Origin of the sequence: Affinirhizobium straminoryzae (assembly GCF_007004135.1) — a bacterium.
Lineage (GTDB): Bacteria > Pseudomonadota > Alphaproteobacteria > Rhizobiales > Rhizobiaceae > Neorhizobium > Neorhizobium straminoryzae.
Genome location: NZ_VJMG01000064.1, coordinates 1 through 41160 on the forward strand (window position 1 = coordinate 1; position 41160 = coordinate 41160).

At 59.0% G+C, this 41160-nt stretch carries 30 protein-coding genes and 1 pseudogene; 18 read left to right on the forward strand and 13 right to left on the reverse strand.

What is annotated here, in order from left to right; all coding sequences use genetic code 11:
• On the forward strand, positions 1-306 hold a 306-nt coding region (locus FNA46_RS19750), incomplete at its 5' end, for a LysR substrate-binding domain-containing protein (RefSeq protein WP_246103224.1).
• A gap of 17 nt (positions 307-323) precedes the next feature.
• Entirely contained in the window at positions 324-542 is a 219-nt protein-coding gene (locus FNA46_RS26660; RefSeq protein ID WP_210245903.1) for a LysR substrate-binding domain-containing protein, read from the forward strand.
• 252 nt (positions 543-794) lie between these two features.
• Here the strand turns inward: FNA46_RS26660 and FNA46_RS19760 are convergent, their stop codons facing one another.
• The gene (locus FNA46_RS19760) at positions 795-1859 is read right to left on the reverse strand and encodes a GlxA family transcriptional regulator (protein ID WP_210245904.1); all 1065 of its coding nucleotides are present in this window, start codon (positions 1857-1859) and stop codon (positions 795-797) included.
• 135 nt (positions 1860-1994) lie between these two features.
• Here FNA46_RS19760 and FNA46_RS19765 point away from each other — a divergent pair, with 135 nt between their 5' ends.
• The 4 genes and pseudogenes from FNA46_RS19765 to FNA46_RS19780 form a co-directional block, all read left to right on the forward strand.
• Positions 1995-2774, forward strand: a complete 780-nt coding sequence (locus FNA46_RS19765) for an alpha/beta fold hydrolase (protein ID WP_185969920.1) — start codon at positions 1995-1997, stop codon at positions 2772-2774.
• 44 nt (positions 2775-2818) lie between these two features.
• Positions 2819-3436 carry an FMN-dependent NADH-azoreductase gene (locus tag FNA46_RS19770; RefSeq protein ID WP_143126957.1) on the forward strand — a complete coding sequence of 206 codons (618 nt, stop codon included), beginning with the start codon at positions 2819-2821 and terminating at the stop codon, positions 3434-3436.
• A 21-nt stretch (positions 3437-3457) separates the two neighbouring features.
• Entirely contained in the window at positions 3458-3766 is a 309-nt protein-coding gene (locus FNA46_RS19775; protein ID WP_143126932.1) for a YciI family protein, read from the forward strand.
• A gap of 63 nt (positions 3767-3829) precedes the next feature.
• Positions 3830-4099: pseudogene (locus tag FNA46_RS19780) on the forward strand (transposase); the annotation flags it as partial.
• A gap of 156 nt (positions 4100-4255) precedes the next feature.
• Here FNA46_RS19780 and FNA46_RS19785 read toward each other — a convergent pair.
• The 3 genes from FNA46_RS19785 to FNA46_RS19795 are packed head-to-tail and all read right to left on the reverse strand — an operon-like array spanning position 4256 to position 6056.
• The gene (locus FNA46_RS19785; protein ID WP_143126933.1) at positions 4256-5401 is read right to left on the reverse strand and encodes a site-specific integrase; all 1146 of its coding nucleotides are present in this window, start codon (positions 5399-5401) and stop codon (positions 4256-4258) included.
• Complete coding sequence (locus tag FNA46_RS19790; RefSeq protein WP_143126934.1) at positions 5398-5802, reverse strand: type II toxin-antitoxin system VapC family toxin; 405 nt, start codon at positions 5800-5802, stop codon at positions 5398-5400. The genes FNA46_RS19785 and FNA46_RS19790 overlap by 4 nt, the downstream gene beginning before the upstream one ends.
• Positions 5799-6056 carry a type II toxin-antitoxin system VapB family antitoxin gene (locus FNA46_RS19795; RefSeq protein ID WP_143126935.1) on the reverse strand — a complete coding sequence of 86 codons (258 nt, stop codon included), beginning with the start codon at positions 6054-6056 and terminating at the stop codon, positions 5799-5801. The genes FNA46_RS19790 and FNA46_RS19795 overlap by 4 nt, the downstream gene beginning before the upstream one ends.
• Positions 6057-6237: 181 nt before the next feature.
• Here FNA46_RS19795 and FNA46_RS19800 point away from each other — a divergent pair, with 181 nt between their 5' ends.
• Positions 6238-7389, forward strand: a complete 1152-nt coding sequence (locus FNA46_RS19800; RefSeq protein WP_143126936.1) for an RHE_PE00001 family protein — start codon at positions 6238-6240, stop codon at positions 7387-7389.
• Between the two features lie 211 nt (positions 7390-7600).
• Here FNA46_RS19800 and FNA46_RS19805 read toward each other — a convergent pair whose 3' ends face one another.
• The 5 genes from FNA46_RS19805 to FNA46_RS19830 all read right to left on the reverse strand — a co-directional run bounded on the left by FNA46_RS19805 (position 7601) and on the right by FNA46_RS19830 (position 27166).
• Positions 7601-13537, reverse strand: coding sequence for a hypothetical protein (locus FNA46_RS19805; RefSeq protein WP_143126937.1), 5937 nt, complete (start codon positions 13535-13537; stop codon positions 7601-7603).
• Positions 13528-18492 carry a DEAD/DEAH box helicase gene (locus tag FNA46_RS19810; protein ID WP_143126938.1) on the reverse strand — a complete coding sequence of 1655 codons (4965 nt, stop codon included), beginning with the start codon at positions 18490-18492 and terminating at the stop codon, positions 13528-13530. The genes FNA46_RS19805 and FNA46_RS19810 overlap by 10 nt, the downstream gene beginning before the upstream one ends.
• A complete protein-coding gene (locus FNA46_RS19815) occupies positions 18489-21572 on the reverse strand; it encodes a hypothetical protein (RefSeq protein WP_185969921.1) in 3084 nt (1027 codons plus the stop codon). Before FNA46_RS19815 ends, FNA46_RS19810 begins: the two co-directional genes overlap by 4 nt.
• Before the next feature lie 753 nt (positions 21573-22325).
• Positions 22326-23828 carry an MBL fold metallo-hydrolase gene (locus FNA46_RS19825; RefSeq protein WP_143126940.1) on the reverse strand — a complete coding sequence of 501 codons (1503 nt, stop codon included), beginning with the start codon at positions 23826-23828 and terminating at the stop codon, positions 22326-22328.
• A 41-nt stretch (positions 23829-23869) separates the two neighbouring features.
• On the reverse strand, positions 23870-27166 hold the full coding sequence (locus FNA46_RS19830) for a DEAD/DEAH box helicase (RefSeq protein ID WP_143126941.1): 3297 nt from the start codon (positions 27164-27166) through the stop codon (positions 23870-23872).
• 204 nt (positions 27167-27370) lie between these two features.
• Between FNA46_RS19830 and FNA46_RS19835 the strand changes: the two genes are divergently transcribed.
• A complete protein-coding gene (locus FNA46_RS19835; RefSeq protein ID WP_143126942.1) occupies positions 27371-28300 on the forward strand; it encodes a DUF2971 domain-containing protein in 930 nt (309 codons plus the stop codon).
• 279 nt (positions 28301-28579) lie between these two features.
• On the opposite strand, the gene FNA46_RS19840 is transcribed toward FNA46_RS19835, so the two are convergent.
• A complete protein-coding gene (locus FNA46_RS19840; protein ID WP_143126943.1) occupies positions 28580-29491 on the reverse strand; it encodes an AraC family transcriptional regulator in 912 nt (303 codons plus the stop codon).
• On the opposite strand from FNA46_RS19840, the gene FNA46_RS19845 reads away from it, so the two are divergent.
• The 3 genes from FNA46_RS19845 (at position 29485) to FNA46_RS19855 (ending at position 31256) form a co-directional block, all read left to right on the forward strand.
• On the forward strand, positions 29485-30333 hold the full coding sequence (locus FNA46_RS19845) for an SDR family oxidoreductase (protein WP_342782400.1): 849 nt from the start codon (positions 29485-29487) through the stop codon (positions 30331-30333). The two genes, FNA46_RS19840 and FNA46_RS19845, sit on opposite strands and share 7 nt — an antisense overlap.
• Positions 30334-30516: 183 nt before the next feature.
• Positions 30517-30720 carry a hypothetical protein gene (locus FNA46_RS19850; RefSeq protein ID WP_143126944.1) on the forward strand — a complete coding sequence of 68 codons (204 nt, stop codon included), beginning with the start codon at positions 30517-30519 and terminating at the stop codon, positions 30718-30720.
• A gap of 35 nt (positions 30721-30755) precedes the next feature.
• Positions 30756-31256 carry an MBL fold metallo-hydrolase gene (locus FNA46_RS19855; RefSeq protein ID WP_246103226.1) on the forward strand — a complete coding sequence of 167 codons (501 nt, stop codon included), beginning with the start codon at positions 30756-30758 and terminating at the stop codon, positions 31254-31256.
• Between the two features lie 156 nt (positions 31257-31412).
• Here FNA46_RS19855 and FNA46_RS19860 read toward each other — a convergent pair whose 3' ends face one another.
• Entirely contained in the window at positions 31413-32324 is a 912-nt protein-coding gene (locus FNA46_RS19860) for an AraC family transcriptional regulator (protein WP_143126946.1), read from the reverse strand.
• Positions 32325-32417: 93 nt separating this feature from the next.
• Between FNA46_RS19860 and FNA46_RS19865 the strand changes: the two genes are divergently transcribed.
• Entirely contained in the window at positions 32418-33245 is an 828-nt protein-coding gene (locus FNA46_RS19865; protein ID WP_143126947.1) for an oxidoreductase, read from the forward strand.
• Between the two features lie 230 nt (positions 33246-33475).
• Complete coding sequence (locus FNA46_RS19870; protein ID WP_185969922.1) at positions 33476-34186, forward strand: DUF3313 domain-containing protein; 711 nt, start codon at positions 33476-33478, stop codon at positions 34184-34186.
• A gap of 38 nt (positions 34187-34224) precedes the next feature.
• On the opposite strand, the gene FNA46_RS19875 is transcribed toward FNA46_RS19870, so the two are convergent.
• Positions 34225-35574, reverse strand: coding sequence for a sensor histidine kinase (locus tag FNA46_RS19875; protein WP_143126949.1), 1350 nt, complete (start codon positions 35572-35574; stop codon positions 34225-34227).
• Entirely contained in the window at positions 35574-36296 is a 723-nt protein-coding gene (locus FNA46_RS19880; RefSeq protein ID WP_143126950.1) for a response regulator, read from the reverse strand. The genes FNA46_RS19875 and FNA46_RS19880 overlap by 1 nt, the downstream gene beginning before the upstream one ends.
• Before the next feature lie 244 nt (positions 36297-36540).
• Here FNA46_RS19880 and FNA46_RS26165 point away from each other — a divergent pair, with 244 nt between their 5' ends.
• The 5 genes from FNA46_RS26165 to FNA46_RS19905 all read left to right on the forward strand — a co-directional run bounded on the left by FNA46_RS26165 (position 36541) and on the right by FNA46_RS19905 (position 41143).
• Positions 36541-37143 (forward strand): SH3 domain-containing protein, encoded by a 603-nt coding sequence (locus tag FNA46_RS26165; RefSeq protein ID WP_185969923.1) that lies wholly within the window; start codon positions 36541-36543, stop codon positions 37141-37143.
• A 701-nt stretch (positions 37144-37844) separates the two neighbouring features.
• A complete protein-coding gene (locus tag FNA46_RS19890) occupies positions 37845-38975 on the forward strand; it encodes an efflux RND transporter periplasmic adaptor subunit (RefSeq protein ID WP_185969924.1) in 1131 nt (376 codons plus the stop codon).
• Entirely contained in the window at positions 38972-40132 is a 1161-nt protein-coding gene (locus FNA46_RS19895; RefSeq protein WP_143126953.1) for an ABC transporter permease, read from the forward strand. Before FNA46_RS19890 ends, FNA46_RS19895 begins: the two co-directional genes overlap by 4 nt.
• A complete protein-coding gene (locus FNA46_RS19900) occupies positions 40129-40872 on the forward strand; it encodes an ABC transporter ATP-binding protein (protein WP_143126954.1) in 744 nt (247 codons plus the stop codon). The genes FNA46_RS19895 and FNA46_RS19900 overlap by 4 nt, the downstream gene beginning before the upstream one ends.
• 127 nt (positions 40873-40999) lie before the next feature.
• Positions 41000-41143, forward strand: a complete 144-nt coding sequence (locus tag FNA46_RS19905) for a helix-turn-helix domain-containing protein (RefSeq protein WP_425468787.1) — start codon at positions 41000-41002, stop codon at positions 41141-41143.
• Positions 41144-41160: the final 17 nt, after the last annotated feature.

Consider the following 41160-nt stretch of genomic DNA (forward strand, 5'->3'; position numbering starts at 1 on the left):
GACCGCTCGAAGCTTACGGCTGAAAAGGATTTCCGGGTCTTTGCGCCTAAGACCTGGCGGCTTTACGATCTCGGGGCGAAACACGCGCTCCTGAAAGCTGGTCTCGGCTGGGGTGGCATGCCGGTGGACGTCGTGCGGGAAGACCTTGATCGTGGTTTGCTGGTCCCGTTGGAGATTGCTGACATGACGACAGCAGCCATGATTACGATGTCCGTGGTCTACAGGGCGGACTCTCTGCCCGGTCCGGCCGGACGCGGATTTATCGAGGAGCTCATCAAGGCGTCGTCTGTCAGTAACGCCGCCTAGCCTTTATCAAGCCTGACGTGCTCCACGGGCTTGGCCTTACGGTGGTTCCGACCTCCTATATCCGCGAGGAACTTCAGCGCGGACAGTTGCATATGCCATTCGGCGAGCCGGTGCAGTCGGACGACTCCTATCATCTCGTCTATCCGGAACGCAAATCCCACAATCCTAGCGTCATCGTCTTTCGTGACTGGCTCCTCCGTGGTCTTCGAAAAAACGTACCGGACATTGCGCGGTAGCAACGACATTTGGTGGTCAGCGGTTTACATCCTTTCAAGGCAAAAGTAGGTTGGGCGAACAGCGTCCCGGTGCGAGATGCCGGGCCATGCGATGGCGGCTTCACGCTTTCAATTCGGTCATGAACATCATATTCCCTGCACGCGATCAAACACACACTCGCAGATGCGTTCGAATGCGAGGTCGCCACTGAGAAAGTGCGCCGCCCCGACTTGAAGTTGTCAGGGCGCTTTCAGCTTTGAAGCCTTCGCCCTCTATTCAAACTCACGTTGCTCTGTTCGCAAACGTCGCCCCACCGCCCAGCGCCGATAGTCCGCCGGCGTCATGCCGGTCAACTGGATAAAGGCGCGCCGGAAGGCCGTGTCATCGCCATAACCACACTGCTGTGCCACTTGTTTCACGCTCGCTCCTGGCGTTTCGAGGAGAACGCAGGCCATCTCGATCCTGACTCGCGTCATGAAGCTCTTTGGCGACTCGTTGGTAAGTTCCTTCAGCCGACGGTGCAGTGTCCGTTCGCTGAGGTTCAGTGCGCCGGCAAGTGCTTCTGCCGTCATTCCCGGACTTGCATGACGTATGATCTCTTCCGCCTGTAGCAGCAAAGGGGCGGCTGCATTGACGTAACCGCGCGGCGCATAGATCATCTGCGGCATCGGCAAGGTATCAGCGACCGATACATCAGCGGCAAGCTTGGCGATCTCCGGGCCGGCAGTAAGCTTGATAACGTGCAGCGCCAGGTCGATCCACGATAGCGGCCCGCCCGTGGTGATCACGCGGTCCTGCTCCTCGACTGCCGTTCCCCAAACCGGCCGGGCCTTCGGGAAACGCCGCTTGAACGCGTGATGCAGCCACCAAGTGGTCGTGCAGCGTCGACCATCAAGAAGCCCGGCTTCGCCAACAATGAATGTTCCAGCGCAGGCTCCACCAACGACGGTGCCCTGCTTATGCCTGTTCCGGAGCCATTCCGCCGCCGTCTCGATCGAACCGGACAGCGGTGGAAGACGATCAGGCCCCAATGCCATGCCAGCGACAAGCGCGATATCGCATGCACCCATTTCGTCGAACGAACAGTCTACGGGGATGCGCCGCCCTTGTGCGGCCGGAGGCGACTTCCCGTCAGCGCTGACGATCGTCGTGTTAAAAACTATCTGCGTGTGATGGAGCAAGCCCTCCGCAGTTCCCGCCGGCGGTGCCCGCAGTGCCTGGTTGGTGATCCAGAACAGATCGGCAAGTCCCGCGATCGCCGACAGCAGGCTTCCCTCCACGGCGATCACTGCCACGTTCACGGTACGAGCTGAGATGTCGATTGGCGAATTTTGCATGAAGGATGTCCAATTTGCCATCTGAAGCGCCTGGCGGCGGAGAGGTATATTTGCCTCAACAATGCATCAAGGCCCTCAGAAATGAAAATATCGAGACATCGAAGCACCGGCTTTCCGCAGATAGCAGCAATAGCAATGCCGTGGTCAGGGATCACCGGCAGGATTCTGGCCTCCCTTGGTCTGGCTTTCTCGCTGTCGACGAGCGAAGCCAAGGCCGCTCCGTCACAGCACGCCATCGGCACGATCGTACTCGTCCACGGCGCCTTTGCGGATGGATCCAGTTGGGCTCCCGTCATCAGCCGGCTTCAGGCGCGTGGATATCGTGTTGCCGCCGTACAGAACCCGCTGACCTCGCTCGCCGATGATGTCGCTGCGACCAATCGAGTATTACGCCGCCAGACGGGCGATGTGCTGCTCGTGGGCCATTCTTGGGCGGGCGCTGTCATCACTGAGGCTGGCAACGCCGCAAACGTGAAAGGCCTCGTCTACCTCTCGGCCCTGGTGCCGGATAGCGGCGAGTCCGTCAGCGATCTTCTGAACCGCCTGAACGCGCCGATGGCAGGCCTCACTCCGGACGCGGACGGGCTGATCTGGCTCGACGATGCGAAGGCCTATCGCCACGTTATGGCGGCTGATGTCTCAGAGGACAAAGCGGCTGAACTGGCGGCGCTCCAGCAGCCCATCGCGGTAGCGACGTTCGCTGGCAAAATCAGCCACGCCGCTTGGCATAATAAACCAAGCTGGTACCTGCAGACAGAGAACGATAACGCGCTCGCCCCACAGGTCCAGCTAGCCATCGCCCGCCAGATCGGCGCGAGCGTCACGTCCCTATTCGCCAGCCACATGTCCCTCATCTCCCATCCTGATGCGGTTGCCGATCTGATCGATCAGGCTGCTCGGGAGGCAGGACAATGAGCCGCGGAACTGAGAACACATACGTCAACGATAGCGAGAAAGACATGAAGATCCTTCACATCGACTCCAGCATTCTGGGAGCCAGCTCCATCACACGAGATCTCACCGCGACGATCATCGACGCAATGCGTACCCGCAACGCAAACGTCGAAATTGAATATCTCGATCTTGTTGAAGATCCGATCAGCCATATGGACGGAGCAGTGGCCGCCGGCTTCCGTCCCAATGTTAAGACAGAATTCGATGCCGCGGCGCTTCACGAAAAGGACACTTCGGATCGTTTGGTCGCGCAGTTCCTTGCCAGTGACGTGATCGTCATCGGTGCGCCGATGTACAACTTCTCTGTCCCGACCCAACTGAAAGCCTGGCTGGACCGGATCGCTCAGCCCGGTAAAACCTTCAAATACACTGAGACCGGGCCTATCGGCCTTGCAGATGGCAAGCGTGTGATCATCGCTTCAGGCCGGGGCGGCTTCTACCTCGAAGGCCCCTTGGTCCAGTTGGATTTTCAGGAAAGCTACTTGAAGGCCTTCTTTGGTTTCCTTGGTATCCATGACGTTCGTTTCGTTCGCGCTGAAGGCGCATCCCGCGGCGAAGAAATCCGTCAGAAGGGCATTGCCTCTGCCAAAGCCGCCATCGCCGCCGCACTCGTCGCTGCCTGAACGAACCAAGGAACAAGCATCATGCTGTACGCCATCAAACTCACTTACATCCGTCCGATCGAAGACATCCAATCGCATCTCGATACGCACAAGGGCTGGCTCGCCCGTTACACCAAAGCCGGGACGATCCTGTTTGCAGGGCCATTGGAAGGCGGAAAGGCAGGGTTCATTCTGGCGTTCGCCGAGACGATCGCGACGATCGAAGCAATGATCGCCGAAGACCCATTCGACGTTCTGAAGCTCGCGAGATTTGAGATCTCGGAATGCAATCCTGTGGTTCGGAATGAAGCTTTCCCGGCCCAATGGGCAGCCGACGCAAAGGCTTTCTAGTGTCAGGCCCCATTGATTTGAATTGACGGCTATGATTCAGAGCGGCGGACAGGAGCCTGACTGATGAGCAATTTGTTCTGGTTGACTGACGAGCAAATGGCTCGTCTTCAGCCCTATTTCCGCAAGAGCCATGGCCGCCAGCGTGTTGATGATCGGCGCGTGCTGGGCGGCATCATTTTCGTCAATCGCAACGGGCTTCGGTGGTGCGATGCGCCGAAGAAATATGGCCCGGCGAAAACGCTGTATAACCGCTGGAAACTCTGGAGCGACAAGGGCATCTTTATCCAGATGATGGACGGCTTGGCTGTGCCTGAAGCTGCAGAACACCAGACCGGGTAGCGTCGCCTTAATCCGGCTTGGGATGCGGTCGTCGTCTCAGCCTTAATTTCACGCACTTCACTGAATTTTGCTCTCGTAGGTAGGCCGCTCATCAGCGGGCTTATCTGTCAGGAAAACAAGTGTCACAAAAGCGCCGCTCATGGGAGTTTTTCAGTCCATCAGTCGCGCCGCTCTGCCGCTCCGTCGGGTGGCGCTGTTGTAATACTCCGAAGCCTGCTGCACGGATCTGTGCCGTGACTGTTCCATGGCCTCTGGGAGCGGAATGCCGCGATTGGCTGCTTCGGTGAGATAACCTGAACGCAAGCCATGGGCTGAAAACTCCGCCGGGTCCAGCCCTGCCATGGCCGCGCGCTGCTTGACGATATCGTTGATGGCCTTCGGATCCAGCGCACGTTGTGAGACATTGCCCCAGCGATCGATCGCCCGAAACACACTGCCTCTGTCGATCCTGGCAAGGGCAAGCCAGGCATTCAGCGCGTCGACGGGCCGACCGGTGAGGTAGACAACCTCTTCGTTATCGGCACCACTGGTCTTGGTGCGACCGAGATGGATGGACAGCGAGGGCAGGGGAGCTGATCCTGCAACGGGGATCGGCGCTTCCATGACCAATTGCTCCTTACGCAGCCCCGCCACTTCGCTGCGGCGCCGACCACCGGAGGCAAAGGCAAGCATCAGGATCGCCTTGTCCCTGACATCGCGCAGGCTGTCGGTCCGGCAGGTGCCAATCAGCTTTGACAGGACATCGCTTGTCACGGCCTTGGCGCTCTTGCGCCGCTTCGGTCGCGGCGTTGCGCGCACCGCCAGCCGGATGGCAGACTTGAGAGCAGGGGAGTTGAACGCACCCTGCAGCCCGCGCCATTTGGTCAACGTCGACCAGGTGGCCAGCCGCCGGCGCACGGTGTCGGGGGCATGGGGACCTGACGACCGGAGAAACCGCTGGAGACGAAGCTTGTCCTCGACCTCCGCTGGCATGCCGTGATCCGGATCCGTCAGACGCTTTTCCGGGTCCCAAAGATGGTGAGCGACAAACTTCAGCAGGAGAGCCTCCGGCGTGGGCCACGGCAGCGATCGTCCCGATGTCGCCAACGACCATGCCTGCAGGTAGGCGAGGTCGGAGGTTAGCGCACGTAAAGTGTTGGCGCCCATACCCTGGTTGACCAGATGGCGCAGCGTCTCGATATCCTGGTCGGACAGAAGCTCGGCCAGTTCATCGCGCCGCTCCATGGGGAGAACTGCAGCAATGGTGTCGAGCTCGTGGGCACGGCGATCGACGGTGTCTGCGCCAGCGCCTGTCATGTCATCGACGACGCGGGATGCAGTTTGAGATCCGTCTGCCCGAAGTCGGGCCCTTTGAACAAGAGCGGTGCCTTGGCGATTGCGGCAACGGCATAGGAGAAGCAGTCGCCCATGTTGAGCGCAGCTGGATGGCGTCCCCGGCCGAAACGCTCGAAAGCGTCTTCGGCTGCGCGATAGTGCTTCTCATCGAATGCGACGGTCGTGACATTCACAGTTGTGGCAAGCTGCCCAACGATCCTGGCTGCACTGACAAAACCTTTGCCCGACAGAACCATCCGTACCTCCAACAGGGTTGGCCAGCCGATAATGACCGGCTCACGCCCCATCAGTGTTCTAAAGGTCTCCGCCTCCGGCTCCTTCATGGATATCGCGATAATGACAGAGGTATCGACGGCGATCATATTGGCAGACCGTTCTCATCGTAGAATTCATCGTGGTTGGACGTCGTGCCGGGCGCGATTTTGGCGAGATCCTCGGCGGCCAACTCCCAGACGGCGTCCATGGGATAGCGGGTGGTTTCCGCACGCAGCTCCTGATCATAACGCTCCAGCGCGAGCTCGACGAGCCGGTTGATCGGCTGCCCGGTCCGGCGGGAGAGGGCATGGGCCAGATCACGGGCCTTGCTGCTGCGAATGGAAAGTTGGGGTTCGGACATAGTGTGCCTCGTCGAAAACGTAGCCTTAACATACAGACAGTGGGGCGAGATGGCAAGAAAATGACTTTGATGGCTCGCCATCGATAAGCGTTACTTATCGATGGCCAGCGATGCGCTGGCGCATCGTGAGGAGTGAGGAAACCTAATCCCGAGATAGATTTCCTTTAAGAAATCGTTTACCATAAAATCAATGGCTTACGATCTCGCGAAAATCAGCATGACTGCCCTGATGCGGCTAGCTTTCGACGCCGGCATCGCCCTGACCCGTCTCGACGAGCGGATCGCCCGCTCGCCGGTTGGAGGCGGCTTCCTCGAACGGCAAAATTTCACCGATGCCTGCGCCTCGCTGTGGATCAACGGTGAACTCGTCCATCTCGAAGACCTCGTCCTGCACGACGCCACGCGGGATATTCGCACACCCACCCACGAACTCACCATCGCCCGCGACGTTCTAAAAACACGCCGGCGCATCTCTGGCCAGCCACCCGCCTGGGCGCTCTCCGCCGACGGTATCCGAAGCTTGCGACAAACGTCAGACATCACGTCGGCCGACGCGGGCGAGGCGGTAGAGCCGGCGAGCACCTTCCGGTCCGCGCTCCCGGTCGTCCTGGAAGGGGAGGGGGATTATGGTGATGAGGCGGAGGACCTTCCCGGCGTCGACTATGCTGCTATCGATGCGACCCTGGCCCGGTCGTCAGCCGCCATCGAGAAAGCGGCTCGGCCTGGCGGGGTCAGAGGCCGCGCTGCAGCCGAGAAGGACCCGATGATTTACGATCTCGACTGGGACGAGGATGCCCGGCTCGACGAATGGCGCGGCGTCTTGCGCCAGGCCGAGCACCTGCCCGCCGTGCTGCAGGCGATCATTGCCCTTGATGCCTGGAACGAACTGTCGGTGCTGCAGCACGCGCCCTGGCTCGGCCGGCTGCTGGCCGCATCGATCCTGCGAGAAGCCGGCATCACCTCGGGTGCTCATCTCGCCGCGATCAACCTCGGCCTGAAAACCATTCCCGTCGATCGGCGCCGGCATCGCGATTGCGAAACCCGGCTGCTCGCCATCGCCCAGGGGGTGCTGGCAACCGCTGAGATCGGCATGAAAGAACATGACCGGCTAGCACTTGCCCGGCAGATGATGGAACGCAAGCTGGCGGGAAGACGAACGTCTTCGAAATTGCCGGAGCTGATCGAGCTCGTCATGGCAAAACCGCTCGTGGCGGCCGGGATGGTGGCGAAGACGCTGGACGTCACACCACAGGCGGCGCGGCGGATCGTTTTGGAACTTGGCATGCGCGAGATGACCGGGAGGGGGAGGTTTCGGGCGTGGGGAGTGATTTGATTACCGGTGGCATGCAGCGCGACTTATCGAGACCACTTTGTTTACGAGCGACCTGAGTGCAGTATTTTTCCAGGGAAAGGCTCTATGTCCCCCGGAAATCCGTTCTTGAGAATTCTGAAGACAAAGCGGTTGCACTCGCGATCTCTGTTCGTAGCTCCACCTCCATTGAAAGCGTCAGTACAAACTTTCCTACCTACTAAGGATGGTTCGATCAGGCTCGAACAGAGACCTGGCGGCGCAAAACTTCTCCAAGCGCCGAGGGCGCAAAGATTCCGTGCTTGGCGGACCATCGCTCGACGAGACCCATAGCCTGGAGATCCGGCACCAAAGTCTCGAGGTCTTTTCCGAAGCGTTTTCTGACATCCTCGTCGAGCATCGTGTAAAGTTCCAGGTTGTCGGTGACGGTCAAAGGCTCCAGACACGCGATCAGGTCTTCTTTCAGAAGCGATTGCGGCGGCAAGAACTTGTCCCCGAGCTCGTCTAATGCTCGTTTAAGATCCTCAGCCGAGATGAGCTTTTGCACGGCGCTCACGACCTGATCGGGTATGCCACCGCTTGCTTCCAGAACACGGCGTCTTGTCTCGCGCGTATCGAGCTCGGCCGGCCCTTCGATCTGGCGCATATGCATTCTCAGCATCTCCACGCCCCATGGCGACAGATAGACGGAGCCTTCCTTGCGCCGCGCCGCAAGATGCCGCATTCGGGAATCCAAGGCGTCGACCGGGAAAATCGGTCGGATGTGCCCGGCAATGACTTTGGGGTGGCGCCCCGCGAATTCGACAAGTCTCTCGATGTCATCGGATACATCACTCTCGTGGACGAGGATCGTCATCCCGATCCCACGGCTGATCGGCGCATCAAGCATCTTGCGGAATTCTTTGGTCGTTGTCGTTTGTTCAACCTGGATCACAGTTTCAGGATTCGAGCCAGGCAGCCCCAGATCCTCGTTTATCTTGGCAAAGGCCTTGCCGATCTTTTCGAGGCCAAGAAGCTTCAGGCCGCAGACAATCTTGACACCCGGGGCGGCCGGATCGAGGAGCCGCTCGATCTGAAGGTCAGTCAACGGCATGTAGAGCGGACGGCTGGCACGGATCGCAACTCCGCGGCGATAGGTGGCCTTGTCGTAATTTGGTTTCCCCTCGCGATCCTTGATCTTCTCGAGTTCATCGATCGCGTCCTCCCAGCTTCCGAGGATCGCGGCGACCTGGGGCGAACGCAGGCAATAGAGATAGCGCGTTGTATTGGGAATGAGCCGGCGACCGAGAATGCCGAGATCCCACATTTCGTCCAGGATGACCTCGAAGGCCGACACGTCCAGCATCTCCGACGTGCGCGGCCAGTGGGTGGTTGCTGCGTCCAGGATATCACGCGGTGGAAGGCCTTCATGGAGGACGTCTCGCTCCCTGCCCTCGGCTGAGAGTAAAGCAAGAGTGTAGGCGATAAGCGCGTAACGAACGTCCAGATCGAGCGTCCAGCGGAATTTCTTTCGAATGTTTTCCTGTATACGGCTGAAATTCTCGTGTTCGAAAAGTGTGGCGTCGGGTATTGTCCAGAGCGGACCGTCTGCAGCGACAGCATAGCCTCGTCCCGATCTGGTTCGGTGCAGCTGCGAAAGCAATCCTTTAGAATATTCCTGCACCAACGAAGGATAATCATTCGCGAATGCGAGAATCTTGTCGGGAGTTTCCTGAGTCTCGTAGCGAAAGCCTGCCGCCCTCATCGGCGCAACGACGAGTTCGTACGCTGCGCGCTTGTCCTCAAGGGTTCGATTGAGAGGGCCGATCACGATCGGTTCGCCCAGATGGGCAAGCGGGGAATTTGAGACGTTGTGAAGACGCTGAACATTGTGCAATCCGGCAAAGACAACTTTGAAGGCCCGGTCCGTGCTCTCCATCAGATCCTTGAGTTTGGTGATCTCCCTGAAGCCACTGGTGCTTTCGGCCGACATGAACTCATCCGTCTCGTCGAACAAGGCGATGATGCGTCGGCGGGTGTCCTGACTAAGCCAGAGCTTGATATTGTCGGCAATCTTGTCGCGGTCGCCGCGGCTGTCGGGTCGAACGATACCTTGCATTAGGCTGAGCTTTGCGTGCAGCCGGTTCCAGATGTTTTTGGCGGGATCATTCGGAAGCCCAAGATCGGTTACCTGGTCGCGAACGACAATCTGGCCCTCACTCTCATTGTGCCGGGTATTTTCCACATGGCTGAGGAGCGCGGATTTCCCGAGCTGCCGTCCTCCGTAAACCAGGCAGCCGTCCGAGCTGCGTCGCATGATTGTTCGGATCTCGAGCTCGCGTCCGAAGAACATCTCTTTTGGCAACACAGTCGCGTCTGTCAGATAGGGCTCGACACGCCCATAAGGCAGGCCACAAGCAAAAACCACCTCGATACGCGTTTCTCGTCGGGTCGCAACGAAGGCAACGAGCGTCTCGTCGATGAGAACTGCCGGCTGGCCAGCTCCTCGCAGCCGGTTTGCAAGCTCGCGACGTCGCAACGTGTCGAGCCTTGCTGTTATAAGAATGATTGCTGGCTCATCTTGGTCAAGCGCTGGCACGAGCGTCTCCGGCAGGACAGCGCCGTCTGCGATCAGCAGCCGGTAGCGACCCTTGGCCCGCGAACCGAAGACAGGCGGCAAGAACCAGTTGTCAGGCTCCGTGCGCACCGTTGCCCGCAACGAAAAGGTCCAGGCCTTGGCACTTTGAACGCGCGCCATCTCATCTAGGACAGGACCGAGAAAGCCGAGATCCTCGAAGAGCTTTCGTATCTTCGCGACCGCCGGAGAATTTCCGGCGACGGATCGTTGGATGTCCGTCAGAGTTCGCATCAGGTCGACGGCCGGTTCCAGCCTGTCGGCCTCCGTCGAAAGGAGACCGTCACCGGAAAACGCGATCGCGTATTCTTCGACAGTGTTGGGCCAGTTTTCGGTGGTGGCTGCATCCACGATCGTCGGCGAAAAGGCCTTCATCGGCCCGTCATCATCACTTCCATCCAGAAACTCAATGGAGCGTCCGTCGCGCAACAATGCGATCCGGTTTTCGATCGCTTCCAGTGTCATGCCGTCGGAGATTTGTCGCAGAATGATCTGAGCATCGTCCGGATTGACCGAGTTTTTGAGATCGCGAACGCGCGAGATCTGGCCTTGCCTGACTGCAGCTTCCGCTTCATCGAGGAATGTTTGCGCCGCTGAAATCTGACGCCATTGTTCGTCGAGATCGCGCAGCCACTCCACATTGTTCGAGCGGGAACCTTCCTCTGCCTGGCTGAAGGCTTGGCCGCAATCGTCGAGAGTTTGCGCCAATGGCGGATAGTATTCCTGTTGGTGCAGATCGAGCTTGGACAGCGTAATTGCGCGACGGGACAGAGCGGCCGTCAGGACGCGCAATTTCAACGCGAATTCGCCCTGCTCGCGCAACAGTACCGGCGCGTTTTCTGATCGTCCCAGGCGACCTGCCGTGGCAAAGGCGCCGGCCGTCCTGTTCTTTTCGATCGCCTCCGAGATGGTGGGAATACCGGATTGGGAAAGCAGCCGGGCAGCCTCAGCTCCATCTCCAGATGCGAGTGCGCTGCGAACAAGTGGTGGCAGTCGATCGAGCTCGTTCGATTCGATCTCCATTGCCGGCGGCGAAACGACGTCGGCGCCGGCCAAGCTCGTCTCGACATCGCGAATGCGCTCGGCGATCCAGTCCGCCACCGCGCCCTGAAGCCGATCATGGAGGGTAGCATGGTGCCGGCTGGAAAGCGTATGAAGATTGTCCGCCGCTTTGATTAGGTGCGACTTGAGTGTTTCTGCGGTCCTCCGGACGGTGTCGTCGCGGCGCCGGTCGTAGGCTACTTCCGAACCGGCAGCGATCGACCAAGAACTCAAGAGATCGGTTGCTATCTGGAGTCGGCGAGCGAGATAGTCGACAGTCGTCCGAGGCAATCGAACCGTCGAGCGGGAACCCAACGCGGCGTTTTCCTCTGCGATGCTGTCGTCGAGGGCCGCATAAGTGCCATAGCGGTCAAGCGCTTGTTGCACGACGGCCTGAACATCGGGCGAACTTGACTTGATTGCATCGATAGCGGCCCCGATACCTCCCTTGGTGCTTGCGACGCGGTGCATGAATTTCGTCGATGGCTGGCAGGGGCCGCTTCTCTTGGACGTCTCGCTTGCCCATACCTCAAGCTCACGAAGGATCCGTGCGCGTCTTGGTTCGCGGGGCACGCCAGCCAGCCTTGCCAGAATGTCGGGTGACGGTGGGAACTGGTAATCGAGCTCGCTAACGACGTTGCGCAGCTCATTCAACGCGGGTCCGAAGGCACCGAGGTTGACCGCTCCAAGGCGCGCTCGCGAAAACGCCGATGGGGAGAAAACAGTGAGATGAAGCGCTGCCCCGAACAGCAATGCACTGCTGGTGGAATTGAGAGACTGGTCCACCACTTCCGAAAGGACCCCCGCCAACCGCTGGGCCGCCGGGGTAAAGCCGACACCGGGCGAGCGGGCCAGCGAAGCCGCCCGCAGGACACGCGCATCGGTCGGCGGATTGGGTGTTGCGAGAGCAATATCCGAGGCAACCTTGAGGCAGTCGGCTTGCAGCAATTCCGCAATCAGTCCTACAAGCGGCGCATTGGGATCTGCTTCTTCCGGACTGTCTTCGACACCGCCTTCAGCCATAACGAGGCCTTGCTCGGCCGTGCCGGGGACCGATGCATCATCCTGAGCGACATCTATTTCGCCGTGCGTGCCATGGTCCTGTGTTTGGTCGGAGTAACTGTCAGTTGGTCCGTCTTCAATCTCTCCGTCAGTGTCTGGCGCTCGATCGTCACCTTCGTCTTCCGCAATTGACACGTCGGCGACAGCGGACGGTGCAGCGTCGCCCAGAGGCTGTTTGACGGTTAAGGCCTCAAAATGACCTGGCATTTCTTTTCCGGCTATCGCATCTGCGAGCGCTGCGACGGCGGTGGTGAGCACATCAGACCCGAGGCCATCTGCCACAACGCCCAAGAGCGCGGTCATCACGGCCTTTTTAAGCGTCTCCAGACTATCGCATCTGGCCTTCTGAGCGCTGGCCTCGGCCAGAGCTTCTTGCGTTCCTGCAAGATCATCGTCGATGAGCAGTTCGGACGCCCGTTTCTTGGCATCTGTCACAGCTTGCTGGGCATGCGCAGCGGCGCTGTCGCAGGAATCGAGCGCTGCCAGAAGTTCGGGCATCGCGGCCTTGTTACCTTCGGCGTGAATCCAGATGACGGTCTCTGCTGCCGGCGGCCCGCCACGATCTTCCAAAGACCTGGCAAGGGCTTCCGACTCCTGATCCTGCAAGGCGGCCTTGGCCAATGTCGGCAGGGCCGCGGCGAGCGCCGCAAAGCGATCAAATGCCGTCGCCGGCGCCTCCGGCTCGAGGGTTTCGAGCATCTGGTAAAGTAGCGTGATTGCGTCATCGAAAGCGTCAGGGTCGATTGCCGATCGTGAAAGAAGGGCGTCGACATCATCGCTCAGGACGACGCCATTGTTGGCTTCGGCTTTATCTGTGGCGTTGTCGATAGGCTGTCCGGCGGTGGGCACGGTGGTCGCCGACCCCTTGAAGCAGGCGTGTCTTTCGATCCGCAATTCAGCTTCGGTTTGATTGTCCTTCATGTCCTGGAATGCCGAAATGGCGTGTTCGAAAAAGACCGCCAGTATGAGATCAACTGACGGTGCTGCGTCACCCTGGTCAGCAAACTTCGAGAGCTCTTTTTTCAGGGCCGGTCGAGCGGCCAGGCGCAGGGCACCGACAGGTTTTTTTTCGAGCTTGCGACGCACCTTGTTGGGCGACAGAGCGGAAAAGAGGAGTTCTTCGAAGAAACAGGCGGCATGTGGTCTGGCTTCAATACGCTCCAGATAGGTCTCGTAAAAAGCACGCGGGTCGAAAGGATCGATCGCCTCGCCCATTTCGGCGATCATCGCTTTGCGTTCTCTGACACTGAAGCGACCTTCCTCTATCAGAAACTCCAATACGTCAGGCGAAAGCGACCGCAACGGAAATTGCGGCCACGACGAAATAGCCTTGAGGCAGTCGCGAAGTTCGAGCCCGTCGGCGAGCCTCCTTAAGGTGACAAGAAAGTCAAACCGAAATGAACCTTCACGCGCATTCTGGTGCTGGGGCAGATTCGGGATTGGATTTAGGAGCATCGGTTCAGTCCAGAGTTCTGCGGTTCCGCTAGGATGGCCTCGACCCATGCCAGCGCCGGCTGCCGATCGAGTTCATGCCAAATACGTTGATTGGAGTAGTCGTGCAGGCATCTGACGCAAGCCCGGCCACAGTGCGGGTTGGTACAGTCTAGCACGGAACGGGCGGCGATAAGCAGATCGCGCATCGCAAATCCGGCGTCGCGCGTCAGCCGAGCCGCGTAACCGGCGCCCCCGGATACGGCATCGTAAAGGACGACAATCGGCTGGCCCTCCAGATACTGGAGGAGCGCACGAATATCGCGAGGATCTGTCTCGAGAAGGCGCGTTGCGCCCAACCTGATCGCCTCTTGCATCGTCCGGTATAGTTGCGGCGACTCCACGATCGGCGTTCCGTCTCTATCTCTCGCTCCGCCGAAGAAGAGAAAGGCGCGCACATCGGTTTCAAAGACATGCGCGAGGTCGACGGCGGGTACGGGTTGGTTTTGATCAAAGCGGCAATCGAGGCCGGTCCGCGGATTCTTATGCGCTGCCAGGGTTAAACCGCGTGGTTTCTGCCAGCGCAGACCAGGGCCATCGCCTTCTGCCGGCGTGGCATGCTCGCAATGCCGGCACCAGGCAAAACCACCCTTTTTCTTTCCCGTATTGATGCTGATAATTCGGCCCAGTTCATAATCCGGGCGATTGGAACCGGGCGCATGAAAGCTGAGGATGGACGCAACGTCTGTGGCTTCATAACGCTCTCGCGGCGCATGCGTCAGGAGTCTTGCGTCGTCGGCGATGGTCGGCCGCAGTCTCGAGGCGCCTGGATCGCGTCCATCCGCATCATTGCAGGATGTCAGAAATCCCCGAGGCCGGATGAATCGTCGAGTGCGGTTTGCGCCTTCAAAGGCAGCATTGCACTGAGCGCAATTGGGGCTCGGCTCCAGGCCGGCTTCGGTAATTTGAGGACAACCGCAAGCTGAACAAACACGCAGTTGCTGTCGTTCGACGAAGGTGTCATCGCCGGTGAACCTCGATCGCTTGGAAATTCCGGCCGACGTCCAGACACGTCCTCCCGCCACAATCTCAGAGCCTGGAGCATATTCGGTGATGCCGACGCCTCCGTCGCGATCGAGCTCGAGGGGCGCCGCCTCCCTTGTCTGCCGCGCTCCGGTCAGGACTTCCAACGAAACAGAGTGCACGGGAAAAGCATAGGTCGGAATGACTGCGCGTCTGGAGAGCTGCTCGATTAGGAACTGATTGAGATAGAGCGCCTGCTGCGTTCGCAATGCCGCAAGCGACCTATCGACGCGGGTGATCTGATCGGCATCCGTTGACTGAAAACCGGCGCGCCGCGTCTCAAGCTCCTCGATCCCCTCCTGCATGATTTGCCAGCGGCCGAATATGGCATTTGCAAAATCGCTGATGCGATAGCGAAATGCCTCCTCCAGTGCGTGCGGGCCTAGCCCGATGGCTCTAAGCTCCGGCGGCAGAGTTTCGGACAGCCCGGCTGCTGCGGCAATCGATGCGACCGCGTCCCGACTTGTCATCCAGGCATTGAGATCTGCCTCGAACGCGCGCTTTTCATTGTCGGTCAGAATCTGTCCGAAGACGTCGCGCAGACGAGCAGCGCCGGTGCGCGGATTGCCGGCAAGCCTATGATCCAGGAAGCCGGCGAGCACCACCGACATCTGATGGCGCTGAAAGAAGCCCGCATTATCGAGACTGAGATAGGGCACCCGTGGCCGCTCGGAAAGATAGGCGCCGAATTCGGCAAAAACGGCCTGGTCGAAGCGACCGGACCGTGCGGTCGTAACGACGATCGGCGCCACCTGAGCCCTTCGTCCGGCGCGGCCGGCGCGCTGCTGATAGTTGGCGATGGAGGGGGGCACGTTCTTGCAGAGCACGGCTTCGAGGTCTCCGAGATCGACACCCATTTCCATTGTCGTGGTACAGGAGAGAAGATTTACCTCGCCGCGTTTGAAATCTTCCTCGATCCGGTTTCGAACGTGGCTGGCGATTGCTGCCGTGTGCTCGCGCGCAATGGCAAGCTTGGGCCTTTCGAAGTAACGCGCGGCATAGTGGTTCTGGTCCGACAGCGCCTGCCGGGAAGAAAGGTCCATCAGTTCAAGATTTCCTGAACACCGACGGGACTGACATACGCCGGCAGTGTTGAACTGTGTGCGCGTTCCGCAGCTGCTGCATCGATAGAGCGGACTATTGCGGCCTGGCGCGATCCGCAAAGATCGGTCGAGTTTCAGTCCAAGCCCCCCATGGTGGGGCGCCATCATGGAGCGGGTTCCCTGCAGCGACCGAAAGAAGGCGACAAGCACGTCTCTGCAGGCATTGCCATCCATCTCAACGCCAACCCGCTCTCCCATTTTCTTTAGCAGAGTGGTGAAACGATTGTCGCGGCTCCCAGAGGGGATGTAGTTCAAAGCCAGTGACGCATTGGGAACGCGATCACGAACAACACGCCGGCCCTCCTGGGCATTGACGCGGTTCCAGATCGACTCGTCGGCGAAATCGATGCCCCCCGAGCCCTGGCCTGCGAACGCTCGATGCTCGCGCGCGCATTTCAGCAGATATCCGACGATATCGCCGGCATAGGGCCTCAATGGCGGCGGCAAGGTCGTCTCGACCGCTCGAATGGGCCGGTCGATATGTTCGTAGCCGACCGTGACGAGACCGAAGCCCTCGAGGGACAGCCGTCCACGACCGAAGACGCTGAGCTCCGCGGCGATATGGGCCTTCAGGCGCCGCTCTTCATTCGGCCCTTCCTGGCGAACCGGATCCAAACCGGCGGAATATAATCGAAGTCCATCGTCGCGCAGCTCGGCTCTGACGGAGCTGACGAGGTTGTCCAGATCGATCTCGGTTCCACCTCTTTCGAGGGTTCGCAGCATGGCACCGCGGATCGCCATATCCCGGGCGGTACGTTCGAAGAAGGGCGCAAAGAAGGCCGCATCCTGGCGGTTGTCGGAGAAGACGAGAAGGTTTCGCCCGCCCATGGGCTGGCCCTCCTGCATGGTTCGACTGGGGAGGGCTTCGAGTAGCGACTGCGCTGCCACGGCAGAGAATGCTTCGTCGCCGGGATGAACGGCGGTGATCGGTTCGAGATATCGTGCGGACTGATGGCCGCATGCCACACAGGCCCTGAGATGCGGGACATCCTCGTCGTCGCTTGGACGTGGCTGAATCAGCTCGACAGCCACGGCCCCGGCTTCATCCGGCTCCAGCGGCAAGCCGGTTGCCGGATCGATATGAACGATCAGCGGCGTGTCAGCGCTGTCGGGCTCTTCCTGATCATCTTCTTCCGCGAAGGCGCCGGGCGTCAGCCGGAGCAATCTGCGTGCGTTCGGCCCCGTGTTTTCCGGCTCGAGTGACGATCCGCTGTCCCAGGCCTCAAGGTAAGGCTCTCCGCAATTGCGGCACACCATAAGCGGATAGACCGGCGAGCCGTTCTCGTCCCGCGTGGCACCAATGTGGACAATCCCGGCGCCCTCCGGATCGGATGCATCCAGGCTCACGCCGACACGATCGACCGAAGATGCAATCATATGATAGCGGGCCGGTAGCAGCGGAAAGACAGACCCATCAGGGCTCACCGCCAGAACGGCGATCGAAATCATGCCGACAAGCGCTGCCCGAGCCTCGTCTGGTGGGAAACTCTGGAAGACGCAAGCGGCCAGGGAATCAAGCGTTGCTGCGCCGTGATCGAGCGCCGACGCAAGCGACTGCACCTCCTCGAACTGACTGAGCAGAGCGATCAGGCCGTCGCCGAGGCTTGCGGCTGGCGAAACCTGCAGGGCGTTGAGCCCTTCCAAGCCGCATTCGAAGTTCCAGTCATCCGTCGTGACGTCGTTCCCGGCAAGCGCCTGCTCTCTTGCGATCGACGCAAGGCGCAAGGCGTCGGCCCAGTTGGCAGGTGTAAGCCCACTTGGTCTCGCTGCTGCCGACAGGAACGCGGGATGGCGCCGTCGTTGTGAGGTGATGACGGAACCCGCGCCGGCAAACGGTTCGCCGAAGAGGCGCTCGGCGAAATCGGCGAGTTCTGCTGTCCGCGCGGGATCGAGCGATGCGGACGTGCCGACGCATCGCGTTTCCCCTAAGGTTCGACCCAAATGCGATTTGAGGCGCCTCAGCAAAAAAGCCACTTCGATCGCCTGGGCACCGGCGTAGGTGTGGATCTCGTCTATCACGATCCACCGCAAATCCGCGCCGCGCAGGAGATTGCGATTGGTGGGCAACAGCAGAATATGCTCGAGCATCGCATAATTGGTGATCAGAATATGGGGAGGGCGCGCTCTCATCTCCTCGCGCGACAGTAACCACTCGTCCGGAACCTCAGCCTCCTCGCCGAAAACTTCCGCGAAGGTGGGACTTGCCTTCAGCCGTGTCTCCTCTTCGGCCCGCGTTGCCCGCGAACTGACCTGGCCCGTATAGCGCCCCAGGGTGATGCCCGGGTTGCCAAGATCCCGGAAAAGAAGTGTGGCAATTCGCGTCAGCTGGTCGTTGGCCAGAGCGTTCAGAGGGTAAACGAGGATTGCCCGCACACCTGGAATCGCCAGATCGCCCTGGTTCAGGATATCGTTGACCAGAGGGAAGAGGAAACTTTCCGTTTTTCCCGAACCTGTGCCGGTCGCCACTAGATAATTGTCTTCTTTCAGCAGTGCCGCTTCCTGATGGGCATGAAGCTGACGGCCCCAGACGCGCGGTTTCGTCGAACGTATCTCCTGCCAGGCGGGATGGAGTATTCCGTCAAAGGAGAGCTGCTCGAGGGACCGGCCTTTCTCGAAGTCAGGTAGTGTCTCGACATAGGGGCCTTTGACAAGCTCCCGAGCGCGCACGGCCTCTCTGACCCTTGCTGCGAGGCCAGGAGCACGGACTTCGTTGATCGGCGAGGACGTGGCGACGAAACGGCCAAGGGAAGTATTCAAGATATCGCGAAAGCGGTTTGGATCGAGATCGTTCATGCTTCTAATGTTTTCTGCTCATGTTCTTGCGTCGCGAGATCCCAAACCATCAGGAAATAGGCCAGTGCCTCGACGCCGGTGCGACAAACCAATGTGAGGGCCGCGCCAACTTCGGGTGGCGCAAGTCCGGTGCGGCGAACCATCTCCTTCAGGGCAGGCTCTGCTAACTTCAGGCGCGAAGCGCGCGCAAAGCGCTCGATCAGCGACACCAGGCGCGCTGCGAAGATGTCATGCCCCATCATCCGGTCGAAAGCCCTCAGCCGGTCGAGTTCGGGGACATCAACGGAGGCCAGTAGCCGAATGGTATTGCCAACCAGCCCGTCGCCGGATATTTCCGCAAGGTCCCTGCGCGCTAGCCTGGTCCGCAAGGCGACGAATGCCGCATCCAGCCCTCCTGCCCCAAGTTCGCGCGGCAGGCCGTCGCCGACCCCCACCCGTTCCAGCCATTGCCGAAGCGGATCGTCACCACGAGGATTTGGCAAATCCTTGGGAGCATCAAGGCCGGCCATGCGACCCAAGGCAGAAAGCTCGGGGTGCGTCGCAAGCCGCGTGAAGGCCGTCAGGGGCGCCTCGAACAGCCATGGAGCACCCGTCAGGATATCGGCGCGCGGCAACCCGCCGGAACGACACTCGACAGCTAGGGCCGGCAATATGCGCGAGGCGGCGCGATCGCGCCCAAGCTCGGAGATAATCTTTTGATGATATGGCCCGAGCACAGCAGCCAGTTGTCCGCCAAGCGCCATGGTCGTCGGCTCTGCAAGAAGCCGCGCGAGCGTGGTCAGGTTCTGTGTCGTGGGCGCGGGATCGCGTCCCGGCAATCCGATCGCGGCTGGGTGACCATCCGCACCACGGAGGAGCTCGAAATGCTCCGCTTTCGCAGATCGCGTGAGGACCTCCAGGCGGGCCGGCGGGGCGTCCTTCGGCCAGGTCACGGCCAGTTCGACGCGCCCGTCGCTCAGCTGCCTAATGGTCGTAGCTCGCGGGAGCCGAGAGTCGACCGAACGCGCGCCTAACGAAGCCTGTCCTGCCGACACGGCCCCGTCCGTCGATTCTATCCGAATGCCGATTGCGTCGATTGGATTTTGCGGCCGGAACGTCACGGTCAAAGCGTCGCCGGCTGCCCCGACAGTTAGATCGATCGGATCGTTCGTGCGGGTTACTCGCGCGAGCAGTTCGGAAGTCCCGTCCGGATATTCCAGCAGAATGCGGTCGTCACCACTTGATTCGAGCAACTCGGCACCGATTGCAAACTCCGACCGCGCGACCAATGGCGCCGACTTGAGCCGGCCGAGAACCCTGACGTCTGCCCGGCAGGCCGATGCCTGTATTGTCAGCGTATCGTTGCGGTTGACATGTCCAAAAACAAGCTGCGTTCCGCGAGGGACCCGTTCCCGGGTGCCGGTAGCGATCCGGTGCCACCAAAGACGGGTTCCCCTGAAGGGGCAGGCGAACTCGACGAGCTCGCCATCGATCTCGACCGCCAGAATGGCAGCATCGACAGCCGCTTCAGGGTTCATCCACAGACGCCCGCGTGCCGTCTCAAACCCGGCAGATCGCGGTACGTTGAATGTCGACGGCAGCGGTGCATCGTCTATATCGCCACTGTTGCCTCGTTGGACGCCCGGCCAGATAAATGCCACTGTGCGCAGCTCCGAACGCGCATCCGAATCCTTTTTAGCGCCGAGCGCCAGGATATCGAATATCGCTCGAACAGGATCCCCCGGGTAATTGAGTCCAAGCATCTGCAAATCGATCCGGGCGCGTCCATCCGCATCAGGTGTGACGGCAAGACGACGCACGGATGCGCCGGTCGACAGTCGCAAGATCCTGTCGCCGGGCAGCGCCGGATTGAGCTGGACCTCCAGCGCACCGTCTCCTCCGTAGAGCGGACGCGTTGACGATCGGCCGATGGGGCGGGCATCGATCCGCAATGACGGCTCGATGCTCCTCGAGAGAACGATGCGCTCGCCATTCGCGAAGGTTAGCTCAAGGCTCCCGTCGAGCTCCAGCCATGCAACGCGGAAGCGGGGATCCTTTGCGATCTCCGCAGGGCCGAACGATTCGGCATCGAAGTCGCTGGCCGCAAGCGCGATGATCCGCCGACCGGGGAGTTCGACTGATCCGCATGTCACGCTTGCGCGGGTCGCAAGTATCCCTGTGTCGGCGTCGAAGAGAAGGATTTCACCGGCAAGTGGCGCACAGGAAATGGATTCGATGCGGCCTGCTTTCCAGGCCAGATAATCCTGCCATGGCTGAGGCAGTATCAAGGGCACGCCCCCGATCAGTCTGGTTGGAAAAGCGCCAAGCACGACGCTTTGGGCGACATGCGCAGTTTCGGGCAGGAGCGCCAGGCATTCGTTCAGCCATGTCAGTGCTGGAGGCGCGACAATGACTTCGCGGCGCACACCCTGGGCCCTTGCTGCGCGATCGAGCGCCGCAAAGAGGATTTCGTCACGACCGGACTCGGGGTTTTCGCCGATGCGCCATCGGTTTGCCCTTGCCGCGTAGTGGCCGACTTTATCGAACAGAACCGCGGCCCTTAGGCGGGTCAGTGCTTCGGGGCACCAGGCAAGCAGCCTGCGCTGCCAGGCGACGGCCATTGATGTATCTTCCGTCGCGGGAGGCCCAAGATGGGCCATGGCCGCAACAATTGCGTCTGCGAGAGGCTGAATCTGCGCATCGGCAACCCCGAGTGGGGCGAAAAACAGGCTGGTGGGATGATTTCCTGAAAGTGCGACACCGATTCGTGCGGCCGCCCTCCTGTAATTTCGCTTGAAGGACGGTCGATTGGCGGGATCGTGAAGATCAATACCGAGGGCGTCAGAGAGATGACGATAGATCTCCGCGCTTTCCGCGCCGTAATGTTCCGCCAGCGGAGCCAAAGTTGACCATACGCCAAGGCACGGCGCGCTGTTGAACAGCCGAGAAGCACCCGAACCTCCAGTAGAGGCCAAGATTCGTGCTGCGGCTCTTGCAGCAGCTGGATCTGGCGGAACTATCTGTCCCGGAAATGGCGTAGAAGCGCGCCCTATCCAAATCTGCTGCATTACATTCTCTAGGTCGAATTTTTCCCCCACCATGATTCTATCATGGCCATCATCAAATGGGATGCAAGCTCAAATAAGATACAATTAAAAATAGTTCGCATGGCTGCAATGGCATTCGGGCGTTGGGCAATTGGGCAGCCGAGGAAGGACGGTTGGACGGCTAGTGACCGCTATAATAAGCTGGGATCGAACCTCTTAAGGGCACTTTCCAACTTCCCGTCTTAGAATAGGACGTGTCAGCATTTTCTGATCTAAGCAGAAATAGCTAGGAGCTGCGTCGTCTGACATGGTGATGCGATCGCAGAGCCGCTTCATGAATTTGGCGAGCCCGAGCTCGTCGACATACTCGGAATCAAAGACACCACCCTCAACATAGACTGCGTGGAGCGCGAAAACATCTAAGAGCCGGACTGGAAGCGTCAGTTCGAATTCCTCAACGAGCGTCCGACTTCCGACTGGCGGGTGCACCTCGGGCCATCGCCACGCCCTTGTCCGAGGCTCCATAAAACATCGAAATACCATGCGCATGCAAGCGCCCGGCTCGGGCGAAGCGATCTGGCGGTGGTCTCAGGTGCAGATCCGGCCTCTGCATTGCCAGACCAAGCTCATCGCTCGTATGAAAAAACCGCGCTCTGAAAAGGATTTGAGGTCGGTTTCCGGCTTGGCGGCCCCTACGACCGGATTGCCATATCGGGTTTCTCGGCCGTCGAGTTCTTTGAACAGCGTGAGAGAAACGCTTCTGCGCCCTGGTTGAAGAACCGCGTCTGCGATTTGAGCGTCCAAGTCTCAAAACGCACCCAACATGTGGAATCCGAGCGTATCGTCGACCTGCACTGGATGAAACGTCCAGAAATCGCGGAGGACGGCTGCATGCGGATGCCCGTACCCTTTGTGGTTCGGATCAGATGAGAAAATGCTCGCTTCCGGGCTTAGAAGCGAAGCCAAACCGGAGTGCCAGTTACCCTCAGCCCCGTGATGCATGACCTGGAGGATGCCGGCCCGCGCAAGTCGGCTCCCGGGCCGGAAATGCCTTTCGAATTCAGCAAATTGCTTTCCTGCACCAAGGGTTCCGTCGCCGGTGTACATCTGCCCGAACCTGATGCCTCCTGCCAAGGGGCCGAGCGGACGGTTAGATGCGTTCCAGAGCATGGTCGCAGACTGATCGACCGGGCCGGAATAGACGAAGAGCGAGATTATATTCCGGTTCTTAGACGATTTCCCAAAGCGCGTGTCATACAGCTTCTTCAGTTTGTCGAGCGTAGCGCTCCGCGTCGTTGGCACGTTCAGGATTTCCTGGACCAGATTTGTTGCTGCGGCTTGGAAGGTCTTTGTGACCTTCGGCAGCATCGACGAGTCGTTATAAGGGAGGAACTCCCAATCAAAGGGGACTGATATAACGCCGCCTCGCCTGAGATAGCGCACATTCGCATTCGCTTGCGTAGCGAATAACTCGCCGTGCGCCCCGTCGGGTGGCGTGTCTTCGTCAAACTTTATCGGAGGCTCTTCCGGTCCTTCGAGATCTGGCCTCGGCTCAACAGGTGGGGGTGGCGGTTCGTCATCTGGTCCGGAAGGCAGCACAAAGACGATCTCACCTATATCGCTGCCATCCAAGCCCCTGAGATAACCTACAGGATCCACGTAGAATCCAAACTCAGTGTCGTCGTATGACACGCCCTGCTGAAGCGCCAAGATAATACGTTGTAGGGGAGTAAGATATGGCAGCAATATCACTCTTATCCGAGATGTCTGCACGAGACGCGAAAAGCCGCTGATGTGGTCATGGTCAAAATGCGAGAGGATAGCGAGATCGAGTCTGGAAAAACCAAGTCCGGACCGCTTGAAGCTCCAAGACGCGATCGCATCTGCCAACACGCTATCCTTGGATGACGTGCCGCAGTCGTAAACCCAGTTAAAGCGAGGGCCGTTGTCTGCCAAGATTGCGCCTGAAGAGAATAAGCCTTGGCCTACGGGCCACCAATCGAGCAAAAGATATCGTCTTCCATGCCGTGCTGAAGAGGGGCTGTCATGAGGCGGCACGAAAAGCGTTGCGTCCGGAACACCCCCGAATTCACGGGCGAGCATATAGGCTCGCACCGCCGTCTCTTGTGCAGGGCCGATCGAGCTATAGCGGAGGCCCTTTCGTATCTGCCCGATCAGCCGGTGATTCAGATCGCGATCCGGGTGCGTAAAATAGGTAAGGATTTTTTGATCCGTTGGCCGGGGGATGAGACTAAGCATTCCTTTTATAAGGCCGACTTCAGCCGGCAATAGAGACTTCGCGGACGCCATTTTCCCCCCGGGAACGTCGTGGACGGTTGGTGCAGTCGGAATTAGGGTGATAGCACGACGCGGAATTTCGCCTGGGTGGTCTTCAGCAGATAGAGTTCGGTCGTTGCCAAGAGCCGTAGAGCGTCATCCGTGATCGAAGCAACCGAGCCTCCCGGCTGCACGAGTACCATCTCGAACTCGAGTTTCGCGCGGCGCGACTTCTCCTTGAAGTACGAGAGGTCCTTTATATTGCCCTTGAGAAAGCGGCTATAGCCTTCGCGTCCCCAGATTTCGTGACGTCTCTTCAGATCTTGATAAAGCGTCGGAAGCCCGGCGTGCTTTGCGGTTATACTCTTCTGTGCCTGGCCGCAGACGAGGTAGAAATTTCGAATGTCCTGCGAAACGCGTCCCTCATGGGCACCCTTGCAGTGGACTAGACATAAGCGGATCGTGGCGTCGTCGACGTCCTTGAGGCAAACAAGGTCAGCAGCTTCTCCCGCGCCGTCGTCGTTGAAGATAACGTCGTATTCGCCCTTGATCTGCTCGAACGTACGAAATTGGATCGTTTGCTGATCGCCAACCTTGTGCATCGACTCCTTGTTCAACGCGATGCCATCCCAGTTCCAGGCTTCGAGCTTTTCTCGCTGGAAGAGACCTGCGTCCAGTTTTACGGGGATGTGGTAGCAGTTGTAGGAATAGGTGCCGTCAGCATAGCGAACGATGAACGGATCTTTCTGAAGATACTCGTCCAACGAAATTGCCGGCTGTGTTCCATATCGAAAGGAGGCTGCAGGGCCGGAAATGTGTTCGTGACGATAGCCGCCGGGGATGTCGTCGCTGATGATCAGGCGGTACTCGGACGTCGCGTCGTCAGTTTCAATGCGAAAGACTACTTTCCCATCCGGCCCAACATCGCCAAGATTCAGATCTACGGCGAAGACCGGCACTTCCAAGGACCCAAAGATCACGTACTGCTTATCATTAAAGCGGGTCTGCGCCTGTTCGCCCCATTGAGCCGCAATGGGCCACGCCGCATGTGGCTTCGTCATTCTTTCCGGACGCAAGAAGTCGCGAACGATATTGCTGTCGCTTTCGACATCCGATGTGACCTTCGCCCAAGTTGCCGAGGTCCATTCGATCCAGTCTGAAATCGATCCGGCCCTCTGCTGCCAGACTTTGCCGCGACGCTGTGTTCCGCCCCACAGAACCCGCTCACCGTCCTCGTATCCAAGGCAGGCGAGGTTGTTGAGGGAAGATTCAGCCTTCTCGATACTGGCGAGTCCTTCCGTGACGTTGGGACCGAAATACGAGGTGAAGCTGATTGCACCAATCCGCGATGAACCTAGGCTTTTGACCAGCGGAAGTTCGACATTGTTGAGGATATTGAAGATTGGGGTTCCGTAGACCAGGGTCGTGTCATCGTCCGTAACCGCCTTGGCAAGCTTCTCGGATCGCAATGCATCGTAGTCGCTTGCGAACAGGCAGAGAGATCCTGCGGTTTTATCCCACCTGACGATCAGCAGGTCGTAGATCGTATCGAACACATTTTGATAGTTGCCCCAGGAGACATCGCTTGAACGGCAAACGACGGCAACCAGTACATTGTCGTGCTCGCTCAAGGCGTACCAGGTCTCGGACCCTTTAGGGAGCACCGACTCGAAGGCCAGCGGATTCCATTCAATGCATTTCGTCCGGAAGAGCTGCGCCGAAAGGGCTGGCCGAAGATTCCAGAGCGAAAGATTGGAATGGAGGTTGCCCTTTTCCTTGAGCGCCAGAACGACGTCCTGCAGCCGCAGCTCTTGGGCGATCCTGTCCTCGCTCAAGCGCTTGATGATATGGTCCCAGTCTGCGCCTTCGGCGTAAAGGTCGGCCAACTTCGCCTCCGCGTCCGGGTCGGCGATGTTTATCACAACCGAGGCCTCGCCAATCGTCTCCTTGGGGCCTTTGCGGGTGAAGCGACCGATGAACTGCAGGGTCACGGCGAGTGATTTATGTGTGTCGTGGAGTGCTGCGACCTTCAGGTAAGGCAGGTCGAATCCTTCCCCGAGCATGTCTACGCAGATCACGATCCTCGCGCCGGCGGCTCCGCGATCGAATAGCTGGTTCATTGCCTCGCGATTGACGACTGTGCGACCAGGGCCGGAGTAAACGACCACTGGGTTCAGATCCGGTGCGAGACGCTGGTAGATGCGCCCGACGGCTTCTGCGCGATCCTTGGAGGATGTTCGCGCCATCATCAGATGGTCGAGCTTCAGGTCGTCCCGATCGTGTCGGAGCGCGGCGATCGCTTCCTTGGCGATAGCGATGTCGCGCGCCTCTTCGTCACCATATTCTTCGATTGTCCTCAGATTGATGGGCCGATAGTAGTCGGCGGCTTGCGCGTCCCCGAGCTTGTAGTTGAAGATGATCTTGCCATCGATGCGCTTGCCATCTCGACGAAACGGCGTGGCCGTGAATTGAAGAATTCTTTTTCCCGCGAAATGCTCGCGGACGCCATTCCATGTTTTAGCAGTGATGTGGTGGGCCTCGTCAACAATGAGATCAGAGCATGCCTCGGCAAGTCGGGGGACTACCGCCGGGTCTGAGGCTTCCAGCACGTTTGGCAGGGCTACGATGACGTTCGCATTACGAACAATTAAATCCAGATCTTCGATGGATCCGATGCCCGTTGTGATCACCGCGACTCGTGGTTTAGCGAGTTCGTGGGCTATCACCTGTGCATCGGGCAGAACGCCGAGACCTATGAACTTGCGGGCGATCTGGCTCCGGAGCGCATCGCTTGGCACGAGAACCAGTGTGCGACCGAGACGACGATAGACAAGCGTTGCAAGCATCGTCTCCGTCTTGCCAGTACCCGTTGGAAGGACGACGGTAGCGGGTTCGAAATGCGTTCCGACCGCAAAGTGGGCTGAAATCGCGTGCAGAGCGCCTATCTGCGGAATGCGTAGGCCAGGGAGATTGTGCTCCTCGTCCTCTGTTCGAAAGTCAAATCCGTTGGTCCAGGAACTTATCACCTTTTCCGGCGTATCGGCATAGGTCGCCAGCTCGCCGAACGAATCCCATTGGATCTCTAATTCCTTGGGAAGCGCGTTCGGATCATCTACACCCAACGCGATCACCACCGGCATCATTGTTTCTATCCTTCGCGCCCCTTTATGGCGGAGGAGTATCTCGCGGTAGGGTGGATTGAGCTTCGTCTCGATGACGTCGTGACCCTTGAACTCCGAGGGCGAGATCTTAGCTCGCGTTCGAGCACCATCAAAAACGTGCTGGACGACGCGATTTCCGCCGATCTTCAAGGTACGTTCGGGAAGTGCCGGCAGCTCAAGCGTGCCGTGCCACGTAGCGAATAGGCTCATGTCGACTTTTGATAGGGTTGAATGATGGCTCGTTTCTGCGATTAATGGTCGCAGGAACGATGATATTGAATATTCGCCGTATCAAGTATTTTTGGAAGTAGTGCACGAGTAATAAACAGAAATTTGCTAGGGGATTGCAGAGAACTATTTTGCAGCGGCATCGCTGGGGATATCAAGGCTGGGGAACATGGGGCGGCATACCTAATGAAGTTGATCTTTAAGTACTTCTCAGAGAGTGTTATCGAACACGTTTTTGCGCGTGATGACTATGTCGGCATCAAGTGCAGCTTGCCAGAGGACTACAACGATCCGTTCGAGCTGTTCCTAGGCGTAGACCTTGAGCAAGGATCTGACCTGCTGGCGACGTATAGCGACGTGGTCCAGGAAATCCCTTCGTTGTTGACCACCTGCTTCTCTAGATCACCGGCAGTAACTCCAATGTGGGCGCACTATGGTAACAATCACAAAGGATTCGTGATCGGGTTTGATGTTGCCAAGCTGCAAGAGGTTTTCCCGGACCTCCTGATCCGCGAGATTATATACCGAGAGCGACCGAGTGAGACACTAATCTCGTTCGCTCAGATGGCTGCGCACCGGAAAAAGCCGAGGGACGCGATGGCCCTTCGGGACGCCGTCATTTATCAAGGCTATTTCTCGAAACATCTGGAGTGGAGTTACGAGCAGGAAGTGCGCGCCGTGAATTTCGAAGGCTATGTCGAGGACGTGAGCGGCCACAAAATTATCTACTTACCGCAGCGATGTGTCGCGGCGGTGATCTCCGGAGCAAAGTCTTCGTCGCAGACGAAAGATGCTCTTAAGGAACGGGCACAAGAACTCGGGTCCGACTTCTATGTCGGAAAAATAGGTCGCAGCTATCCGACACCTTATATGCTCACAGGAGCAGGTGGCGGCAGAGTGTTTGCGAACGGGGAGATAGTCCCTCCGATTGCGGTATGTGCTGAATGCGCGGAGCCGCTAAGAGACAAGCGAGATCTGTGTCCGTGGTGTTCTATTGATGACGCCCTAAGATTAGAGGCCGCCGCAAACAATCCTTTTAGGATCCTTGATCATTTTGGGCTGCTTGAGGAATATGTTGAAGGATATCCCGCGAGGCCACGGAAGCCCTACAAGTAAGCTCATGATCGATCGCGGGAGGGACGGCCGTCAGGTCGATGCCTCGCAGAAGCGGGGCATTTTGAAGCTTCCTTGGCTCGGGAATCATAAAGCTCGCTCACCAGTGGCGGCCGTCGATTGCCGGTCGACTTCCTCGGTTGCGAGACTCTCATCAGAGAGATCGACATTCGGCAACATCATCAATTTTTTCAGTGCTTTGGTGCGATAGGATCTGCCGGGTCGCAGGTTCAGATCCTTTCAAGAGCAATAAGAAGCGTCCGGCGGTATGCCGGAGCTTTATTAGCCCATCAGGTGCATTTTCTGACCGTAGCGAGCTGGAGACATACCTGCATATCGGGCAAAGGCGACGCTGAAACTACTGGACGAACTGTAACCAACGCGTTCAGCGACTTGATCCAAGCCAAGCTCTTGTCCGCGAAGAAGCCGGCCGGCCAAAGCCATCCGCCAAGCCATAAGATATTCCATAGGCGGCATGCCCACTGTGCGGCTGAAACGGGCGAAGAAGGCCGAGCGCGACAAAGATGCCTCGGAAGCTAGCCGCGCAATCGTCCAAGAATAGTCCGGTTTCGCATGAAAGGCGCGCAGCGCGGCTGCAACACGATCATCAGCTAGGCCGCGAGCTAAGCCAGCCGGCGCATTGTGTGCCTCACAGCCGCATCGCAATGCCTCGATCAGCAATACCTCCAGCAACCGTTCAAGCACAAGCTCGCGTGCCGGGCGATGCGCAAGGGTCTCGTCGCCGACCAATTGCGTCAGCGTCGCGAGCCGCGACTCCCCGCGCGCAAGGACGACGTGTGGAAGCAGCGGCACCAGCAGCGCAACGTCCGGCGAACCAAACGAACAATGCCCGATCCGGATGCGGAGGTTTGACAGCTCGTCTTCACCGCCGACACGAAAACGGCCCTCGCCGATCTCGATCGGTTCTCTTGATGTCTCCTCCTGCGGCAAGTCGAGGCTTTCCTTGATCAAGTCGCGCATCGCCGGAACCAGCAGGAAATCCCCCGCCTGCAACAGCAGGGGCGGTTGCCCGTCAACTGTCACACGACAATGACCCTCCAACACTGCGCAGTAGAAGGGATCTCCGGTCCCCTTCCGGTCGAACCTCCAGGAGCCGGCGCACTCGATAAGCTTGGAAAAGCGAGCCTTTGGCTGGAGCAGCGTTACGACTTCGGCGAGAGGATCGGGTGTCATCCAGGACTATTTCGAAAGAAATCGATATCCAGAGCCATATCACGTCCTGGGCGGCTCCGATAGATTGTCGTCAACATCAACATGCGGAGTTTCTTATGCCAGCAATCCTAATTACGGGCTGCTCTTCTGGCTTCGGGCTGGAGACTGCCCGGCTGTTTGTCGATCGCGGCTGGGATGTGGCGGCCACCATGCGAACACCAGACACCACGCTAATTCCTCCGTCTGAGAGGCTTCGAGTCCTACAACTCGACGTCACCGACCCGGTGAGTGTCGCCCGTGCCGTCGCCGAGGCTGGCCCTATTGAGGTCCTGGTCAATAATGCCGGCTTCGGCGTGCCGTCGCCGGTCGAACTGACCGAACCCGAGATCGCGCGCGCAATGTTCGAGACCAACACGTTGGGCACGCTTGCGATGATCCAGGCGGTACTCCCATCGTTTCGTGAGCGCCGGTCGGGAGTCATCATCAACGTCTCATCGTCGACCACGCTTAAGTCGCAGCCAATGGTCGGCATGTACAGGGCCAGCAAAGCGGCGGTCAATTCCATGACCGAGACGCTGGCCCTGGAAGTACGCGAGTTTGGCGTGCGCGCCCATTTGGTCGTACCGGGGAGTGCGCCCGGGACGCGGTTCGGCGAAAACGGCATGCCGCATCTGCAGGGCCGCGACAACGCCGATTATGCGCCGATGATCGAGCGCATCGTCGCACACATGCGCAACCAGTCGGGACCTATAACCCATGCGTCGGACGTCGGTTCGGCGATCTGGCGATGTGCCACAGACCCGGCATCGCCATTCCGCCTCGCCGCAGGGCGCGATGCGGAAGCCTTGATGGCGGGGGCGTAATATGCTGGGTGCGGCGACCCATAAAATTGAAGAGACGGTGAGTGTATGACGGGTTATTTGTAAGTTCGTGGAGATGGTCGAATACAGACCTCGCGGCTCTGATACGCGCTTTTTGCAATCTTCGTCCGGCCCTGGTTCTCCGCCTACCATTCCCCCGATTAGCTTCTTTAGAGGAACAGTGTCATGTCGAAACCGTTCGAGCGTACCGTTGGACGCTACACTATTTCCAAGATAACCGAGCTGGAACTTACCGACTTTTCGCCCGCAAGGCTGTTTCCCGAATTCGGTGATCAGGCGACGGACCCGAAGCTTTTTCCCCCTGGCCTGTTGTCGCCCGCAGGAAACATCATTCTCAGCAGCCATAGCTGGTTGATCTCATTCTCCTAACTCATCTCCATTGCGATCATGTCGGATGGAATACAATCTGGGACGGCGAAATCTGGCACCCGACCTTTCCGAATGCGCGCTACGTGTTCAGCGCCAAAGAGTATGGTTTCTTCTCTTCTCCCGACAACCATATCGATCGGCATCGTACCAGTTTCATGGCCCGCGCCGATAGTGTCGATCCCGTTGTCAAAGCCTGCCAGGCGGTCATGATCCCCGTCGACGGTAGCGATGTTTTTCCCGGTATTCGCTACCTGTCGACGCCCGGCCACAGTCCGTTTCACGCTTCAATCGCGATCGATACCGAGGAGGGGACGGCCCTGTTCGCCGGCGACACGATGCATCACGATGCCCAAGTTTTCAGACCGGAGGTAAATTCGATCTTTGACGCGGACGCAGATCTCGCGCGCCACTCTCTAGAGATCCTTCTCGATACGGCGAGTACTTCCGGGACCATCGTGTTCGGCGCGCATCTGGCCGGCGGTTCCGCTATAAAGATTACAAAAACCGCAAAGGGATACCGCTGGCAGGACGCCTAGAGCATTCCTGAAAAAGCGCGAGCGACACGTCAAACGCAGCCGCACCTTTCACGCACGCTTCGCTGTGAGCTCGACATACGTCTGCCCGGACGATCGTAACGCGTGGAACGCGTCCGTTGACGCGTATTGCACCGGCTTGCTGCGCCACTTCGGCAACTAGACCTGTTCTCCCAGGTGATGTCGGACCCATTTTGCCTCTTCCGATGCGGTACGCCCGAATTGCCGTCTGAAATCGCGACTGAATTGCGCCGCACTGACATAGCCTACTGAAGCTGCAACCTCTGCGATCGTTCCAGTCTGGCGAGCGATCATTAGCCTCGCCTCGTGGAGCCGCATCGCCTTCACATACTGCATTGGGGTGGTGCCGGTGAGTTCCTTGAAATGGACATGGTAGGAAGGAACGCTCATGCCTGCATCTCTAGCCAGATCCGCAACGGCGATCTCGGAACCATGATTTTCCCGTAGCCACGCCAAGCTCGCGACCAGTTTCCCCGAAGTCCCCTTCCGCTGCAGGGCCGCAACCAATGCGCCGCCTTGAGGGCCTGACATGACCCGGTAATGCAGTTCACGCAGGGTTGAGCCTCCGAGGACTGCGACCTCGACCGGGCTGTCGAGCACCATCAGCAAGCGCAGCAGGACGTCTTCGATCCTGCTATCCATTCTGCTCGAGGCGAGCCCTCTCGGCGTGGCGCTCGTAGGACCGGCAAATCTTTCGACCTGCATGGCGATCTCGGCTGCCATCCGCATATCGAACTCCAGATAAACCGCAAGCAGCGGCCGCTGCGGACTGGCTGTCGACGTCATCCGGAAAGGGACGGGTACCGAAACGGCAAGATAGTGGTCCTCGTCGTAGAGGTAGATTTCCCCATCCAGTATGCCGTGTTTGCTCCCCTGCAAGACGAAGACGGCCCCTGGTTTATAAAGAACCGGAATGTCATTCAGCATTGCCTCGGTGCGGAGGATCCGGACACAGCCGAGCGCAGTTTGATTATACCCAAGACGAGGCGCGAGTTGGCCGGCTAGGACGACAAGCTGGTCATGGGCGGAGAGCGGCTTTTTGTGGTTCATAGGATTTGGCAAAGTTTTGAAAGGATACGCAATCGAATTGATGCGATCTGTAGACTATCTGTCACTTCCATCGTCAATCAAGGAGTTTCAGACATGTCGCCAAAGACCTTCTTCATCACGGGAGCGAATTCGGGCTTCGGGCTGGCGATTGCCACCGCAGCAATCGAAGCCGGTCACAAGGTCATCGGGACCATCCGCTCCGAAGCGTCGCGTGATAGGTTGTCAAAGACGCTGCCGACACTCCACCCGGTCCTCTGTGACGTCACCGATTTCGATCGCATTCCGGATGTGGTTCAGCAGGCGGAGGAAGAACACGGTCCAGTCGGCGTACTGATCAACAACGCAGGATACGGGCACGAGGGTGTGCTTGAGGAATCGCCCATCGAGGAGATGCGCCGCCAGTTCGACGTTAACGTGTTCGGCGCCGTCGCGGTGGCCAAGGCGTTTCTTCCGAGGTTCCGTGAGCGCCGCCGCGGCTTTATCGTCAACGTCACGTCGATGGGCGGCATGATCACCATGCCCGGCATCGCCTATTACTGCGGCAGCAAGTTCGCACTGCAGGGCATTTCCGAAGTCATGCGTTCTGAAATGGCGCCGTTCGGCGTCCACGTCACGACGCTCTGCCCGGGCTCATTTCGAACAGACTGGGCAGGTCGTTCCATGATCCGAACCGAGCGTTCCATTGCGGACTACGACAGCCTTTTCGATCCGATCCGCGAGGCGCGTCAGGCGGTCAGCGGCAAGCAACTCGGTAATCCGCAAAAGCTGGCCGCGGCGGTTCTAACCCTCATCGAGTTCGACAATCCTCCGCCGCAACTGCTTCTTGGTAGCGATGCGCTCAGGCACGTGACGGCACGGATTGAGCGTTTGCAACACGAAATCGACGCGTGGAAAGCGCTAACCGTCTCTACTGACGGCTAGTGTATTTCCGGCTTTCACGGCACCTCCAGAGACCAAACCATTCCAAACCAACGCTCGTCCCGGAACGACAGGGAAGCGCGACGCTGATCCGGTGGTGCTGCAACAAAACGTTATATTCATGAAATGCTGCAGCAACACTCCTGCCTGCTTATGCGTCACGCCCCCTTATGCGCCATCTCCAGATTTGGCCCGGCAAGGTTGTGCGACCGTTCCGGAGCGAGAAGACGAACATGGATGCACTGCGACCAATCGTGCGAACGTTTCACAGGGCAATATTGATCCTAGGGATGAGCGCCCTCTGTGCGTCGTGCTCGACCAAACCTACCCTATACCGGGATCTGACCTCAAGCCGTCAACTGCGCGCAACCAGCCCGCAGACCGATCAGCGCGTTGCTTTCAACACACACCTCGACCCGGGTGCCCTCAAGCTTTACGCTTCAGTTATCGTGGAGCCTGTTCGGATCTATCGGGGCAAAGACGGCCAGTTCGGAGATCTATCCGAACAGTCCAAGACAGAACTGGCCCGCTATGCCGACCAAGCTTTCAGACGCGAGCTGGCGCGCCAGCAACTCCTTGATGTGGAGCCAGGGAAAGATGCGTTGAGAATGCGCGTCACGCTGACCGGCGCGACAAGCAACGTCCCCGTACTCAGCACCGCAACGAGAGTGACACCCGTCGGCTTTGCCATGAGCGGGCTTCGATCTGCTGCGGATAAAGAGGGTAATTTTTCCGGCGCTGTGATCTATGCGGTCGAACTCTTCAATGCCGCTAACGGCAGGCTCGTCTATGCCTTCATAACAAGGGAGTACCCGAACGCGTTGAACATTACCGCAACGATACTCCCGTTAGACGCGGCCAAGGCTGGGATCGAGCGTGGGGCTTCGACAACTGCGACGGCTCTAAAATCACTGATGGGTACGCGCCGTCAATCTGATCCGTGATCACAAGCATGATCAGTAACCTGTAAAAATCACGGCATCTAATATTCGTATATCGGGATCCGAACCTCGATCCGTGCACCGCCGCTCTTCGCCGTCCCAATCGACAGATCGCCTCCATGCGCCTGGGCGAGATTTTTGGCGATGGCGAGCCCCAGCCCTGCGCCACCGGTGTCGCGATTGCGGGACGCCTCCCCGCGAACAAAGGGCTCGGTCAGAAGATTGGCCAGGTCGGAGGGGATGCCGGGACCATCATCTTCGACCCTGAGTACCGCAAACCCGGCATCAACCATGACCGAAACACGGGCTGATCCCGCGTATTTGACGGCATTGTCGATCAGGTTGCCGACCACCCGTCTCAGCGACAGCGGATCGCCCAGGATGAAAGTATGTCCACCCGCCGGAGGCAGAAAGCGGACATCAGCCCCTGCCTTTTGCCTTTCGCTCGCTTCGCTGCGTGCAAGAGGCGTGAGATCAAGGAGTTCCTGCGGCAGATCACCCGCTCCGATCCGGGCGGCGAGTAGCGCATCGTCGAGCATGTGGATCATGTCCGTAATGTCTCGGATCGCGCGCTCCCTCTTGTCCTGATCGGGTATGGCATCGATCTTGAGCCGTAAACGCGTCGCGAAGGTGCGGACATCGTGCGAAATGCCGGCGATCATTGCCAGTCTGGATCGCATCAACTGCGACAGCCGGTGTTGCATCTGATCGAAAGCCGTCACCAGGGCCTTGATCTCGGCACTTCGCCCCTTGGTATCGGGAAGCCTGGTCGTCTCGCCGTTCAGATCGATGTGATCGACGGCGCGCGCCAGCTCACCCAGCGGTCTGATCTCGCGGAAGAGAATAAGCAGCGCTCCGAGAGCTGCGATGCTTCCGAGAAGTCCGGCGCCGAGGCCGATCGGTAGTCCGAACGGTGTGGCGATAACGGGCGATGTGTTTGTTATGATCAGCATTTCGCCCGTGCGCATGCCAATTCGGAATTCGAACGTCGACCTGTCGTTCCAGGGAAAATGGGGAATGTCGCGTTGCGCCCGAGATGCGGCGAAGCGAGCAACGGCGAAGGTCCGGTCGCCAAGGCGACTGCGATAGGGCCCGGCAAGCTCGTTGCTTACGGTTCCGGACGCATTGCCGGATGCCATTTTCTCGGAAGGCGCAGTGATGCGCAGGGACAGGATCGGCGTATTGAGTGCTGCAAGGATACCTGGCCGTTGATGGGGAGGGGCGTTTTCCAGCGCCTCGACGACGGCAGCCAGTCGGTCGGGTGACGGTCGAAAACTCTGCTCCTCCCAATCCTTGCCGAGGTAGGAACTCATCACCATGATCAGCCAGACGATCAGTATGAGAACGATGACGATGGCTGAGAGGCGTCGGGCAAGAGTGAGCGATGCCACTACGGCACCTGCTGAACGAGCGCAGTGAACAGATATCCCCCGTTTCGCACCGTGTTGATCAGGTTGGAGCCGGGGCTCGCCGTCTCGATTTTTTTCCGCAACCGGGAGATCAGCACGTCGACGGTGCGATCGAATGGCTCGGCCGAGCGCCCGCGTGTCCAGTCCAGGATTTGGTCGCGTGTCAGAACACGGCGAGGCCGATTGAGAAAACAGGCAAGCAGATCGAACTCCGCGCTGGTCAGGATCAGGGCGACACCCTGATTGTCGCTCACCTGGCGCGCGTCGAGGTCGACGACGAAATTATCGAAGCTAAGTCGGCGTGACGGGGCGCTGACGATCGGGCTGTGCATGTTGACGCGGCGCAAAAGCGCCCTGATGCGGGCGGTCAGTTCGCGTGGACTGAACGGTTTTACAAGATAATCATCGGCCCCCACCTCCAGTCCGACAACGCGATCGATCTCGTCCCCCTTGGCCGTCAGCATCAGGATTGGCACGGTATTATTCGTTCGCAACCGGCGGCAGATGGAAAGGCCATCCTCTCCCGGCAACATGAGATCAAGGATGACGAGGTCGGGAATGGTCCTGGTGAGTGCGTCGTCCATCTCGCGACCGTCGCTGGTCTGGATGACGACAAAACCTTCTGCAGCGAGAAGTTCCGCCAAGAGAGTGCGGATCTCGATATCGTCTTCAACAATCAGGATCGATGGGCTGGGCGTCTGCATGTGCCCAGTTTTGTTGGGACAGTTGCGAAAGGCAAGCAGCCTTTCGGATTTTTACAAACGCTTGCACCCCGTTAACAAACTGAAACAAAACGACATGCCCGGTTCAAAGGCGGTTTACGGCGGACCTCTACATCTCCGCATGTCGATCGTCGGCCCGAAGGCTGACATCAACAGGCGCCGGCCCGCAGTTTGGTCTGCTTTAGCGCGTCGAGCCGCCGGGTGCTGGTTAATCAGGAGAATGTTGATGCGGAACTGGAAAGAAACATCGCTTGGTCTGGTCGCGGGATTTGCCGCCATGGTCGGCACCATGATGCCTGATCCAGCTTCGGCCGCCATGTCCGCGGTCGCGGTGACGAGTGTCAATATGCGGGCAGGTCCAAGTACAGCCTATCCGATTGTCGTCGGGCTTCCATCCCAGGCAGCCCTCACGGTCTACGGGTGTACGGCGAATACCACATGGTGCGACGTGTCCTGGGGACGAGAGCGCGGGTGGGTTTCGGCGAGTTATGTGCAGGTATTCTATCGTGGCACTCCGACGGTAGTGACGCCGGTGGTCGCTCCGGTCGTGGGCATCACTGTCGTCAGCTTCAACCAGACCTATTGGAACTCCTATTACGTCGGCCGCCCCTGGTACGGCCAGTGGAATGCCTATTATCTTCCTGCAGCACCCCCGCCCCGTGGTGGCGCGGTTGCCGGCTGCAGCGATCGCGGCTGCGGTGCTGCGGTTGTGAGACCGGGCCATGTCGCCTTCGGCCATTGCACTGATGGGACCTGCAGCGGCACCTCAATCAATCGCGGGCCCTTCGGCAACGTCCGGGTCCGTCATGGCTCATTCTCCCGCGACTGACAGCTCTCGCCAGCCCGCCCAACTTAAGAGTGGTAACATGAACAAATACGCATTGGCCCTTGTCCTTTCTCTGGCGGCTGCTTCAAGCGTCTCGGCTCAGCAGCTCTCTATGTCTCAGAAATTGCGGATCCGGGAGGATTGCGGTGATGACTTCCGGAAGCTTTGCCCCGGTCTGCGCCCAGGGGGCGGTCAACTGATGGGCTGCGTCCAGAGCAAAAAGGACCAACTCTCAAAGACTTGCTCGGAGACACTCGCAAAGCTGGCGCCAAAGAAGCCGGATTAGCTTCGTTTCCGCTCGCCACCGCCGCCCCCGACGAGTGGCCACTGCGCCTGACGGCGGCCCCCGCCGTCCGCCAGGCGCTCGATCTCATGCTTATGCCATCCGTTCTTAGGTCGCCGCTCTTTTTCCGACGCCCACTGCGATAGCGATCATGCCGATGCATCAAGGCGAGGCGCCATGATCATACAATTGTCTGGAGTGTAGTTTCTTGCATCCAAGTATAGCCAACATGTCGGGGAAAAAGGACTCCCAGGGTGAGGACGTCACCCCTCAACGAACGGGTGAACCTGACGACAAAAAGACTGTCAGTCCGATGCCGTTGGCCTCGATCGCTCCTATCGGAGATCGATCCCGAGAAACTTCGAAGCCCGAGGGCGCCGTCCGGCCTCCTTCTGCGCCACGTCGGCCAGGCAGAACGGTAGTGTTGCTTGCCGTCGGCCTCCTCGCGATAACTGCAATTCTGCTGTCTATCCGCTATCTGGTGCCCAAGCCTGCAAAGTTGATGCCAGTGGGTACGGGCTTTTTCCAAGCGGAGTTAAAAGGCCCCGGCACCTTGGACGCGATCAACAAGGCCAATGTCAGTTCCAGTTTGCAAGGCGTGATCACGGCTCTGCATGTCGATCGCAATGACGTGTTGCGCAAGGGGGAGATCATCGCCGAGATCAGCGCCGACGATTTGCGAGCCCAAATTGGCGTCGCGCGTGCTTCGCAAGAGGCGGCACGCAAGGCGGTGGAAGCAGCATATGCGGACAGCCGCCGTGCTGAGGCCACGCTTGCGAATGCCCGCTCGACACTTGCTCGCGAAATGGAGATGCAGCGCACCGGAGCGTCGTCGCGTTCAGCGCTGGAGGCGGCCCAAACCGCCGTCCAGCAGGGTGAGGCGGATCTATCCAAGGCGCAATCCTTTATCCGGCAGGCCGAAGCGCAAGAGGCTCAAGCCGCTGCAACGGTTGAAATGAACCAGGCACAATTGGACAAGTCCGTCATCCGGGCGCCGATCGATGGCGTTGTGGTTGCCCGAGACCTCAATCTCGGCGATGTCGTCTCACCTGGCACTGCAATCGTTGAACTTGTCGATCCTTCAAGCATCGTGCTGACGGCCCGCTTTGATGAAAGCGCGATTGCTTCCCTGTCCCAAGGCCAAGGCGTAAAAATCACGTTCAATTCGCAAGGTGAGCTTCCTATCGACGGCAAAGTCCTCCGCATTGGGCGGGAGGTCGACACCGAGACGCGAGAGTTCACCGTCGACATCACGCCGCAGCGACTGCCATCGAATTGGGCGATTGGGCAGCGTAGTACTGCTGTTATCGCCATTGAGGGCAGGTCAGACGTCATTTCCGTTCCAGCTTCGGCAATTGTTCGAAAAGATGGGCATCCCGGGGTATGGGCGGTCGCTGGAGGCCGCGCTGCATGGCGGCCCGTGGAACTCGGATCGATTGGCGGAAACCTGGTTGAGGTACGCAGCGGTCTCAATAAGGGAGATGTCGTCATGACCGACCCGAAGCGGGTCTACGCCTTCATGCCTGTCGCGCGTTCGGAGTCTCGGCCATGAATATCGGTCTCAAGGACATCCGCCACAACCTGGGACGTTTTTTGATGACCGCGGCCGGCGTGGCTTTTCTGGTTACCGCGTCTATCGGCATGATCGGTCTTTACAGGGGCATAGTTGCGGATGCCATGGTGATTATTGACGGAATTGGCGCGGATCTGTGGGTGGTACAAGGGGGGCGGTCCGGCCCCTTTTCCGAAAGTTCTGCGATATCCTCCGAGATGGATCGCAGGGTTGAGAGCATTGCCGGCGTGGCGAGTGTCCGCCGCTTCGTGCAGATCAGCCAGCAATTTGCCTTTCGCGGTCGGCAGTTGCGCGCCTCCATTACAGGGATCGATTATCCCAAGGACCGAGGGGAATGGGTGCCGCTGACAGCAGGTCGATATCTGGAAAACGGCCACTTCGAGGCCATTGCAGACGCAAGCATCGGGCTCGGTCTCGGTGACATAGTTCGGCTGGGACAGGACGATTACACGATCGTTGGCCTGGCGCACGGGATGGTCGACATGAGTGGTGACGGACTGCTTTTCGTGACCGTGAACGATGCCATGGCGATTGCCCAGCGTCGAACCAGTGAGGAGGTGCTGCTTGCCCGAAAGGAGCCAAACGCTGGCCGAACCGGGGCAGGCGGCAGTTCAGTGCAACAGGACAGCAAGATTGCCGCGACGCTGGTAACGCTGCAGCCGGCTGCCAACGAGATGGCCGTCCACGCAGCGATCATGGCCTGGGGAGATGCAAACGTTCTGAGCAAGGCTGATCAGGAAAGCCTGCTTCTGAACCAGAGGCTTTGGCGGCTGAGAGTGCAGATCCTCGCCTTCACCGCGGTCCTCATGCTGGTGATGGCGATCGTCGTTTCGCTGATCATCTATATGCTGACCATGGAAAAGCGTCATCAGATCGCCATGCTGAAGCTGATTGGCGCACGCAACTCCGTCATTGTCAGCATGATTGCCCAGCAGTCCTATCTGATCGGGGCAGGCGGCTTGGTTCTCGGCCTTGGCTTGTCTCATCTGATCTTCCCCTACTTTCCGCGCAGGGTTGTGATTGATCTCCCTGACATCGGCATACTTGCGCTTGCCATGGCTGCTATTTGTGGGTTCGCCAGCCTGCTTGGCATTTCGAGGGCCCTCAAAGTTCGGGCGCAGGAAATCCTGTCATGAGCGAAAGCCCGATTCTCAGCGTTCGCAATGCGTCCAGACACTACCGCAGCGGCGAGACTGTGGTGCGTGCCCTCGATGGCGTCTCGTTCGATATCCACCCGGGCGAAGTCGTTGGCATCCTGGGGCCGAGTGGGTCGGGCAAAAGTACAATGCTGCTGATTGCCGGGCTCTTGGAGCCGCCCACGACCGGCGAAGTCTACATCCGCGAGCGGCTCGTTTCAGAGCCAGGTGCCGACCTCGACAGCCTCCGTGACTTCAGGCGCAACAATATCGGTTTCGTTTTCCAGAAGGCCAATCTCATTCCGTTTCTGACGGCGGTGGAAAACGTGGCGCTGGCACTCGAGATCGACGATGTGCCTGCGCGGGCGGCGCGCGGCTATGCTTCGCACCTCCTCGGCAGTGTCGATCTCGCGCATCGCGTCGGCAATCTTCCGGCACGGCTGTCGGGAGGCGAGCAGCAACGCGTCGCCGTTGCGCGGGCGTTGGCAAATGATCCTGCCCTCATCCTTGCTGACGAGCCGACGGCAGCGCTCGACAGCGTGCGCGGACGGCAGGTGATCTCTCTGTTTCGGCAGATCGCCGATACGAGGCGTGCGGGCGTTGCGGTAGTCACCCATGATCCGCGTGTGCAGGACCTGTTTGATCGAACTATCGAACTTAGAGACGGTCGGGTCGTGTCCGAGAACGTCACCGCGCCTGTGACGAGCGACGGAGCTGCCACGACACGCAGCAGGACATGACAAGCAGCGCTTGCGAGGTCTTCAAGCACTGATTGTTGGTTTGAGAACCAGTTCAGCCCATCGCCGGAAGGTGTTAGGCGTGAGCAACGCCGTCGTTCTCGAGAGGAGATGATCCATTCCCTCGTTCTTGGCGGTCAGCATTGATGCTGATCGACTGGCTAATTCCGATAGATCAGTGTCGGCGGTCGCTTCATCGGTTGGCTATGAATCAGAGAGCGCATTTGGTTTGGCCTTCAAACAGACGGTGGGTTGCTCGCCGCAAAAGTACTGAATAGCCCCGAGATTTGT

Coding starts and splice junctions, on each gene's coding strand:
- FNA46_RS19765 (WP_185969920.1), top strand. CDS start 1,995: ATGCCGTGGTCAGGGATCACCGGCAGGATTCTGGCCTCCCTTGGTCTG.
- FNA46_RS19860 (WP_143126946.1), bottom strand. CDS start 32,324: ATGAACCACAAAAAGCCGCTCTCCGCCCATGACCAGCTTGTCGTCCTA.
- FNA46_RS19770 (WP_143126957.1), top strand. CDS start 2,819: ATGAAGATCCTTCACATCGACTCCAGCATTCTGGGAGCCAGCTCCATC.
- FNA46_RS19900 (WP_143126954.1), top strand. CDS start 40,129: ATGAGCGAAAGCCCGATTCTCAGCGTTCGCAATGCGTCCAGACACTAC.
- FNA46_RS19850 (WP_143126944.1), top strand. CDS start 30,517: ATGTCGAAACCGTTCGAGCGTACCGTTGGACGCTACACTATTTCCAAG.
- FNA46_RS19810 (WP_143126938.1), bottom strand. CDS start 18,492: ATGAACGATCTCGATCCAAACCGCTTTCGCGATATCTTGAATACTTCC.
- FNA46_RS19865 (WP_143126947.1), top strand. CDS start 32,418: ATGTCGCCAAAGACCTTCTTCATCACGGGAGCGAATTCGGGCTTCGGG.
- FNA46_RS19775 (WP_143126932.1), top strand. CDS start 3,458: ATGCTGTACGCCATCAAACTCACTTACATCCGTCCGATCGAAGACATC.
- FNA46_RS19835 (WP_143126942.1), top strand. CDS start 27,371: ATGAAGTTGATCTTTAAGTACTTCTCAGAGAGTGTTATCGAACACGTT.
- FNA46_RS19880 (WP_143126950.1), bottom strand. CDS start 36,296: ATGCAGACGCCCAGCCCATCGATCCTGATTGTTGAAGACGATATCGAG.
- FNA46_RS26165 (WP_185969923.1), top strand. CDS start 36,541: ATGCGGAACTGGAAAGAAACATCGCTTGGTCTGGTCGCGGGATTTGCC.
- FNA46_RS19795 (WP_143126935.1), bottom strand. CDS start 6,056: ATGTCCGAACCCCAACTTTCCATTCGCAGCAGCAAGGCCCGTGATCTG.
- FNA46_RS19805 (WP_143126937.1), bottom strand. CDS start 13,537: ATGCTCCTAAATCCAATCCCGAATCTGCCCCAGCACCAGAATGCGCGT.
- FNA46_RS19790 (WP_143126934.1), bottom strand. CDS start 5,802: ATGATCGCCGTCGATACCTCTGTCATTATCGCGATATCCATGAAGGAG.
- FNA46_RS19840 (WP_143126943.1), bottom strand. CDS start 29,491: ATGACACCCGATCCTCTCGCCGAAGTCGTAACGCTGCTCCAGCCAAAG.
- FNA46_RS19830 (WP_143126941.1), bottom strand. CDS start 27,166: ATGAGCCTATTCGCTACGTGGCACGGCACGCTTGAGCTGCCGGCACTT.
- FNA46_RS19785 (WP_143126933.1), bottom strand. CDS start 5,401: ATGACAGGCGCTGGCGCAGACACCGTCGATCGCCGTGCCCACGAGCTC.
- FNA46_RS19825 (WP_143126940.1), bottom strand. CDS start 23,828: ATGGCGTCCGCGAAGTCTCTATTGCCGGCTGAAGTCGGCCTTATAAAA.
- FNA46_RS19895 (WP_143126953.1), top strand. CDS start 38,972: ATGAATATCGGTCTCAAGGACATCCGCCACAACCTGGGACGTTTTTTG.
- FNA46_RS19760 (WP_210245904.1), bottom strand. CDS start 1,859: ATGCAAAATTCGCCAATCGACATCTCAGCTCGTACCGTGAACGTGGCA.
- FNA46_RS19815 (WP_185969921.1), bottom strand. CDS start 21,572: ATGGTGGGGGAAAAATTCGACCTAGAGAATGTAATGCAGCAGATTTGG.
- FNA46_RS19870 (WP_185969922.1), top strand. CDS start 33,476: ATGGATGCACTGCGACCAATCGTGCGAACGTTTCACAGGGCAATATTG.